The organism is Denitratimonas organivorans, assembly GCF_037478135.1.
Taxonomy (GTDB): domain Bacteria; phylum Pseudomonadota; class Gammaproteobacteria; order Xanthomonadales; family Xanthomonadaceae; genus Denitratimonas.
In genome coordinates this window covers 229,867-285,635 of the sequence record NZ_JBBHDV010000004.1, presented here as the reverse complement: position 1 = coordinate 285,635, position 55,769 = coordinate 229,867, and the positions used below count along the sequence as shown (strand labels likewise).

The window sequence follows — 55,769 nt, the reverse complement described above, 5'->3', positions numbered from 1 at the left end:
GGTCGTGGAGCGGCCCAGCCTACGGCACCTGGCCCGCTTCGGTTCAAGGAAATTGCACTTCAGGGTTGAATCCGCCGCGGTATTGCGCGGCCGCGCCTGCATCGCGCGTCAGGCCGGCGATATCGCGACCGAAACCGTGCTGTTGCGCCAGGCGCTGGAACTGTGGGAAGCCAGCACCGGCCCGGACAGCCATCTGAGCATCGAGGCCCGGCTGGAACTGGCCAATGCGTTGTTGCGGGCGGACCAGCCGGATGCCGCACGGCCCTTGCTGGACGCGGTGGCCGAGCCGATCGACGGGCTGTTCGTCAGTGGCAGTCCGCAGGTGAAGATGCGCGACCGCCTGCGTCAGGTACTGCGCTGAGCGTCGCTGGCAGCCCGGCTTCCGACGTGTTTTTGCAGGAGCGGGCTTGCCTGTGATCCCGATGATTCCGGTATCCCGATGCAACTGGCATTATCCGGGCCGCCGACTACACGCCTGTCTGGAAAACCACCCCTATCAGCGGCAGCTTTCCGCCCGGGTCTGGTGCACCACCGGCTCCCAGTAGGTGTTGTTGCGGATGCCGGCGCTGTCCAGATTGGAGCGGATCAGTCGCGCGCCGATTGAGTAGCGCGTATCCGGCTCCACCTCCACGACCAATGCCTTGTACGCGCGCGCCAAGGTGCGGCGCTGCATCTGCGCGCGCTCGCGCAGCTGGTTGCGGGTGAACAGGTGCGACGGAATCTGTTCGCTGACCACCAACACGCGTTGACCGGCGTCGACCCGGTGCCGGTTGGTGGGAGTCAGCGGCGTGCTGCGGCCATCGATCTGGGTGATCAGCGCAGGGTGGATGTCCTGGCTCAGGTTCGGCGTGTTGTCGATGTCGCTGACATGACCGCAGCCCGGATCGGCAGCCGTTACCCAGGGCGCCAGCGCGCCGCTGAGTGTCAAGCGCTCACCTTCGCGCAGCAGCACGATGCTGGCCTTGCCACCGGAAGTGTCCAGCGCGTGGTCGAGGGTGCGCTGCGGGCGCTGAGCGTCGGCCAGCGACATGCCGTTGATCGACAGCAGCTGGTCACCTGCCATGATGCCGATGGCTTCGGCCGCGCCGCCGGGCGTGGTGGCGAGCACGCGGATGCCTTCGGCGCGGCTGGCGCGGGTGTCGACGATGGCGTCCAGCGACCAGTCCGGCGATTCGGCCTGCGCGATGGCCCACGGCGTCAGCAGCGCCAGGCCCAGCAGCAGGCGGGGGAGGGTGTGCTTCATCACGTTCATGTGGATTCTCCTGTAGCGGAGAGAGGGGGAAGAGTGGAGCTGGCCGGCTGTTCGACGATCATGCGCTGGCGGATTTCCCACAATGGTGCGACTTCCTCATCGCTGGCGCCGCGCGCATAGGCGGCCTGCAGGGCGCGGTCGATGGCTTGCACACTGGTGTCGGGGCTGGTTGTGGTGGCTGGATGCGTCCGCGACGGGCCGTTTCCGCCGGATGGCGTCCATGGCGCCAGCCAGAGCGTGCCGATGCCCAGCACCAGGGCGAGTGTGGCACCGCGCAACACACGCCTGTGGTTGGCACGGCGCTGGTGGCGGGCCGAAAGGCGCAGCCACAGCTCATCGGAAAGCGGTGGTTCGGGCAGCGACTGCAGGTGTTGGCGGACAGGGTCGGGGGTCATGGCGGTGTACCTGTGCCGTGGTGGCGGGCAGGGGTGGAAATATTGGTGATGGCGTCGTCGTGCATCTGTTCGCGCAATCGGCGCAGCGCCCGTGAAACGATGGATTTGGACCAGCTTTCGCTGCGCCCGAAGCGTAGTCCCAGTTCCTGGTGCGACCAGCCTTCCATCTGGTTCAGCCAGACCAGACTGCGCGCCAGCGGCGACAGCGTCTGCATCAGACCGACCGCTTCGCTCAGCGTGTCCGGCCCGGAATCCGGGCTGGAGTGGTGTTCGTCCGTGCTCTCGACTTCCTGCAGATGCCAGCGCTGGCGGCGCAGATGATCGATCGCCAGGCGCGAGGCGACCTGCTTCAACCAAGGCCGGACCGGCGCGCCGGCGCGCAGGCCGCCGATGAAACGCAGCATGCGCAGGAAGGTTTCCTGCACGATGTCCTCGGCCACGGCGGCATCGGAGGTGATGCGCCAGGCCAGGGTGTGGATGGTGCGCGCATGTTCGCGGTAAAGCCGCGCAAACGCGTTGTGGTCGCCCCGCCGCGCGCGTTGCACCAGCGCCGCTTCGGCGTCGCCGTCGAGCGGGGTGGAAGAGGGCAGTGAGAGCGGGATCGCGGGCATGGTGACCTGTTATACGCCCCAGCGCGGCAACTCGTCGCAGACCGGTTCCGGCACGTGGGTGCGATTCAGGCTGCGCCCGCGTCCAGACAGGCGGCGGGCTGCGGCAACGGCGCCAGGCGTTCTATCACCTGCGCATCAACCGTGGCCATATCCACTTGCGACAGCTCGGAAAGACCGGCGGTGGCCTGCACCAGGATGTCGCGCTGCACCCGCCCGCGCTGCTGCGCCACGGAATAGGGCAGGGTGTGAAAGGTCACCATCGAATAGCGCGGCACGAAGCGCTGCGGATGGCGTCGCGCCAGCAGCTGTTCCAGCTCGCGCTGCAGCAGATAGTCCTCATCATCGACGTGGTCGCGCATTTCCAGATAGTTTTCCAGCGCCATCTGCTGGATCGCGCGCGAATCGGGCACGCGCTCGCGCTCGAACGCGGCGAACGCACTGGCGAAATCCGGTGCCGCATCGATATGCCGCATCAGCGCGACGCAGTCTTCGAACGCGCAGTTCATGCCCTGGCCGTGGAACGGCACCATCGGATGCGCGGCATCGCCCAGCAGCACGGCTTCGCCCTCCAGATGCCAGCGATCCAGATACAGCGTGGCGAGCAAGCCGGTGGGATGGGCGAGGAAATCGGCTTCCAGAGTGGGCATCTGCGCCAGCGCATCGGGGAAATCGCGTTCGAACAGCGTCCGTACCGATGCCGCATCGTGCACCGTGTCGAAACCCGGCTCGCCCTCGTTGGGAAGAAACAGCGTCACGGTGAAACTGCGCTCTGTATTGGGCAGCGCGATGCACATGTAGCGCCCACGCGGCCAGATGTGCAGCGCATTGGGTTCGATTCGCCAGCCTCCATCGGCCGCCGGCGGAATTTCCAGTTCCTTGTAGCTGTGCCCGAGCGCTTCGTAGCGCGTGCCCAACGTCTGCTGCGTACCCATCCACGCGCGCAGCGCGGAACCTGCGCCATCGCTGCCGAACAGTACCTGCCAGCGGTGGCCGTGATGGCTGCCATCGCGCTCATCGACCAGTTCCAGTTGCCGCTTCGCGCGATCGACACCGGTCAGACGGCGGTTGAAATGGATCCGTGCCCCGGCCTTCTCCGCCGCATCCAGCATCGTCATCACCAGTCGGCCACGGTGTACCGACCAGATCACTTCGCTGTCGTCGCGGCCGTAGCGTTGCAGTTCCACCCGGCCATCATCGAAGTGCACCATGCGCCCGCGCATCATCACCACCTGCGCCAGCACGGCTTCTTCCAGCCCGGCGCGGCGCAGCGCGTCCAGACCGCGTTCGGCCAGCGCCAGATTGATCGAACGGCCACCTTCGTAGCCGGCCACACGCGGATCGGGGCGGCGCTCGAAGATGTCCACCTGCCAGCCGCGACGCGCCAGCAGCAGGCCCAGCAAGGCGCCGGCAAGACCGGCACCGATCACGGTGACGTGGGGAGAAACAGCAGAGTCGGGAGTCAATCTGGCAAGTCGCGGTGCGGGGAGCGCAGGGCGTCCGGGAAGAAATGAAACGCGGCGCGCGATTGTAGCGGCCTTGTCTGTGGCTTTTGTGTCTTGCGCGGCCGCACGCAAGGCTGGCGCTCAGCTTGCAGCTTAAAGCGCGAGACGTTCGCGCAATTCGCGGGCCTGGCGGCGGGATACTTCGGCCTGCCCGCCATCGCGCAACCCCAGTGTGTAGCCGTCGGCGACGGACGGTTCCACCGTGCGGATATGGCGCAGATTGACCAGCGTGTTGCGGTTGGCGCGGAAGAACAGGGCCGGATCCAGCCGGGCTTCCAGTGCCGACAGGCTGCGCGCCAGCAGCGCGCTGTGTTCGCGGAACCAGACTCGCACGTAATTGCCATCGACCACGATGCGGGAAATCTCGCCGGTGGCGACAAACCAGCAACGCTCGCCATCGCGCAGGAAAACCTGATCCTCGGCACCCAGTGCGCTGCGGGTGTCGTCGCCGGAAACCGTGCCGGTGGCAGGCGGCGATGGCTGGCGTGCCTTGTCGATTGCGGCAGCCAGCCGGGCCGGGTCGACCGGCTTGAGCAGATAGTCCAGCGCATTGGCCTCGAAGGCGCGCAGTGCGTACTGGTCGTAGGCGGTGGTGAAGACCACGGCCGGCACCCGTTCCAGCGCATCGAGCACATCGAAGCCGCTGCCGGATGGCATCTGGATGTCGAGCAGCACCAGATCCGGGTGCAGGCGTGCGATTTCGGCACAGGCTTGCGGCACGTCTTCGGCTTCACCGACCAATTCGACCTGTTCGATCTGCGCCAGCAGGGTGCGCAGTTCAGCCCGGGCCAGGCGCGCGTCATCGACGATCAGCACGCGCAGCGGCGCGGCGGCGGATGTCTTCATTGCGGAACCTCCAATGTGGCGCGTACCCGGTCGCCGTGTTGTTCCAGTGCGAAGCGGCCATGCACGCGCGTCAGCACATGGCGCAGATAGGCCAGACCGACACCATGGCCGGCACCGCCCCGGCCCAGGGTGCCGGGATTTTCCACGTGCAGCCGCAGCACGCCAGGCAGCCGTTCGGCGCGGATATGCAGTTCGCCGCCGCCGGGTGTGATCGCGATGCCGTGCTTGATCGCGTTTTCCACCAGCAATTGCAGCGCCATTGGTGGCAACAGGGCATCGGCGGCCGCCGGGTCGATGTCTCGCCGGACGCGCAGGCGGTCTTCGAAATGCACCGCTTCCACCGCCAGATAATCCTCGATCACCGCCAGTTCGCCGGACAGCGGCACGCTGTCGCGGCGGCTGTGTTCCAGCGCGTGGCGCAGGGTGTTGGACAGGCGCCCGACCAGTTCACGGGCGCGCTGCGGGTCTTCCAGGATCAGCGCGCGCAGGTTGTTGAGCGCGTTGAACACGAAGTGCGGATTGAGCCGGGCACGCAGTGCATCGTGTTCGATCTGCTGGCGCTCGGCTTCGGCCCGCAGCCGGGCGATGCGCGACTCGCGTGCGTGGCGCAAGGCGCGCCAGCCGGTCCAGCCGGCGCACCACAGGCCCAGCATGATGCTGGTGTTGATCCAGTAGCCCAGCGTGGCGATCAGGCTGAAATTGCCGCCCGGCAGGCTGACCCATTGCAGTGCCAGCGCCAGGCGCATCAGCCCGGCGATGACCAGTTGCACCAGCAGGGCGCCCAGCACTACGCACAGCAGCAGGCGCCAGGCCAGCGCGATCAGCTCCTGCTCCAGCCAGCGCTGGCGCAGTGCCCGATGGCGGATCGCGCCGGAGACCAGATACAGCCCAGCGGACAACAGCACGCAGATCAGCACCACGCCGGAGTTCCAGCCGCCGTAGCTGCGCGTCAGCAGCAGGTTCATCGCCAGATAGGCCAACCAGGGCAGCAGGTTGGCCCACCAGAACCGGGTGCGTGTTTCCGGCGTGTGCATCGTCGTGCAGGCTCGATCAGTCAGGGCAGCGGAATCATTCGTCGCCGGCCGGGTGGGCGGCGAGGAATTCGCCCACCTGGCTGCGCAGCCATTGTGGATCGTCCCACATCAGAAAGTGGTAGCCGCCATCGCTCAGTTCGATCCGCACGCCCGGCAGCGCCGCGTATTGGCTATCGAAGATCCCCTGCGTGGTCTCGCGGGTCTGGCCGAAATTGGCATAGGCGGCCCACGCGCCCAGCACCAGCGTGGGGGAACGCACCCCGGCAAGATCGGCGCGCAGGTCGGTGATCATCAGTTCGTACATCGCCTGCGTTGTGGTGGCGCGATCGCTCTCCACGCCCCATTGCACCAGCTGCTGCACGCGCTCCGGGTCCTGCGCCATGGTCTGCACCGCCGCTTCGGTCTGCTGACGGTAGGCGGCATCGTCGCTGGCCTGCATCTGGGCGCGCATGCCGATCGCCATCGGTGTGATCAATTCAACCGTGGCGGCGGGATTCATTGCGGCGGCGAAGAACGGCAACGAATCGACAATCACCAGCGGCCCGACCGCGTCAGGTTCGGCCAGCGCCAGTTTCAGCGACAGCAGGCCGCCCAGGCTGTGGCCGATCACGGCCGGCTGCTGCAGTTTCTGCTGGCGTGTGTAATCGAGCAGCTGGCGCGCCATATCGTCGAGGAACTGCTCGCTGCTGATCGGCTCGGCGCCGGCAAATCCGGGCAGTTGCACCATATGGCACTGGATGTCGTTCAGCGCTTCGCAGGTGTCGCGCCAGACACCGGCGGCGCTGTTGAGGCCGGGAATGGTCAGCACCGGACGACCTTCGCCGATGATTTCAACCTGGATGTCCAGCGGGGTGTCGTTGGCGTGGCCAGCGCTGGCGAAAGCGATGCCGCCCAGCAGGGCGAACAGCGTGCTGGCAAGGCGGGTGCGGGATGTGGTTTTCATCGTGTGGCTCCATCGGTGGGGGACGGTGCCAGCTTGCCGCTGCACGGATGTGGCGTGGGCGAAAACATGACAAGCGGCCGCAGCCGCGCATGAGCGGCGGTTGGCACAGGCCAATGGCGAGCCGAGGATGCTGATTGCGTGGCGTGGCTGCACTTCAGCCGTTCTGGTCGCGCCAATCTGCGGTCAACTGGGCGAAACGCAGCACGTCCAGCCAGGTGTTGTAGAGCGGCGCTGGTGAAATACGGATCACGTCCGGTTCGCGCCAGTCGCCGAGTACGCCGTTTTCGCACAGGAACTCGAACAGCGAACGCCCGGCCGTGCGCCCGCCACTGACCCGCAGCGAGAGCTGGCAGCCGCGGCGTTCGGGTTCGGCCGGCGTGATGATATGCAGCACATCGGCCAGGTGTTCGTGGATCAGCTGCTCCAGATAGCCGGTGAGCGCGAGCGACTTTTCCCGCAGCCGGCCCATGCCCGCTTCCAGAAACAGGTTCAGTGAAGGCCGCAGCGTGGCCAACGCCAGGATCGGCGCATTGGAAAGCTGCCAGCCCTCGGCACCGGGCGTCGGCACGAACTGCGGCGCCATCGCGAAACGGGTCTGTTTTTCGTGGCCCCACCAGCCGGCAAAGCGTGGCAGCGCGGCGTGCGCATGGCGCTCGTGCACGAAGGCGCCGGCAATCGCACCCGGCCCGGCGTTGAGATATTTGTAATGACACCAGGCGGCGAAATCCGGGCCGTCTTCGTGCAGATTCAGCGGCAGATTGCCGACCGCGTGCGCCAGATCGAAACCGACCATCGCGCCCTGCGCATGCGCCAGTTGCGTGATCCGCGCCAGATCGAAGGCCTGGCCGGTGCGGTACTGCACGCCGGGCCACAGCACCAACGCGATGCGATGGCCTTCGCGCTCAAGCACATCGGCGATCGCCTGCATTGAAATCGTGCCATTGGGTTCGTCCGGCTCCAACTCGATCAGTGCCGTGGCCGGGTCGAAGCCATGGAAGCGCAATTGCGATTCCACTGCATGCCGGTCCGAAGGAAAGGCGCCGGCTTCGATCAGGATCGCGTGGCGCCGCGGCGTGGGGCGATAGAAGCTGACCATCAGCAGGTGCAGATTCACGCTGAGCGTATTCATCGCGACCACCTCGATCGGCCGCGCACCGACCAGCTGCGCCAGCTGCTCGCGCATCCCTTCGGCGAACGTCATCCACGCCGTATCGCCCTGGAAATGTCCGTCCACCGCCAACTGCGCCCAGCGCTGCATCTCCAGCTCCAGCGCCTGCGACGCGCCGCGCGGCTGCAAACCCAGCGAATTGCCGCAGAAATAGTGCTTCTGCCCATCGCCATGCGGCGGAATCAGGAACTCGTCGCGGAAACGCCGCAACGGATCGGCGGCATCACGCGCCAGGGCATCGAGTTCGGTCGCAGGAGCATGCAGCAGGGAAGGCATGGCGAGGTCTTTGCGCAGGGAGTCGACCGCCCATTCTAGCGGCCTGCAACAGGCCGCGGCGGCTGCCGGCTGCGCTTACCACACCAGATCGTCGGGTACCACGAAGCGGCTGTAGTAATCGTCATCGTCCGAGGCGGGCGTGTTGTCGGATGCGGCTTGGGCATGGTCGACGATGATCCATTCGGGCTGGCGTTCGCGCACCTTGTCGGCGGCGGCGCGCGGGACCATCACGTGGTCTTCGTCGAGGCGAACGATCACCAGTGCGCCTTTGGCCAGCAGCGGACGCTGGGTGTCGTCGGCCAGCAGGCTGCGGATGGCGTCGCCGTCATTGAAGCGGTAGGCGGTGGCGTGTTCGCTGGCCTTGACCCGGTTCTGTTCGATGATCTGGCGGGCTTGGGCCTGCAATTCGCGCTGCTGTGCCTGGGCTTTGCGCTCGGCTTCCAGCGCGCGGTCGCGTTCGATCTTCTGCCGGCGTAGTGCTTCGGCGTCGACGCGGGCGCTGGCGGCCGAATCGGCGGAATCAGCGGGCGTGGTGTCCGCCTTGCCTTTGCCTTTGGCCTTGCGCTGGCGCGCCTGCTCGCGCACCACTTCGTTGAGCTTGGATTTTTTGGCCAGCCCGGCCTTGAGCATTTGTTCCTGCAGGGCGTTGCGCATCGGGAAGCATGTTCTGGAGAGGACGAACAGATGAGGGTGCCCGGATCGCCGGGCGCGGGTCAATCCTGCCGCTTGGCGCGTTGTGCAGCGGCGCGGGCTTCGGAGAGCGGCCAGCGGGCGATGATGTGGTCGCCGAGTTCGTCTTCGGTTACTTCGTGCGGACCCAGGGCGTAGTAGCGCACCGAATGGCCTTCCTCGTGCATGCGTTCGTTGCTGCCGGTCAGCAGTGGGTGCCAGTCGGGCAGGGGCTGCTTCAGGTGTACGCGGCGGTAGGCGCAGGTTTCGGGCAGCCAGTCGAATTGCGCCACGCGTTCGGGCGTGAGCTGGGTGCATTCGGGCACGTGCCGGAAGCGTTGTGCGTAGTTGCCGCAGCGCGAGGCGTGGATATCGAGCAGTTCGCAGGCGACGGAAAACACGCTGACGTGGTGGTCGTCGATCTCGCGCAGCAGGCAGCACTGGCCGCAGCCGTCGCACAGGGCTTCCCATTCGGGCGGATTCAATTGTTCCAGTCCGAAGCGTTGCCAGAAGCGTTCGCGCAGTGCGGCCATCAGGTGATGTCGGCCAGCGAGTCCGGCTCGCCCTGGCGCGAGGGTGGCGGCAGCGGGTGGACGTGGCCGCAGGCGTTGCAGGTGCGGTGGGAAAGGGATTGGTGGAAGCGGTCGAACACCGGCGGGAAGTCCTGCTCGATATCGTTGAGGTGGAAATATTCCTCGTACAACAGATGGTTGCAGCGCTCACAGAACCACAGCAGACCGTCGTCCTCGTGCGGCAGGCGGCGGCGTTCGATCACCAGGCCGACGGAATCGGCCTCGCGTTGCGGCGAGTGCGGCACGCGCGGCGGCAGCAGGAAGATTTCGCCGGCGTTGATCGGAATGTCGCGCGCCGCGCCATTTTCCTGCACCCGCAGCGTCATGCGGCCTTCGAGCTGGTAGAAGAACTCGGGGCCTTCTTCCCAGTGGTAGTCGCTGCGCTGGTTGGGGCCGCCGACGATCATCACGATGAAGTCGCCGGCGTAAATGCACTTGTTGCCGACCGGCGGGCGCAGCAGGTGGCGATGTTCCTCGATCCAGGCTTCAAGGTTGATCGGCGGCAGCATGGCGCGGGCTCCGGTGCAGGTTCAGTCGCGGAAATTTTCGAACTGCAGCGGCATGTCCACATCGGCCTTGCGCAAAAAGGCGATGGCTTCCTGCAGGTCGTCGCGCTTTTTTCCGGTGACGCGCAGCTGGTCGCCCTGGATCTGGGCCTGGACCTTGAGACCTGAATCCTTCAGCAGCTTTACGATCTTCTTGCCCAGCGGTTGGTCAATGCCCTGTTTGAGCACGATCTGTTGACGCGCGCTGGCCAGATTGGTGTCCGGCTCCTTGATATCCGCGCAGCGGATGTCGATGCCACGCGCGGCCAGGCGTTGCAGCAGGATTTCCTGCATCTGCTTGAGGCGGAACTCGGCATCGGCCTTGAGCGTGACGAGGTTTTCACCCAGCTCGAAGCTGGCGCCACTGCCCTTGAAATCGAAGCGTTTGTCCAGCTCGCGATTGGCCTGGTCCACGGCGTTGGTCAGCTCGTGGTCGTCCAGCTTGGATACGACGTCGAATGAAGGCATGGCGGGCTCCTTTGCAGTGACCGGACATTATGGCGTGCGGGGGGGATTTGTCGGTGGTGCGCCGGGTGCAGGTGTTCAGTCCGGGTCGTAATCCAGATTCGGTGCGAGCCAGCGTTCGGCTTTGGCCAGCGTCCAGCCCTTGCGCTTGGCGTAGTCGGAGACCTGTTCCTTGGTGAGCCGGCCGACGACGAAATACTGGCTGCGCGGGTGCGAGAAGTACCAGCCGGAAACGGCGGCGGTGGGCACCATCGCATAGCCTTCGGTCAGTTCGATGCCGGTGCGCGCGGTGACATCCAGCAGCGAGAACAGGGTGTCCTTTTCGGTGTGGTCCGGGCAGGCCGGATAGCCGGGCGCGGGGCGGATGCCGAGGTACTTCTCGTCGATCAGGGCGTCGTTGTCGAGCGCTTCGTCGGGCGCGTAGCCCCAGAACTCGCGCCGCACCCGCTGATGCAGATGTTCGGCGAAGGCTTCGGCCAGACGATCGGCCAGAGCCTTGAGCAGGATCGCGTTGTAGTCGTCGTGATCCGCTTCGAAGCGCGCGATGTGGGCGTCGATGCCATGCCCGGCGGTGACCGCGAAGCCACCGATCCAGTCCTGCTTGCCCGAGCCCTCCGGTGCGATGAAATCGGCCAGGCAGAAGTCCGGGCGTTCGACGGGTTTGTAGACCTGCTGGCGGAGGAAGTGCAGCGTGCGGCTGCTGCCATCGTCTAGCTGGAGCTGGACATCGTCGCCGACGCTGTTTGCCGGCCAGAAGCCGATCACGCCGCTGGCGCGCAACCATTTTTCCTCGACGATCCGCTTCAGCATCGCCTGCGCATCGCGGAACAGTTCGCTGGCCTGGGTGCCGACGATGTCGTCGGTCAGGATGGCCGGGAAGCGGCCGGCCAGTTCCCAGGCGTTGAAGAACGGCGACCAGTCGATGAAGGGGACCAGTTCGGTCAGCGGGTAGTCATCGAACACATGGATGCCGGGTTGGCGCGGGGCCGGTGGCGTGTGGTTCTGCCAGTCGCCGTCGAAGCGCTGGCCGCGCGCCTTGTCCAACGACACCAGGCGCGTGCTGCTGCGGTTGCGGTGGCGTTCGCGCACTTCGGCATAGTCGGCGCGGGTGCGGGCGACAAAGTCGTCGATCAGTTCCTTGGACACCAGCGATTGCGCGACGCCGACGGCGCGCGAGGCATCCTTGACCCAGACCGTCGGGCCTTTGTAGTGCGGTTCGATCTTCAGTGCGGTGTGCGCGCGCGAGGTGGTGGCGCCGCCGATCAGCAGCGGCAACGTGAATCCCTGGCGCTGCATTTCGCGTGCGACGTGGCCCATTTCCTCCAGCGAGGGTGTGATCAGGCCGGAGAGACCGATCATGTCGGCGTTCTCGGCGATGGCGGTGTCCAGGATCTTCTGCGACGGCACCATCACGCCCAGATCGATGACCTCGAAGTTGTTGCAGGCCAGCACCACGCCGACGATGTTCTTGCCGATGTCGTGCACATCGCCCTTGACCGTGGCCATGACGATCCTGCCGTTGGACTTGCCGGTGTCGCCGGTCTTGAGCTTTTCCGCTTCGATGAAGGGCAGCAGGTGCGCCACGGCCTTCTTCATCACCCGCGCGGATTTGACCACCTGCGGCAGGAACATCTTGCCGGCGCCGAACAGGTCGCCGACCACGTTCATGCCGTTCATCAGCGGGCCTTCGATCACGTCCAGCGGGCGCGCGGCCAACAGGCGGGCTTCCTCGGTGTCGGCTTCGACAAATTCGTCGATGCCGTGCACCAGTGCGTGAGACAGGCGCGCGTGCACCTGCGCCTCGCGCCAGGCGAGTCGGTCGCGGTCGCCGGCTGCGTCCTTCTTGCTGCGCTTGCGGTAGCGCTCGGCGATTTCCAGCAGGCGTTCGGTGGCATCGGGGCGGCGGTTCAGCACCACGTCTTCGACCCGTTCGCGCAGTTCCGGATCCAGATCGTCGACGATCGGCAGCGCGCCGGCGTTGACGATGCCCATGTCCATGCCGGCGGCGATGGCGTGGTACAGGAATACCGCATGGATCGCCTGACGCACGACCTCGTTGCCACGGAACGAGAAGCTGACGTTGGAAACGCCGCCGGAGACATGGCAGTGCGGCAGTGTGGCCTTGATGATGCGGGTGGCCTCGATGAAGTCCACTGCGTAGTTGTTGTGTTCCTCGATGCCGGTGGCGATGGCGAAGATGTTGGGGTCGAAGATGATGTCTTCGGGCGGAAAGCCGACTTCTTCGGTCAGGATGTTGTAGGCACGGGTGCAGATCTCGACCTTGCGCGCGCAGGTGTCGGCCTGGCCGTCCTCGTCGAAGGCCATGACCACGGCGGCGGCGCCATAGCGGCGCACCTTGCGCGCCTGCTCGATGAACTGGGCTTCGCCTTCCTTCAGCGAGATCGAATTGACCACGCCCTTGCCCTGCAGGCACTTCAGCCCGGCTTCGATCACGCTCCACTTGGACGAGTCCACCATGATCGGGATGCGCGCGATGTCCGGCTCGGACATGATCAGGTTTAGATAGCGCGTCATCGCCTTTTCCGAATCGATCAGACCCTCATCCATGTTGACGTCGAGGATTTGCGCGCCGTTCTCGACCTGCTGGCGTGCCACCTCGACCGCCTCGGCGTAACGCTCCTCCTTGATCAGCTTGCGGAACTGGGCGCTGCCGGTGACGTTGGTGCGTTCGCCGACGTTGACGAACAGCAGCTCCGGTGTGATCAGCAGCGGCTCAAGGCCGGAGAGGCGGGTGTGGCGCGGCCTGGTGTTCATGCGACGACGGACTCCCGGCCGGGGACGGGACGCGGTGGAAGTCCCCGCACGGCCTCGGCGATTGCGCGGATGTGCTCGGGCGTGGTGCCGCAGCAGCCGCCGACGATGTTGAGCAGCCCCGATTGCGCGAACTCCTTCAGCGTGGCGGCGGTTTCCTCCGGGGTTTCGTCGTATTCGCCGAAGGCGTTCGGCAGGCCAGCGTTGGGGTGCGCGCTGACGTGGGTCTGCGCGACGCGCGCGAGGGTTTCCACGTGTTGGCGCAGTTCCCTGGCGCCGAGCGCGCAGTTCAGGCCCACGGCCAGCGGCTTGCCGTGCGAGATCGAGGCGTAGAAGGCTTCGGCGGTCTGGCCGGACAGGGTGCGGCCGGAGGCATCGGTGATCGTGCCCGAGACCATCACCGGCAGGCGCCCGCCGCGTGCGTCGAAGGCTTCCTCGATCTCGTACAGCGCGGCCTTGGCATTGAGCGTGTCGAACACGGTTTCCACCATCAGGATGTCGGCGCCGCCGTCGATCAGGCCGTCGATGGCTTCGCGGTAGATCGTGCGCAGGGTGTCGAAATCGATGTTGCGGAAACCCGGGTCGTTGACGTCCGGGCTGATGGAGGCGGTGCGACTGGTGGGACCGAGCACGCCGACCACGAAACGCGGGCGCTCCGGGGTTTTTGCTTCCATTGCATCGCAGCAGCGCCGCGCCAGCGCCGCGCCCTCGCGGTTCAGTTCGGCGGCCAGATGTTGCAGGTGGTAATCGGCCTGACTGATCGCGGTGGCGTTGAAGGTGTTGGTTTCGATCAGGTCGGCACCGGCTTCCAGATAGGCGCTGTGGATGCCGGCGATGAGGTCCGGGCGGCTCAGGATCAGCAGGTCGTTGTTGCCTTTCAGGTCGTGGCCACAGCCGGCGCCGTGCTGATGTGTGCGGTCGAAACCTTCGGCGAAGCGTTCGCCACGGTAGTCCGGTTCGTCCAGCTTCCAGCGCTGGATCATCGTGCCCATGCCGCCGTCCAGGATCAGGATGCGCTCGTCCAGCGCGGCATGAAGCGCAGCCACGCGCGCCGGGTTCAGCCAGGGAAGGGTGTTCATGGGTGGTGGGCCAGCAGCGAAACCACTTCGAAATGCGGAGGTCGCTTCTCCTGCGTGATGATCTTGCAGGTATCCACGACCAAACCGGCGCGCTCGGCCAGTGCGGACAACTCATCGACGGTGAAACCGAGGTTGGCGTGGCCATACGGCTCGATCACGCTGCGGTGCTCGTGGCGATGCAGCGTAGTGGCGATGAGCTGCCCGCCGGGGCGCAAAACGCGGGCCGAATCGGCCAATGCCGCGGCGGGTTTGTCGGCATAGGTGAGAGCATGCATCAGCAGCACCAGATCGAAGCTGGCGTCCGGGAAATCCATGTGGTGCATGTCGCCTTCGATGACGTCGACGTTGGGCAACGGCTTGAGTCGCTCGCGCGCGGCCGCGACCACCCGCGGGTTGGAATCCAGACAGACGTAGCGTTTGGCGCGCGGTGCCAGCAGTTCGGCCAGTACGCCGTCGCCGGAGGCGATATCGAGCACATCGCCGGGTTTGACCAGTTGCAGTGCGGCGCGCGCCAGCGCTTCCCAGGTGCGGCCGGGCGAATAGTGCCGCTCCATGTCGCCGGCGACCGAATCGGCCCAGTTCTGTTCGCTGGCACGGGCCGCGAGCACATCCGGCAGGCGTTCGGCATCGGCGCGCAGAAGGGGGTCATCGGCGCCATCGGAGAGGGCTTTCCACAGCGCGCGCTGGGCCTGGTCCATATCGTCTTCGGCGAAGCGGTAGTAGGCCGAAACGCCGGCGCGCCGGTCGCGCACCAGGCCGTGTTCCTTCAGCCGCGCCAGATGCGTGGACACGCGCGGCTGTGCCAGCCGGGTGATCGCGGCCAGTTCGGCCACGGTCAGTTCCTCGCGTTCCAGCAATGTCAGCAGACGCACGCGGGTGGTGTCGGAAAGCACCCGCAGGCAGGCCGACCAGGCTTCCAGATCCACAATGTATCCCTTTATCAAGATTCAGCGATAAAGGTTAATCAGCGGACTGGCGAGGGTCAAGCGGAAGGCGACGGCGTGACGCTGTCGCGGCTTTTGCGCTGGTGCTTGACCTCATACATCGCGGCATCGGCGCGCGCCAGCAGGGCGTCGAGATCCTCGTCGCCGGGTGCGGAAACCACCACGCCGATGCTGGCTCCGCCGTAGTCCAGCGTGAGGCCGTTGCCCAGATCGAAACGGCCACAGGTGGCGGCTTCCAGCCGCGACGCCAGCGTACCGCGCGCAAGTTCCGGGTCGTCGCCGGCCACGCTGACCAGCGCGATGAATTCGTCGCCACCCAGCCGTGCGCAGTAGTCGCCGCCGCGCAGACTGTTGCGCAAGGCCTCGGCGATGCAGATCAGCAGGCGGTCGCCGGCGTCGTGGCCGTGTTCATCGTTGACCTTCTTGAAGTGGTCCAGATCGACGAAGGCCACCAGCAGATGGCTGCCGTCGCGGGCGCTGCGCGCCATCCGGCGGCGCAGCTCGTCCATCAGCGCCATGCGGTTGGGCAGGCCGGTCAGCACGTCGGTCAGGGCCTTGGTTTCGAGGACGGCCTGGGCCTGGCGCAGTTCTTCCAGCAGGCGTTCGCGCTCGACCTGGCGCCCGATCAGGCGTGAGAACAGCAGCATCACCTGAATCGTGCCCGGGCCCATCGGCCGGTGTTCGCGGCTGGCTGCGCACAGGGTGCCGTAAAGCTGTTCGCCGCCGTCGTGGATCGGCGTGGTGGCGAAAGTGCGGATACCGAGTTCACGTGCTGCGCGGGAATCGGCCCACAGGCCGGGCACGTCGTCGCAATAGTTCAGTCCGCTTTCCAGGGCGCGCTTGCACAGGGTGTCGTTCCAGCCGACCGAAAGCCCTTCGCTGATGTCCAGGGCCTGGGCGTTGCGCGCGTAGAGCACGGTCTGGCGGCCGCTGGCGGCATCGATCCGGGTCACGTAGGTCGACTCTAGCCCGGTCACCGCCTCCAGCAGTTCCAGCAGGGGCCGCACCAGGTCTTCGATTTCATTGGCCGGCGACAGCGAGTCGCTCATCCGGGCCAGCAGGCTCAGCGGGGAGTCGGTGGTATCCATTGCGTCATCTTCGTTAAGATTTCGTGTCGACTCCAGAGCCTGCGCGGCCGATTGCGTGGCGCTTGCATGTTCTGTTCAGTTTGGTCCCGCGCCGCCGCCCGCGTCGGGAGTTCCGCGCAGGCGCAGGCGCAGGCCTGTATTGCAATCCGGTGCCGCCGTCCGGCGCCCTGTCTGGAGATGCTCCATGTCTGAAATCACGCACTTTCCGATCGGTACGCCGGGCGTGCCCTGGGGGCCGCAGGAAGTGGAGGCCTGGCGCGCCACGCAGAAGCGCCAGCGCTGCTATGCCGACGAGGTCGTGAGCCGCATCGATGCCTTGCGCGAACGTTTCGAGGTGATCCAGTACGGTGAAGTCGCCGATCCGGAGCAGCCGTATCCGCTGTATGCGCTGCGCAGCCGGGAACACGATCCGGCCCTGCCGATGGCGCTGGTGACCGGCGGCGTGCACGGCTATGAAACCTCCGGCGTGCACGGTGCCTTGCAGTTCCTGGAGCGCCATGCCGCCGATTACGCCAGCCGCATCCAGCTGCTGGTCGCGCCCTGCGTCAGTCCTTGGGCCTACGAGCGCATCCATCGCTGGAACCGCGATGCGCGCGATCCGAACCGCTCCTTCACCCCGGATACCAGCGTGCCCGAGTCGGCCGCGCTGATGCAGCTGGTGGCACCGTTCAAAGGGCGTTTCCTGCTGCATGTGGACCTGCACGAAACCACCGATTCGGACGAAAGCCAGTTCCGCCCGGCGCTGGCCGCACGCGATGGCAAGCCGTTCACGCCGGGCACGATTCCCGATGGTTTCTACCTGGTCGATGACAGCGTCAATCCGCAGCCAGCCTTCCAGCAGGCGATCATCGAAGCGGTGGCGAAGGTCACCCACATCGCCCCGGCTGATCCGGACGGCACCATCATCGGTTCGCCGGTGGTGGCGCCGGGTGTCATCGAATATCCGCTGGTGTCGCTGGGCCTGTGCGCCGGCATCACCGGCGCGCGCTACACCACCACTACCGAGGTCTACCCGGATAGCCCGCGCGCCACGCCGCAGCAGTGCAACGATGCGCAGGCGGCGGCGGTGTGCGCAGCGCTGGATTTCGCGCTCGCCGCCACATCCGGGCGTTGATCTGCTGACGGCCTTGCGGGGCAGCGCTTTCCGGTTCTCTTGTTGCGCTGCGTCATGCTAGCCTGCCGGTCCCTTGTCGCGGAGTGGTCGAAGATGGCGCGCGCGTTCAATTTCAGCGCTGGCCCGGCAACCTTGCCGGAGCCGGTGCTGCACCAGGCGCAGCAGGAGCTGCTGGAGTGGGGTGGTGAACGCGCATCGGTGATGGAGTTGTCGCACCGCGGCAAGGCGTTCGAAGCGATGGCGGCGCAGGCCGAAGTGGATCTGCGAGAGCTTTTGCAGGTGCCGGACAACTATCGCGTGCTGTTCCTGCAAGGCGGTGCGACCCAGCATTTCGCGCAGGTTCCGATGAATCTGGCTACGCCCGGGCAATCGGCCGATTACGTGGTCACCGGCGCCTGGAGTAGCAAGGCGGTCGGCGAAGCGCAGCATTTCGTGCAGACACATATCGCCGCCAGCAGTGAAGCCGATGGTTTCCGCTCGATTCCGCCGCGCGCGCAATGGCAGCTGCGCGAGGATGCGGCCTATGTGCACATCGCCTCGAATGAAACCATCCACGGCGTGGAGTTCCACGAAACCCCGGATACCGGCGCGGTGCCGCTGGTCGCCGACATGTCCTCGAACATTCTTTCGCGACCCCTGGATGTCTCGCGTTATGGGCTGATCTACGCCGGCGCGCAGAAGAACATCGGCCCGGCCGGACTGGTGATCATGATCGTGCGCCAGGACCTGCTGGAACGCACTGCGGGACGCGTGCCGCGCATCTTCGATTACGCCGCGCACGCCGCCGAAAACTCGATGCTGAACACGCCGCCGACGTTCGCCTGGTATCTGGCCGGGCTGGTGTTCCAGTGGCTGAAGGCGCAGGGCGGGCTGGCGGCCATCGCGCAGGCCAACGACCGCAAGGCGGCCACGCTGTATGCCGCGATCGACGCCTCCGGCGGGTTCTACCGCAACGAGGTCGATCCCGCCGCACGTTCACGCATGAACGTACCGTTCGTGCTGCACGATGCGCGGCTGGACGCCCTGTTCCTGCAGGAATCCAATGCCGCCGGCCTGCTCGCGCTCAAGGGGCACCGCGTGCTGGGCGGCATGCGCGCCTCGATCTACAACGCGATGCCGCAGGAAGGCGTCGATGCGCTGGTCGCGTTCATGCGTGACTTCGCGCAACGCCACGGTTGAGCACGGTTTCGCACCATCCACGATCCACGGGATTTGAACTCACATGGCAGCAGGCAAGCACAAGGGCGCAAGCGCGGCGGAAAAATCCGCCAAGACCGCCAAACCCGCGCGTGACAAGACAACGGCAGCGCCGGAACTGGCGCAGGTGCGCGAGCGTATCGACGCCATCGACCGCAACATCCAGGCGCTGATCGCCGAACGCGCCGGCTTCGCGCTGCAGGTCGGCAAGGCCAAGGGCAAGCTTGCTGCCGCGGTGGACTATTACCGCCCCGAGCGCGAGGCGCAGGTGCTGCGCATGGTGGTGGACCGCAACGAAGGCCCCCTGACCGACGAAGTGCTGGTGCACGTCTTCCGCGAAATCATGTCGGCCTGCCTGGCCCAGCAGGAGCCGCTGAAGATCGGCTTCCTCGGCCCGGAAGGCACGTTCAGCCAGCAGGCCGTGCTCAAGCATTTCGGCCGCTCCGCGCATGGCCTGCCGCTGGCCAGCATCGAGGAAGTGTTCCAGGAAGTGGAAAGCGGCAGCGCCGATTTCGGCGTGGTGCCGGTGGAAAACTCGGGGCAGGGCACGATCCAGGTCACGCTCGACATGTTCCTGACCTCGGGCCTGAAGATCTGCGGCGAAGTGGAACTGCGCGTGCACCAGTACCTGCTCTCGCGCAGCGGCCGGATCGAGGATATCGAGCGCATCTACGCGCATCCGCAATCATTCGCGCAGACCGCCGGCTGGCTGCGCGCGAATCTGCCGAAGGTGGAGAAGGTGCCGGTCTCCAGCAATGCCGAAGGCGCACGCCGCGCACGCAATGCCGATGACGCGGCCGCCATCGGCGGCGAGAGTGCAGGGCATGTGTACGGGCTGAAGAAGGTCATCACACAGCCGATCCACGACGACAAGGACAACACCACGCGCTTCCTCGTCATCGGCCGCCAGATCTTCCCGCCTTCCGGCCACGACCGTACTTCGGTGCTGGTCTTCATCCACGATAAACCCGGCGCGCTGTTCGACGTGCTCAGCCCGTTCGCGCGACACGGCATCAGCATGAACCGGATCGAATCGCGGCCCTCGCATCAGGCCAAGTGGGAATACGCCTTCTTCATCGATCTTGCCGGCCATGTCGAGGATGCAGGCATGAAGCAGGCACTGGCCGAATTGGAAGCGCACGCGGCGCAGGTCAAGGTGCTGGGTTCCTATCCGGTGGCGGTACCCTAATAAATGCTCCCTCTCCCCCATGATGGGGGAGAGGGTTGGGGTGAGGGGGCGAGCGCCTTGGGCGCGAGTGCTTTTGCAGTTCCCGACGAAAAGCCCCCTCACCCTGGCCCTCTTCCCCGCACACGGGGGAGAGGGGATCAAAGACTTTCGGGAGACAGGACGTGAGCGAATCGATTGACTGGCTGGCCCAACGCGGCCAAGCGCTGCGCGGCAGCATCCGTGTGCCCGGCGACAAGTCGATTTCGCACCGCGCGATGATGCTCGGCGCGCTGGCCGACGGTGTGTGCCATGTCTCGGGCTTTCTCGAAGGCGAAGACACCCTCGCCACCGCTGCGGCGTTCCGCGCGATGGGCGTGCGGATCGACGAGGACGGCCCCGGACGCAAGCGCGTGCATGGTGTCGGCATTGATGGACTGAAGCCGCCTTCGGCGCCAATCAATTGCGGCAACGCCGGCACCGGCATGCGCCTGCTGGCCGGACTGTTGGCCGGGCAGCGTTTCGACAGCGTGCTGATCGGCGATGAATCCCTGTCCAAACGCCCGATGCGCCGCGTCACCGAGCCGCTTGCGCGCATGGGCGCACGCATCGACACAGCGGACAATGGCCAGCCGCCGCTGTACATCCACGGCGGACAAGCGCTTTCGGGCGTCGAATACGACCTGCCGGTGGCCAGTGCACAGGTCAAATCCGCGCTGCTGCTCGCAGGCCTCTACGCGAATGGTGAAACCGTGGTGCGCGAACCGCATCCCACCCGCGACTACACCGAACGGATGCTGGCCGCGCTCGGCTGGCCGATCGAGTCTTCCCCCGGTCAGGCGCGTTTGAGTGGCGGGCATCGCCTGTGCGCGGCGGACATCGTGGTGCCGAGCGATTTTTCCTCGGCCGCGTTCTTCCTCGTCGCCGCCAGCATCGTGCCCGGCTCGGAGCTGTTGCTGGAAGGCGTCGGCATGAATCCACGCCGCACCGGCCTGCTGCAAGCCTTGCGCTTGATGGGCGCGGATATCGTCGAACGCAATGCGCGCGAGGAGGGCGGTGAGCCGGTCGCCGACCTGTATGTGCGGCATGCGCCACTGCATGGCGTTGAAATCCCGGAAGGCATCGTGCCGGACATGATCGACGAATTCCCGGTGCTGTTCATCGCGGCGGCGGTGGCCTCGGGCACCACCGTGGTGCGCGGTGCGGCCGAGCTGCGGGTCAAGGAATCGGACCGCATCGCGGTGATGGCCACCGGCCTGCGTGCGATGGGCGCGCGTGTGGATGAAACCCCGGATGGGGCGGTCATCCACGGTGGCACGGCGCTGGGCGGTGCGCAGGTGCAGGCACACCACGATCACCGCATCGCGATGAGTTTCGTGGTCGCAGCGCAATTGGCGTCGGCACCGGTGCGGATCGAAGGCTGCGAAACCGTCGCGACTTCGTTTCCCGGTTTTCTTGAGCTTGCCACCGGCTGCGGCATGGCGATCGGCGCGGCCTGAAGCGCGCCGATCCGCGTCCATGCTGCGCTGTCAGCGGTAGACGATCACCGGAATCTTGGTGTGCGTCAGCACCTTCTGGGTTTCGCTGCCCAGCACCAGAGCGGCCAGGCCACGACGCCCGTGCGAAGCCATGAAAATCAGATCGCAGCCATGGTTTTCAGCCGCGTCGATGATGCCTTCCCACGCTGAATCGGCGGAACCGGTCAACGCCTTGCAGGCCACGCCGGCGGCCTGCGCCCGCGCCGCAACCGCATCGGCATTGTCGCGCGCCTGGCGCTCGGCCTGTTCCTGGTACAGGGTCTGGTCGATATAGGCCTGCTCGGCGAATGGCAGCGTGTAGATCTCCACGCCGCTCCACGCTACCAGCTTTGCATCCAGTGATTTTGCCAGCGCGATGGCGGCATCAGCCGCCTGCAGCGACAGTTCCGAGCCGTCGGTGGGAACCAGGATGGTCTTGTACATGGCGATCTCTCCTTCAGGACCGGCACCACGATGACAGGCGGCGGCCGGCGATGGTTTGAGGGAGGTCAATCCTTGCACATGATGGAGATCAGCGTGGCTGGAACATGATGATGCCCATGCCCGTCAGCGCCACCAGCACCCCGGCGATATCCCAAGGCGTGGGCCGCACGCCGTCAATCGCCCACAGCCACAGCACCGCGATGCCGATATAGACCCCGCCGTAGGCCGCATACACCCGCCCGGCCGCCGTGCCATGCAGCGTCAGCAACCATGCGAACAGCGCCAGACTCAACGCCGCCGGCAACAGCAACCACGCTGAACGGCCCTGCTTGAGCCACAGCCAGGGTAGGTAACAACCGATGATTTCCGCCAGTGCAGTGGCGATGAACAACAGTAGTGTCTTCATCCTGCAGGCCGCCTGTGATGGATGCGTGGCGCGGGCGCTCTGGCGTGGTCGTTGCGGCCTCTTTTCGGCCCGCGTTTGTCACACTTCCTGCCACAAACGGGGTTTCCGCCTTGATTGTGTTCCCGTGACAGTTCGATTTTTTCGGATGTAAGTGATTGAAAATATTGGCGGAAGAGGTGGGATTCGAACCCACGGTAGTGTCGCCACTACGCCGGTTTTCAAGACCGGTGCCTTAAACCGCTCGGCCACTCTTCCGTTGTTTCCGTTGTATCGCACTTGGCCGAACCGGCGTGCCGGTTTGACTCGGGGCATCCAGCCCCTCGCCCCTTCGGGGCCATCGGCCGTTGGCCGATGTTCCGCTTCGGCGTCCTGCCTTCGCGGTCAAGACCGGTGCCTTGAACCACTCGGCTACTTTCCCGACGCGGCAGCGATGGGAACATCGCGGTTCGCCATCGGCGGCCGGCCATTGTCTCCCGATCGGATCACTGTTGTCAGCCCCCAAGCGCGGCGGCGGGGAGGAATCTGCGACAATGCCCGGCTTTCCGTCAGCCAGATCAGCCGTGTCCAGAAGCCGTCGCCAGAAAGCTCCACTCGAATGTGTCCTCGACATCACCGACCTCAGCCACGATGGCCGGGGCGTAGCCCGGCACGAAGGCAAGGCGGTATTTGTCACGGGTGCGTTGCCGGGTGAGCAGGTGCGTGCCGAGGTGCGGGTGTCGCGCAAGCAGTTCGATGAGGGCCGCACGCTGGAAGTGCTGAAACCCTCGCCGGACCGGGTCGAACCGCTTTGCGCGCACTTCGGCGTCTGTGGCGGTTGCGCATTGCAACACCTGTCGCCGTCAGCGCAGATCGCGGCCAAGCAGCACACGCTGGCGGAGAATTTCGAGCGCATCGGCCAGGTGCGGCCGGAGCGCTGGCTGGAACCGCTCGCCGATCACCCCTGGGCCTACCGCCGCAAGGCGCGTCTGGGCGTCAAGTTCGTGCCGAAGAAGGGCAAGGTGCTGGTCGGTTTCCGCGAGGCGGCCGATCCGCGTTTCATCGCCGATGTGTCGCGTTGCGAAGTGCTGGTCGAACAGGTCGGCGCGCGCATCGGCGTGATCGCCGAGATGGTGGATACGCTGGATGCACGCGCGCAGATCCCGCAGATCGAAGTGGCCGCCGGCGATGACCGCACCGTGCTGGTGTTCCGCAATCTGCAGCCGCTGTCGGAGGCGGACCGCGGCAAACTGCTGGAATTCGGCCAGCGCGAAGGTTTCGCGATCTTCCTGCAGCCGGGCGGCAACGACACCGTGACGCCGCTGGATGGCGGTAATCCGGAACTGCATTTCGCGCTGCCGGCCTATGGTGTGGACTACGCCTTTCGCCCGCTGGATTTCATCCAGGTCAACGGCGCCATGAACCAGCGCATGCTCGATCACGCGCTGGCGCTGCTCGACCCGCAAGCGCATGAGCGCGTGCTCGATCTGTTCTGCGGACTGGGCAATTTCACTCTGCCGCTGGCGCGCCGTGCCGCGCACGTGGTGGGCGTGGAAGGCGAGGCCGGGCTGGTGCAGCGTGCACGCGAGAACGCGCAGCGCAACGGCATCGGCAATGTCGAATTCCGCGCCGCCGATCTGACCACCGATCTGCGCAACGAACCCTGGGTGCGCGAAGGCTTCGACGCGCTGTTGCTGGACCCGCCGCGCACCGGCGCCGACGCCACGATCCCGCAATTGCCGCTGGAGCGGATCGGCCGCATCGTCTACGTCTCCTGCCATCCCGGCTCGTTGGCGCGCGATGCCGGCATTCTGGTACGCGAATACGGCTACCGGCTGGTAGCGGCTGGCGTGATGGACATGTTCCCGCATACCGCGCATGTGGAATCCATCGCCTTGTTCGAGAAGCGTTGATGGCTATCGAAATCGAACGCAAATTCCTGCTCGCCAGCGATGCCTGGCGGGCACAGGTGTCGCGCAGTACACACATGGCGCAGGGGTATCTCAACGATGCCGATGCGGTCACTGCGGGTCGCCAGCAGACTTCGGTGCGGGTGCGCATCGGCGGTGAGGTGGCGCATCTGAACATCAAATCGCGCGAGGTCGGGATGCAGCGGCAGGAGTTCGAATACGCGATCCCGCTGGCCGATGCGCAGGCGCTGCTGGCGTTGTGCGTGGGCGGGCGGATCGAGAAGCGCCGGCATCACGTGCAGTATGGCGGGCACCTGTGGGAGATCGACGAATTCGAGGGTGACAATGCCGGGCTGGTGGTGGCCGAGATCGAGCTGGCATCGCCGGACGAGGCGTTCGAGCGGCCGGAATGGCTCGGCATCGAGGTCACCGAACAGTCGCGCTATTACAACCTGGTGCTGGCCGAGCGGCCGTTTTCGCAGTGGACGCCGCAGGAGCGTGCCCCCTTACCCCAACCCTCTCTCCCGTTATGACGGGGGAGAGCGAGCCAAGTTTCAAGGAAAATCATCCATGCTCGTGATTGGCATTTCCGGCACCTGCTTGCAACCACAAGAGCGCGATTGGCTCGCGCATCCGGGTGTGGGCGGGGTCATTCTTTTCACCCGCAATTTCGCCTCGCGCGAACAGGTGTCCGAGTTGTGTGCGCAACTGCGCGAAGCGGCGCCGCATGAGCTGATCCTGTGCGTGGATCAGGAAGGTGGGCCGGTGCAGCGGTTCCGCGAAGGCTTCAGCTCTTTGCCGGAACTGTCGCGTTTCGGCGCGCTGTTCGATACCGATGCCGGCGCCGCGATGGAGGCGGCACGCACCCACGCCTGGCTGATGGCTTCGGAAATCCGCGCCATCGGGCTGGATCTGAGTTTCGCGCCGGTGGTGGATCTGAAGCGCGGCAACCGTGCAATTGGCGAGCGCGCCTTCCATCTGGCGGCGGGCATCGTCGCCGATCTGGGCGCGGCCTATGTGCAGGGCATGCATGCGGCTGGCATGGCGGCCACGCTCAAGCATTTTCCCGGCCACGGATCGGTGCTGGAGGACACACATTTCGATGAGGCCGTCGATCCGCGTCTGCTGGACGTGCTGGAAGCCGAAGACCTGTTGCCGTTCCGCACCGGATTTTCCGCCGGGGCCGAGGCGGTGATGATGGCGCACGTCAGCTATCCGGGCGTGGCACCGGAACCGGCCGGCTACTCGCGTTTCTGGATCAACTATCTGCGCGATACGCTGAAGTTTTCCGGCGTGGTGTTCAGTGATGACATCGGCATGGCGGCGGCTGAATCGGCCGGCGGCGTGGCGGCACGATTGCATGCGCACTACGATGCCGGCTGCGACAGCGTGCTGGTCTGCGCGCCGGCGTTGGTGCCCGATGCATTGGCTGCGATGCGCGAACAGGACATCCGCGCCGATGTGCTGGCCGCGATGGCCGGCCGCCCGGCATCGGACTGGTCCACGCTGGTGGCTGATGCGCGCTGGAGTGAAGCCAAAGCCACACTGGCGGCACTGGCATAGCGTTCGAGACAGTGCCGGATGCCGACCATTTCCCATTCCCCATTCCCCATTCCCGCCCAATGACCGATACCCCCAGACTTTCCGATGCCCTGAAAACCGCCGAACTGCTGTTCGACCGCGCCACACTGGATGCGCAGATCCACGCGATGGCGGCGCGCATCGACGCCGATTACGCCGCTGACGCCGGCGACAAGCCGCTGTTCCTGACGGTGATGAACGGCGGCATGTTCTTCGCCGCGCAACTGGCGCTGGCGATGCGCACCGAACTGGAATTCGACTACCTGCACGCGACCCGCTACCGCGGCAAGACCCGCGGCGCCGGGCTGAACTGGCTGCGCCATCCGCAGGTGCCGATGCTCGGAAGGCGGGTGCTGCTGGTCGATGACATCCTGGACGAGGGCCAGACGCTGAAGGCGGTGCGTGAAGCCTGCCGGCGCGAGGGCGCTTCCGAAGTGCGGATCGCGGTACTCACGCGCAAGCTGCACGACCGCTGCGTGGACGGCATCGAAGCCGACTACATCGGCGTCGAGGTGCCGGATCGCTATGTGTTCGGCTACGGCATGGATTATTACGAACAGGGCCGCAACGTGCCGGCGATCTACGCGCTGTGAGTACGCCTGCGATCCAGCTGGCGGTGATCGGCGGCAGCGGGCTGTACGCGCTGCCGCTGTTCGAGCAGGAACAGGCGCTCGAACCGGACACACCGTACGGCGCGCCTTCCGGCCCGATCCGCATCGGGCAGTTGTATGGGCAGCGCGTGGCTTTCCTCGCGCGTCACGGCGAGGCGCATGCGCTGCCGCCGCACCGGGTCAACTACCGCGCCAACCTCCATGCGCTGGCGCAGTTGCAGCCGGCTGCGGTGCTGGCGATCAATACCGTCGGCGGCATCACCCCGGCCTGTGCGCCGCGTGCGCTGGTGGTGCCGGACCAGATCATTGATTACACCTGGGGGCGGGCATCCAGCTTCTGGGATGAGGCCGGGCCGATGCGCCATGCCGAATTCGGCGAACCGTATTCGGCACGCCTGCGCAACCGGTTGCTGGATGCAGGCCAGCGTGCCGGCGTGGCGCTGGTGGATGGCGGCTGTTATGGCGCCACCCAGGGTCCGCGTTTCGAAACCCGGGCGGAAATTGCGCGGATGCGCCAGGACGGCTGCGATCTGGTCGGCATGACGGGTATGCCCGAGGCGGCGTTGGCGCGCGAACTGGAACTGGATTACACCTGCTTGGCGCCGGTCGCGAACTGGGCGGCCGGCTGTGGCGACGGCGAGGAGATCAGTCTGGACGAGGTCTTCGCCAACCTGGCCGCGACCAATGCGCTGCTGCCGCGCCTGCTGGAGGCGCTGCTGGCCTGAAGCCGATGAAGGCGTCGGGTCGCCAGTGTCACGTCACGTCAGTCGCTGCACCGCGTCCGATGAGTGCTTTTCACCTGCTACAGGAGCATTGTCATGTTTGAACGCTTTTCCCGCAGCTGGAATCTGATCAAGGCCAGCGCCGCCGTGCTGGCCAAGGACAAGGAACTGCTGGTGTTCCCGCTGCTGTCGTCGATCGCGACCCTGATCGTGGCGGCGGCCTTCGTGCTGCCGGCGCTGGGGCTGGGTGCGCTCGATGGCCTGGGTGAGGACGGAGCCGGGCTCAGCATCGGCGTCTATGTGCTGGCGTTCCTGTTCTATCTGGTGCAGTACTTCGTGATCTTCTTCTTCAACTCGGCGCTGGTCGGTGCCGCGATGATCCGGCTGGAGGGCGGTGATCCGACCCTGCGCGACGGGCTGCGCATCGCGACTTCGCGTGCGCCGCAGATCCTGGGCTATGCCGCCATCGCCGCGACCGTGGGCATGATCCTGCGCGCGGTGCAGGAGCGCGCCGGCTGGATCGGGCGGCTGGTGGCGGGCTTCCTCGGCGTGGCCTGGACCGTGGCCAGCTTTCTCGTGGTGCCGGTGCTGGTGTCGCGCAACATCGGGCCGATCGATGCGGTCAAGGAAAGCGCGCTGCTGCTGAAGAAGACCTGGGGTGAGAACCTGATCGGGCAGGGCGGCGTCGGGCTGGTGTTCGGCCTGGGCATGTTCGCGCTGATCATCGTGGGCGTGGCCGCGATCGTCGGCGCCGCGATGACCGGCAGCATGGTGTTCACCGGCGTCGTGGTGGCACTGCTGATCGCGCTGCTGGTGCTGGCCGGACTGGTACAGGCCGCACTGACCGGGATCTACTCGGCCGCACTGTACCGCTACGCCAGCGGCGAGGGCGACACCGAGGGCTTTGACGCCGGCCTGCTGGAACATGCCTTCGCGGTGAAGAAGAAATAAGGGCGGCCAAGCAAGGCCAGTCCTGGAACAGGCCCCATTCCGGCGCTGCCGGGATGGGGCTTTTTATTGGCCGGCGCCGGAGGCGGTACATGTAATCCGGGCGTATATCTAGCCCGGGTAAGCGAAGCGCACCCGGGTGCGGCTTTCCCGATGATTTTCAGTCCCGGGTGCGGCCTTCGGCCTTGCCCAGGCTACAGGAGCATGGTTTCAGGCGCTGAACTGGAGGCGTGCCAGTTCGGCGTAGAGGCCGCCCTGGGCGATCAGTTCCTCGTGCGTGCCTTCGGCCACGATGCGGCCGGCATCCAGCACGATGATACGGTCGGCGCGGCGCACGGTCGCCAGGCGATGCGCGATGACCAGCGTGGTGCGGCCGTGCATCAGGCGTTCCAGCGCCTGCTGGATGTCGCGCTCGCTTTGCGCATCCAGCGCGCTGGTGGCCTCGTCCAGCAGCAGTACCGGCGCATCCTTGAGCACCGCGCGCGCGATCGCCACGCGCTGCTGCTGGCCGCCGGACAGGCGCACACCGCGCTCGCCCAGATGGGTGTCGTAGCCTTCGGGCAGGTTCGAGAGGAAGCCGTGCGCCTCGGCTGTGCGGGCGGCTTCGATGATCGCCGCGTCATCGGCATCGAGCCGGCCATAGCGCAGGTTGTCGCGTGCATCGGTGCCGAACAACACCGGATTCTGCGGCACCAGTGCGATCTGGCGGCGCAGTTCGCGCGGATCCAGCCGGCGCAGGTCGTGGCCATCAAGGCTGACGCTGCCCTGTTGCGGATCGTGGAAGCGCAGCAGCAGTTGCAGCACGGTGCTTTTGCCGGCGCCGGAGGGGCCGACCAGCGCGACGGTTTCGCCCGGCCGCAGGTGCAGGTTGAAGTGTTTCAGCGCCGGCTGGTTCTCGCGCCCGGCGTAGTGGAAGGTGACGTCTTCCAGCCGCAGTTCGCCGCGCACCCGCTCCGGCAATGGCTCGGGGTTTTGTGGCGCCTCGATGGTGGTGCGTTCGGCCAGCAGTTCCTCGATCCGGCCCATCCCGCCGCCGGCGCGTTGCAGTTCGGCCCAGACTTCGGTCAGGGCGCCGATGGAACCTGCGCCGATCACCGCATACAGCACGAACTGGCCGAGCGTGCCGGCGCTGAGGGTGCCGCCGATGACATCGCGCGCGCCGATCCACAGCACGCCGGTGATGGCGCCGAACACCAGCAGGATCACCACCGCCGTCAGCGCTGCCTGGGTGCCGATGCGGCGCCGTGCGCTGGCGATCGAGGCGCGCACCGCATCGCCGAAACGCTGCGCTTCGTGCTCTTCACGCACATAGCTTTGCACGGTGTGGATCGCGCCCAGGGTTTCGCTGGCGCTGGCGTTGGCGTCGGCGATACGGTCCTGGTTGTCGCGTGCCAGGCGTTGCACGCGGCGCCCGTACAGCACGATCGGCAGGATCACCACCGGAATCCCGATGGCCGCCATGCCGGCCAGGCGCGGGCTGGTGATCAGCAGGGCGATGCCGCTGCCGAGCATGGTCACGGTGCTGCGCAAGGCCACCGACAGGGTCGAGGACACCACGCTGCGCAGCAGTTCGGTATCGGCTGCCAGGCGGCTGATCAGTTCGCCGGCGCGGGTGCGGGCGAAGAAATCCATGTCCAGCCGCAGCAGGTGCTGGAAGACGCGCTCGCGCAGGTCGGCCACGACCTTTTCACCCAGCAGGCTGACGCAGAAAAACCGCCCGGCGGTGGCCACTGCCAGCACCAGCGCGACCGCGATCAGGCCGACGAACCAGCGGTCGATGCCGGAAGGATCCTGATCGGAAAACCCCCGGTCGATCATCAGACGCACCGCCACCGGCAAGGCCAAGGTGGCGCTGGAGGACAACACCAGGAAACCGAGCCAGCCCACGACCAGGGCGCGGTAGGGGCGCAGGAACGGGAGCAGGGCGCGGAGCGCGGCCAGCGGACGCGGGCGGGGAGTGGGGGATTCGGTATTCAAGCGGAAACGGGTACGGGCAGGGCGGCGGGGAAAGGTCGGGCAGCGGCGGTAACGAGGTTCACGGCGCGGGGTTTTCGTTGATGTCGTCCAGGCGCGCCAGCTCGACCTGGCCGCGCGTGGCATCGCGCAGTGTAACGGCCAGTGCCTCGAAGCGGTGCGCGGGAAGCCGGATCGTGATGCCGATGCCGTCCACGTCGTAATCCTCGGCCTGTTTGAGCGCTTCGTGGGCCTCCAGTGCGCTGTGCACGGTGGCGGCATGTGCGAAGCCGCAGTGCAGGCGGGCATCGATCTGCGGAATCAGCTCGCGCCGTTCGGCCTGGCGCAGGCATTCGGCCGCGCAGCCGCCATAGGCGCGCACCAGACCGCCGGCGCCGAGCTTGATGCCGCCGAACCAGCGCGTCACCACCACCATCACCTGGTCATAGCCCTGGCCATCGATCGCGGCCAGGATCGGTTTGCCGGCGGTGCTGGCCGGTTCGCCGTCATCGGAAAAGCGGTAGGCATCGCCGATCCGGTAGGCCCAGCAGTTGTGCGTGGCGCCCGGGTCGGCAACGTCGGCGAGGAAGGCCAGGGCCGCTTCGGGTGTGGTGACCGGTGCGGCCTGGGCGAGGAAACGGCTTTTCCTGATGTCCTGTTCCAGCCGGGCCGGGGCGGCGAGCGTGCTGGGATTCATTGCCCGCCCAGTGCCGCCAGATCGGCGGGCAGCACGATGTCCGGGTGGCGCTCGCGGAAGGCCGCAAGGCTGGTGCGGGCATCGCTCTGGTCGCCGTGCTGCAGGCGCTCGCGGATGCGTTGCAGCCAGAGATCGGGCGGCAGGTGCGCATCCTGTTGCCAGGGTGGCAACGCGATTTCCCGTACCGCTTGGGCACCGGCGCTGGTGGTGATGGCATCGCCGGGAATCGCGCGTGCGGTGGCGGGCCGGGTTTCGACGGGAGCAGGAGTCGTTGGCGGTGGCGGTGCAGGTGCGGGTGCTGGTGGTGCAGGCGGTGCAGGCGGTGCAGGCGGCGGCGCGCTGCGTTGAACAGGTGCGGCCGGAGCTGGTTCGCTTTCGGTCTTGCGAGCGGCTTCCTCGGTGGAAGCGGCGGCGCGGCGTGATTGGTGTTTCAGGTCGACACTGACCGTATCGGACATGACGGCAGGTTCGGCCAGCGGCGCCTGCGGGAGCGGCACAGGCACATCACTGCCCAGATGGATGTCGAACAGCCCGATCTGCCACGCGACACCGGCTGCCAGTACCGCTGCGGCGGCGGTTCCCAGCCCGGTGCCGAGCCACCAGCGATGGCGCCGAGGCCGGCGTGATGTGCTGCCTGCGGTGTTGCCGGCGGCATGGACACGTGCAGCATGGGCGAGGATGCGGGCATCCAGTTCGGGGGAGGGTTCGACTGCGGGCAGGCCGGCGAGCGCGTCGGCCAAGGCGCGTTCTTCGGCATCCAGCGGGGTGTGGCGTTGCCGGTTCATGGCGTCAGCCTCGCACGCAGCTTTTCCATCGCATAGCGCAGCCGGGATTTGACCGTTTCGCGCCCGGCGCCGGTGATTTCACCGATTTCTTCCAGACTCAGTTCCTGTTCCAGCCGCAATTGCAGGGCGATGCGTTGTTCTTCCGGCAGTTCGGCGATGGCCTGTTGCAGGCGGCGCTGCTGTTCGAAACTGCCGAGCTGCGCGTCCGGCCGGTTGTTGTCGGCATCAGGCAATTGCAGCGGGGAATCCGGATCGTCCAGCGACACCTGCGGGCGCGCGCGGCGGTACTGGTCGATCAGCAGCCGCTGCGCGATCTGGTATAGCCAGGTGGAAAAACGCGCGTCCGGGCGATAGCGCGAACGCGCCGCGACCACGCGGCTCCAGACATCCTGAAAGCATTCATCGGCCGTGGCCCGGGGCGAAATGCCGCGCGCGATGAAACGGTACAGCGGGCCGCGATGGCGCGCATACAGCGTCTGGAAAGCATCCATGTCGCCTGCGGCATAGGCCAGCATCAGATCCTCGTCGCTGGGTGGTTCGCTCATGCGTGGTATCCGCGTGAGGCCGGGAAATCGGGGTGCCGTGCTGTTGATGTGCGGCATCCGCACCGGGTTTCAACGCACAGCCGGCGCCGATGGGGTTGATCCGCTATCGCGATCCGGGCGGGATTCAGGGCCATTGCAGATGTCCGTCGATGACGCTGTTGCAGCGGCCGCCGACCCAGATCGCGGCATCGGCATCGATCCGCACCGAAAGATGCGCATCATGGCCCATTTCGCGGCCCTGACTGACTTCGTAGCCGCGTGCCAGTGCGCTGTCCTTGCCGTCGCGCTGCGCGATGAAGGCCGCGATCAGGCCATTGGCGGCGCCCGAGGCCGGGTCTTCGGCAATGCCGGCGCCGGCCGGGAAGGCACGCACCGCCAGGCCAACATTTTCGCGTGCGAACAGGCACAGGCCCATGCTGTCGCTGGCGGCGGCCAATTGCGCGATAGCGGCGTGTTCGGGCCGCCATTGGCGCAGGGTCGCGGCATCGGCCAGTTCGGCCAGCCACCAGCGTCGGCCGCCATCGACCAGGGCCGCGCCCAGTGGCGCCAGCGCGTGGCCTTCGAGCAAGGGGGTGATGGAGGTGGCGGCAGTGGCACCGGTTTCCAGCAGGCTTGCCGCCGGCGCCTGTACGAACAGGCGGCGCTGCGTGCCTTGATCTTCCACCCGGATCGGCAGCGTACCGGCACCGCATTGCTGCCACAGCAGGCCGTCCTGCGGCGCGCACAGGCCGGATTCCAGCGCCGCATGGGCACTGCCGACGCTGGGATGGCCGGCAAACGGGATCTCGCGGGTCGGAGTGAAGATGCGTACCCGGTAGCTGGCCTGCGGATCGTCCGGCGGCAGCAGGAAGGTGGTTTCGACCAGGTTGGTCCAGGCCGCGATGGCCTGCATTGTGGCCGCATCCAGCGCGCTGCCGTCGATCACCACGCCGAGCGGATTACCGCCGCCGAAACGGGCGGGAAAGACATCAAGCTGGAGAAAGCGGAGTCGGTGCATGGCAGGTTCGCAAACGCATGAAGGGGTGCCGGCCGCAGGCGCCGGGGCCAGCCATGAAGGGTATCCGGGCGGCGGGCGATTCCCAAGCATCGGCGCGGAGTACGGCAGGTAGCGGACAGGGGGCTTATAGTGCGCGGCCCATTCCCGCCGAGGCCGCTCCATGCCGCTTGCGCCCGTCACCCTGAGCTTGATCGCGATCACCTGTGTGGTTTCCTGGCTGGCCTGGAACAAACCCGGCTGGCTCGAGCGGCTGATCCTGTGGCCACCGGCGATTGCGCGCGGCAAGCAGTACTGGCGCTTTCTGAGCTATGGCTTCATCCATGCCGATGCACAGCATCTGTTGTTCAACATGATCACGCTGTACTTCTTCGGCGGCGCGATGGAGAACTATCTGACCCAGCTCGGGCTGCCGTGGCCGTGGGGTTTTGTCGGGTTCTATCTGTCGGCGCTGCTGGTGTCGATCCTGCCCAGCTATCTGCGCCACCGCGATGATCCGGGCTACCGCAGCCTTGGCGCATCCGGCGCGGTGTCGGCGGTGTTGTTCGCTTACATCCTGATCCAGCCGTGGTCGCTGATCTTCGTGTTCTTCCTGCCGGTGCCGGCGATCGTGTACGCGGTGGTGTACGTGGGCTACAGCATCTGGATGGAGCGGCGCGGGCGCGACAACATCAATCACAGCGCGCACCTGTGGGGCGCCGGCTACGGGGTGTTGTTCACGGTGCTGTTGCAGCCGCGCGTGCTGGAGCATTTTCTTGGGAAGCTGATGAATCCGGGGTTCTTTGGCTGAGGGTGCTGCGAGGGTGCCAGGGAGCACCCTATGTTCCTGTAGGTCAGATCAAGCCGCGAAGCGGCGGATCCGACGCCGAAGCCGGATCCGCGCTGTATTGGAGCAAGGAAGCGGGTGCCGCGCCGTCCACGGCAGGGCAGGTCAATCCCGCGTGGTGCGCTTACTCGAAGCCGTCGGAGAACAGCAGGTCGCCGCCGCCGATATCGATGATGGTGCGTTCTACTGCGCCAATGTCACAGCCGGCACCTTGCGGACGCAGTACGCCGCGCTGGTCGTGCTCAGGACAGGCTGCGTCGTCGCCGGCGTCGATGGCTGAGCCGTTCTCGCCGGGCATCGCGGTCGGGGTGGCGCCGCCATTCCAGGTGACCGGGCCGAGTTTCGGATTGACGTCGCTGACATTCATGCCGCAGGCCGCGCCGGGCGGGCAGCCGCCGGCGATGATGCTGGCGTTGATGATCGGCGTGGCGTTCTGGTTGCAGACTTCAATATGGCTGCTGCCCGGGCAGCCGTTTTCTTCCGGATCGGAAATCGTGCCTCCCCACATGATGACGTTGGTCAACACCGGCTCGCTGGTGCCGCCGTTGTTGGCGTGGCTGAGCATCGAGCTGCCGACCCAGCGGTTGCGGTTGTTGAGGAAGGTCACGTTGGTCAGCACCGGGCTGCTGCGGCCGTTGGTGTTGCCGTTGTTGATCATCGCGGTGATCCAGTTGCCTTCAAACGTGACGTTGGTCAAGGTCGGGCTGGCATTGCCGCCATTGGAGCCGTTGTTTTCCAGGGCACCGGCGCCGGCCCAGGCGCTGTTGTTGCGGAAGGTGATATTGGTCAGGGTCGGGTTGGCCAGGCCGCCGTTGCTGCCGACGAGCATCATGCCGCCGCCGGCATCGCCGGAGTTGGCGCTGAACAACAGGTTGCGCAGGGTTGGGCTGCACATGCGTTCGATGCTGGCAGCCCGGCACAGCAGGCCGGCGCCAACGGCATCGCCGCCCGCTCCGGTAATCACGAACCCATCCAGCACCGTGGTGCTGGTGATTTCGGCGCTCGATCCGGTGGCGTCGATCAGCACGACGCGCTCGCTGTTCGCGCCTACACGGTCCGTGGTATTCACCAGCACGCCGTCGGCATCGGTGTTGTCGTTGCGGTCGATGTCGCCGGAAAGCACGGTGCGGTTCACTGCCGGATTGCGCTGGTCCAGGCGGGTTTCGGTGCCGTTGAAACCGCCATAGACGCGCTGGTAGGCGCGGATGTTGAAGCTGATTGTGCGGTCGCTGCCGTCGGTGGGCGTGTAGACGCCCTTGGCCACGCGGATCTCGCCGCAGGAGGAGTTGTTCAGTGCCGTCTGGAGGCTTTTGTAAGCGTTGTTCCAGCTTGTGCCGTTGTTGCTGCCGCTGGCGTCATGCTTGACGTAACAGGGCGCCACTTCCACTTCCACCGCACCCAGGTCGCATCCGTTGCCCTGCGCGCGCGGCACGCCGCGCTGGTCCACAGTCGGGCAGGTATCGTAGTAGAAGTAGGATGCGGCGTTGATCGCCGGGCTGCCGGTACCGGGCAGCATCGACCAGGTCCAGCCGCCGTTGTCGGCGAGTGGCCCGAGCAGCGGATTGGCGTCGATTTCACCCGTACACGAAGCACCGGCCGGGCAACCACCACCGACGATGCTGAAGCGGATCAGCGGTTGGGCGCCGTGGTTGTAGATCTGTGGACCATCACCGTTGGCGGTATTGCCCCACAGGATGGAGTTGAATACGAGCTGGCCGGTGGCTTCCGTGTTGCTGATGCTTCCGCTGTTGGCGATCGCGCCGCCGCGCCCGGCACTGTTGCCGCTGAAGGTGGAAAAACTGATTCCCAACCACGCATTTCCATTGGAGCTGGCGTAGTTGTAGATCGCGCCGCCATGGGTATCAGCGGTGTTGCCGTAGAAGGTGACGTTATCGAAAGATGCGCGACCGGAGCCATTGTTGGAGGCATCGTTGTAGATTGCGCCACCGTAGCTGGCGTTGTTGCCGCTGAACTGGCTCTGGCGGACGACCGGGCTGGCATTGCCGCTTTCAGCATTGATGAGCATCGCGCCGCCATAACTGCCGGCACGGTTGCCGATGAAGCGGACCTCGTGCAGTTCCGGATGGGCATTGCCGGCATCACCGCCATCGGTATACATGCCGCCGCCATAGCTGGTGGCACGGTTGTTGCGGAACTCCACCCGCTGCAGGCGCGGGCTGCTGACACCGCCGGTGTTGCCACGGTGATAGATCGCGCCGCCGTAGCCGGCGACATTGCCGGCGAACAGCATATTGCGCAGGGTCGGGCTGCACTCGTGGCCGGAACTGACCGCACGGCAATACAGGCCGCCACCCAGGTTGAACTGTTCGCTTGAAGCGCCATTGGCGCGGCCGGAAGTGATGACCAGACCGTCCAGCACCGTGCTCCGCGTGATCGCACCCTCGCCGGTGGTGCCATCCATCGTCACCACGTGATGGCTGTTGCTGCCACGGTTGCCGTTGACCGCATCATTGACGATGCCATCGGCATCCACGCTGTCGTCGTTGTCCAGGTCACCGGACAGCACGCTGCGATGCTGTTCCGGATCGCGCTCGTCGCGCAGGATCTCGGTGCCGGCGAAACCGCCATAGATGCGCGCACCGGGGCGCACCACGAAGCTGATCTTGCGTTCGGCGCTGCTCGGATAGGTGCCGGCCGGGACCACTGGCTTGTAGACGCCTTTGCGGACCCAGATTTCGTCGCAGCTTGTGTCGGCCAGCGCCGTTTGCAGTGACATCGCGGTGGCCCAGGAACTGCCGTTGCCGCTGCCATCAGGCGTGACGTGACAGACGGTGGCCTGCGCCGTACCGGCCAGGCCCAGCAGCAACAGGGGGGAAAGACAGAGCAGACGTGCTCGGTTCATGCGTATCTCCAGAGGCGGAAGCGGATGTCGGTCCGGTTTCTTCCCGACGTGACTTCCCCTTACGCAAGGCGATACGGCAACCCTCAAACGGGATGCGGCAACCGGTCCCGGCGTTCAGCCGGGGTTTGGCCTGGTGGCATGGGAGGGTGTGCCTGCGCGGCGCTGCGGCTGGCGTGGGTTGCGAAAAGTGCAGGGTGCAACCGGGGCATTCGCCGGGCACCCGGAAAGTGCTGCAGCATCAGGGCCGCGGGCTGGAACTCACTGCAACGAAGGCTTGCGCCGAAGATCAAGGCGCACGCGCACGATGCCCGGATCGTCGGGCAGCATTTCGCGGCGGAAGCCGAGCGAACGGGCCAGGTCCAGCATCGCAGTGTTTTCGTCCAGCACGTCGCCGTAGATTTCGTCCAGGCGCTTGAGCCGGGCCCAGCGGATCAGCTGCTTCATCAGCATCCGGCCCAGGCCCTTGCCGGTCAGGAAATGGCTGACCAGGATCGCGTACTCGGCGCGGCGCGTGCCTTCGTCGATCGACAGCCGGGCCACGGCACCGACCAGCGCCTCGCCGGGCGGCAGCGGCTCGGCCGCGACCAGGGCGAATTCGTGGCTTGGGTCCAGTTCGGTCAGACGGCGGGTCATGTCCGGCGTCAGTTCCTTGACCGGATGCAGGAAGCGCATCCGGATTTCTTCCGGCGACAGCAGCGAGAAGGTCTGGCGGATCGGTTCGGCATCGGCCGGATCCAGCGGGCGCAGCCACAGGATGCGGCCATCATCCAGTTGCAACTGCTGCGACCAGCGTTCCGGCAACTGGCGGCTGGTAATGCGGGCAGGGCGTCGACGGGAGGATTCGGTGCGGGACACGGCGAGGTTCACGGGCTTGCCCTTGCGGTTGAGGATGCCAGCCCCCCGAGACGGCACGGTGCGCTGTGCGAGGACGGCCGGCGTCAGGCGGGGCAGCGGCATTCTGGCCGAGAACAGGAGTTGCTGCAATGCAGCATCGGGTTCATGTCAGGCCGGGGTTCAGTCGATCATCACCGCAAATTTTAGCGTGAATTGTGAGCCGGATCATGTTTGCTGCAATGCGATAAAACAGCGTGGTGTGGTGCTGCCCGCTGCGAATATCGGGCGATGAGCGGCTCAGCTGGCCTCGCGTGCCAACCAGTGCAGCTGCCAGCGCGCACCGGCGTCGCCCATCGCGGCGGCCAGATCGGGCAGTACCGGCTCGATCGCCTGATCCAGCTGCCAGGGCGGATTGACCAGCAGCATGCCGCTGCCATTCATCCGCAGCGGCGAGTCGTCCGGGCGCACCAGCAGTTCGGCGGTCCAGATATTGCGCGCTGGCAAGTGTGCCACGCGACGGAAGAACGGCAGCAGGGTGCGGCGCTGCTTGATCGGATACCACAGCGCGAAGATGCCCTGCGGCCAGCGCCCGAGCCCGGTCCGGATGGCATCCAGCACGGTGTCGAATTCGGCCGCCTGGGCTTCATATGGTGGGTCGATCAGTACCAGCCCGCGGCGTTGCGATGGCGGCAGCAGCGCCTTGGTGGCCGCGTAACCGTCGCGCTGGTGCACGCCGACGCGCGGATCGCGGGCGAACAGCGCCTTCAGCGGAGCACACTGGTCGGCTTGCAGTTCGCAGCAGGCGATGCGGTCGTCTTCACGTGCGGCCTCGGCGGCAAGCAGGGGAGAGCCCGGATAGAAGCCGGCATCGGTATGCGGGCGTACCGCTTTCAGATATCGCGCCAGTGCCGGTTTCAGCGGCCGGTGTGCGGCTCCCCAGCGTTGCAGCCGGGTGATGCCTTCGGCCGATTCGCCGGTTTTGCCGGCTTCAACCGAATCCAGCGCATAACGACCCTGACCGGCATGAGTATCAAGCAGGAACCACGGCGCCGGCTTGACGGACAAGGCGTCGAGCGTGGCCAGCAGCAACAGGTGTTTCAGCACATCGGCGTGGTTGCCGGCGTGGTAGGCGTGTTTGTAGTTCATCCGGCGGTGCCGCCCGGAATGGCGGCGCGCGCGGTGTCGCGGATGAAACCCAGCAATGCCGCCAGGCCGTTGTTGCGCGTGGGCGACAGGTGTTTGGCCAGGCCGATGGCGGCGATGTAATCCGGTTCAGTGGCCAGGATTTCTTCGGCGCTGCGGTGCGAATAGACCCGCAGCGCCAGGAAGATCAGGCCCGAGACGATCGCCGAATCGCTGATCGCATGGAAGCGCAGTTGCGCGGCATCGCCTTGCGCCACGATCCAGACCATCGACTGGCAGCCGAGCAGGCGATGCTCTTCGGATTTCCATTCCTCGGGGAAGTCCGGCAGCTTGCGTCCCAGATCGATCAGGTACTGGTAGCGCTCGGTCCAGTCGGGGAAGAAGGCGAATTCTTCGGCGATGGCCTGCTGCGCTTGCGCGGTGCTGGATTCCTGCACGAAAGCCGGCGTGCTCATGCGCGCTTCCAGCGCACGCCCTGTGGCGTGTCTTCCAGTGCGATGCCCTCGGCGGCGAGCTGGTCGCGGATCGCATCGGCGCGGGCGAAGTCGCGGGATTTCTTGGCGGCGTTGCGTTCGTCAACCAGGGCCTGGATGCGGGCATCGTCGCCATCGGCGGTACCGCGTGCGAACCATGCCGATGGTGCCTGTTGCAGCAATCCCAGCGCACGGCCGGCACCGAGCAGGGCGCGCTTGGCTGCTGAGCGTTCTTCCGCCGTTTCCGCCTTGCGCGCCGCCGCCGCAATGCCGGCCAGCTGGGCCAGCGCGGCTGGGGTGTTCAGGTCGTCATCCAGCGCGGCTTCGATCACGGCCGGGATGTCGCCATCGCCGGCTTCAACCTGTACGTCCTCCAGATCGCGCAACGTGCCGTAGAGACGGTCCAGCGTGCGCACGCTCTGTTCGATCAGGCCATCGGACCAGTCCAACGGCTGGCGGTAATGCGCCGACAGCAGCGCATAGCGCAGCGCCTCGGCCGGGTGGCGTTCGAGCAGGTCGTTGACCCGGCTCACATTGCCGATCGACTTGGACATCTTGGCGCCGTCGAACATCAGCATGCCGTTGTGCAGCCAGTAGCGTGCGAACACCTTGCCGCCATGCGCGCAGGTGCTCTGCGCGATCTCGTTCTCGTGGTGCGGGAACTGCAAGTCGATGCCGCCGGCGTGGATGTCGATGGTTTCGCCCAGGTGCGCGGCGGCCATCGCCGAGCATTCGATATGCCAGCCCGGCCGGCCACGGCCCCATGGTGAATCCCAGCCGGGCAGCTCGTCGCTGGACGGTTTCCACAGCACGAAATCGCCCGGATCGCGCTTGTACGGGGCGACATCGATGCGGGCGCCGGCAAGCATTTCGTCGCGGTCGCGGCGCGAAAGCGCACCGTAGTCGGCGAAGCTGGCGACCGCGAACAGCACATGGCCATCGGCGGCGTAGGCGTGGCCGGATTCGATCAGGCGCTCGATCATCGCGATGATCTGCGGGATGTGCGTGGTCGCGTGCGGCTCGACGTCCGGTGCAGCCACGCCGAGCGCGTCCATGTGTTCGCGGAAGGCGCGGGTGTACTTGTCGGTGATCACGTTGATCGGCACGCCCAGCTCACGCGCGGCGGTGTTGATCTTGTCGTCCACGTCGGTGATGTTGCGGGCGTAGACCACCTGCGGCCAGCGCCGCCGCAGCAGCGCCGCGAGCACGCCGAACACCACCGGCGGACGCGCGTTGCCGATGTGCACATAGTTGTAGACGGTGGGGCCGCAGACATACATCGTCACCCGCTCCGGGTTCTGCGGCACGAAGGGTTCGGTCTGGCGGGTCAGGCTGTTGTAGAGTCGCAGGGTCATGGGGGTTTCACGGGGCGCCGACGGGGGAAGGCTAAAGGCCCGATTCAGTCGCCGGATGCTTGAATCGACCCGACATGTTACGGGCTGCCCGGCAAGAATCGAAGCACCACAGGGCAGGCCGCCACCGGCTGCAACCAGCCGGGCACCGTTTCAACGTACAACACGCATGGACTGGAACCGTGCAGATCGGCGCGCCTCGGCTTGATGCGATGCCAAGGTCATGGAGGATGCAATGAGGCTCACAATCGGGTTCTGCCTGGCAGTTACGATGTTCGTCGTTGGCGCTGCCGCAGCCCAGGGCGCGGCCTATGTGGACGTGCCGGTGCAGGGACGCGAGAACGTCAGTTACGCCTACGCCGATGTGCTGCGCGCCAATCCCACCTACGAAACGATCCAGATCATCGATCTGCGCGAAGAGTGCCGCGAGGAAACCCCCGTGTCACGCATGCGCGATGAGCCGCGCATGACCGGCTCGATTGTCAGCGGCCTTTCCGCGATGGCGCGCCGGGCGCGGCTGCAGGAGCGGGAAGCCGCGCGTGAAGCAGCCGAGGCCGCCGAACTGGCGGAGGATGGGGTCGAGGAGACAGACCTGCGTTGCCAGATGGTGGAAGTGCCGCGCGAGGAACGCCGCATCAGCGGCTACGACGTCGAATACCGCTACAAGGGCGAGCTGTACATGTCGCATATGGACTACGACCCGGGCAACAAGTTGCGCGTGCGGGTGACCGTGGCGCCGGCGGATTGAACGTGCGTGCCGTGGCCGACAATATCGTGTTGCGCCGCAGCACGGTTCATGCCAGACTCGCGAACATGATTCATATTTGCGCCTCCGCCGACGTCCTGACTTCTGCCCGCATGGCCTCGGGCATGACGTCGCGTGCGCGCCGACCGTTGCCTCCACGATAGGCTGGGCGACGGCGACTTACTGCCATTCTGGATTCCACGGAAAAGCCCGGCTCAGTGCAGCCGGGCTTTTCTTTTTTCAACCATGCCCCAGTGCGGGCGCGCAACCGGAAACACCGCATGAAGCATTTCCTCAACACCCAGGACTGGTCGCGCGCCGACCTCGACGCGTTGCTGGCCGACGCTGCGCGCTTCAAGCGTGAAAAGTTCGGCGATGCGCTGAAAGGGAAATCCATCGCGCTGGTGTTCTTCAACCCTTCGATGCGCACCCGCACCAGCTTTGAGCTGGGTGCCTTCCAGCTCGGCGGCCACGCCATCGTGCTGCAGCCGGGCAAGGACGCCTGGCCAATCGAGTTCGAACTGGGCACGGTGATGGATGGCGACACCGAGGAACACATCGCCGAAGTGGCGCAGGTGCTGGGGCGCTACGTGGACATGATCGGCGTGCGCGCGTTTCCCAAGTTCGTGGACTGGGCCCATGACCGCCAGGACATCGTGCTCAAAGCCTTCGCGAAGTATTCGCCGGTGCCGGTCATCAACATGGAAACCATCACTCATCCCTGCCAGGAACTGGCGCATGCGCTGGCCTTGCAGGAGCACTTCGGCACCAGCGACCTGCGCGGCAAGAAGTACGTGTTGACCTGGACCTACCACCCCAAGCCGCTCAACACCGCCGTCGCCAATTCCGCGCTGACCATCGCCACCCGCATGGGCATGGACGTGACCCTGCTGTGCCCGACGCCCGACTACGTGCTGGATGAGCGCTACCTCGGCTGGGCGCAGCAGAACGTGGCGGAAAACGGCGGCTCGTTCGCGATCAGCCACGACATCGATAGCGCCTATGCCGGCGCCGATGTGGTCTATGCGAAAAGCTGGGGCGCGCTTCCGTATTTCGGCAACTGGGCACCGGAAAAACCGATCCGCGACCAGTACCAGCACTTCATCGTCGATGAGCGGAAGATGGCGCTGACCAACAACGGCGTGTTCTCCCACTGCCTGCCGCTGCGCCGCAACGTCAAGGCCACCGACGCGGTGATGGATTCACCGGCCTGCATTGCCATCAACGAAGCCGAGAATCGCCTGCATGTGCAGAAGGCCGTCATGGCCGCGCTGGCGCTTGGCCAGCGGGAATAGGGAGTGGGGAATCGGGAATCGTAAAAGCGGTTCTCCGGCAGTTCTCCATCAGTCAGCAATCTCAAACCAACAGAACCAGAGGCAGTCCCCATGTCGCAGCAGCCGGCTTCACCGATTCCCGATTCCCCACTCCCCATTCCCGCCCCCGGAGAAAGTCAGCACATCGTGCTGGCTTTCTCCGGGGGCTTGGACACCAGCTTCTGTGTGCCGTACCTGAAAGAGCAGGGCTGGAACGTGCATACCGTGTTCGCTGATACCGGCGGTGTGGATGCGGAAGAGCGCGCCTTCATCGAAGCCCGTGCGGCCGAGCTGGGTGTGGCCAGCCATCTGACCGTGGATGGTGGGCCGGCAATCTGGGATGGTTTCGTCAAACCGTTCGTGTGGGCTGGTGAGGGCTATCAGGGTCAGTATCCGCTGCTGGTGTCGGATCGCTATCTGATCGTGGATGCGGCGCTCAAGCGTGCTGCCGAGCTGGGCACCAATGCCATCGCGCATGGCTGCACCGGCATGGGCAATGATCAGGTGCGTTTCGATCTGGCGGTCAAGGCGCAGGGCGATTACCGCATCGTCGCGCCGATCCGCGAGATCCAGAAGCAGCACACCCAGACCCGCGCCTACGAGCAGGCCTATCTGGAAGAGCGTGGCTTCGGTGTTCGTGCCAAGCAGCAGGCCTACACCATCAACGAAAACCTGCTCGGCGTGACAATGTCCGGTGGCGAAATCGACCGCTGGGAAGCGCCGGGTGAAGGTGCACGCGGCTGGTGTGCACCGCGTGCGGAGTGGCCGGCGACGGCGTTGCAGGTGCGCATCGGTTTCGTGCGTGGCGAAGCAGTGTCGCTGGATGGGGAAACCCTCGACGGCGCCAGCTTGCTGTCCAAACTCAACACGCTGTTCGCAGCCTACGGCGTTGGCCGTGGTGTCTATACCGGCGATACCGTGATCGGCCTGAAGGGCCGCATCGTGCACGAGGCACCGGGTCTGACCGCGCTGCTGACCGCGCATCGCGCCCTGGAGGAAGCGGTGCTGACCAAGCAGCAGAACCGCTTCAAGCCCGAAGTGGCGCGCAAGTGGGTGGAACTGGTCTATGAGGGCTTTTTCCACGACCCGCTCAAAACCGATCTGGAAGCCTTCCTGCATTCTTCGCAGGCCATGGTCAATGGCGAGGTGGTGCTGCATACCGAAGGTGCACGCGTGGATGCGGTCGCGGTGTCGTCGCCGCATCTGCTGCATGCCAAGGGCGCAACCTATGCGCAATCGGCCGACTGGGGCGTGGAGGAGGCCGAAGGGTTCATCAAGCTGTTCGGCATGAGCTCCACGTTGTGGGCCGAAGTGAACAAAGGCGGGAACTGATCCCGCAACCGCGTCATTCCGGTTCACCGGAATGACGTCATCTGGATGTCTGGATAACAGCATTACGGCATGACCATGACTACGTTGCTCGCCAACACGCTCGAACATCTCAAGGCGCTGGTGTCCTTCGACACCCGCAATCCGCCGCGCGCGATCAGCACCGGCGACATCTTCGATTACATCCGCGCGCAGTTGCCGGATTTCGCGGTCGAGGTGATCGACCACGGCGCCGGTGCCGTCAGCCTGTATGCGGTGCGCGGCACGCCGAAGCTGATGTTCAATGTGCATCTGGACACCGTGCCCGATTCGCCGGCGTGGACGGCCAGCCCGTTCGAACTGCGGGTGGACGGCGAACGTGCGGTGGGTTTGGGCGCGTGCGACATCAAGGGCGCGGCGGCGGCCTTGCTGGCGGCGGCCCGAGCGCACAACGGCGATGCGGCCTTCCTGTTCACCAGCGACGAGGAAGCCAATGATCCGCGCTGCATTGATGCCTTTCTCGCACGCGCGATCCCTTACGACGCGGTGCTGGTGGCCGAGCCGACGCAGTGTCGCGCGGTGCTGGCGCATCGTGGCATCGCGTCGGTACAGATGCGATTTGCCGGCCGGGCAGGGCACGCCTCGGGCCGCCAGCAGGCGTCCGACAGCGCGCTGCATCAGGCCGTGAGCTGGGGGCATCGTGCGCTGGAACTGGTGCGCTTGTTGGAAGGCGAAAAGTTTGGTGGGCTGTCCGGCCTGCGCTTCAACATCGGTCGCATCGAGGGCGGTATCAAGGCCAATATGATCGCGCCCGAGGCCGAGCTGCGCTTCGGTTTCAGGCCGCTGCCGTCGATGGATTTCGACGCGCTGTTGCAGCATTTCGCGGCGCTGGCCGAGCCGGCTGCGGCGCTGTTCCAGCAAACCTTCCGTGGCCCGAGCCTGCCTTCCGGCGATCCGGCGCTGGCCGAAGACCGCCGGCTTGCCGCACGTGATGTGGCCGACGAACTGGAACTGGGAATCGGCAACGCGGTGGATTTCTGGACCGAAGCCTCGCTGTTTTCAGCCGCCGGCTACAACGCGATGGTCTACGGCCCGGGCGACATCGCGCAGGCCCACACGGCTGATGAATGGGTCGCGCTGGCGCAGCTGGACGAGTACGCGCGCAATGTCGTGCGGATCATTGGAAATACTTGAAGATGTCAACGCAGTCTGCTGCAAAACAACAGGTTTTCACTGAAGATATTTCCACCGATGCAGGCGCTGCGGAGCTTTATCCGGTGCTGCATCAGGCCGCCGCGCTGCGGGCATTGTCCACCAGCCCTTCCACCCGTTCCCGGATCGCAAACCCCGCCATGTCCCACCTCCAGACCCGCCAGACCATCGTGCGCCTGCTCTCCAGCATGGCCAGCGCCAAGGAGATCAGCCAGTACCTGAAACGCTTCTCGCAGCTGGACGCGGCCCGCTTCGCCGTGGTCAAGGTCGGTGGCGCGGTGCTGCGCGATGACCTGGAAGCGCTGACCTCCTCGCTGACCTTTCTGCAGGAAGTCGGGCTGACCCCGATCGTGCTGCACGGCGCCGGCCCGCAGCTGGATGAGGAATTGGGTGCGGCCGGCATCGAAAAGCAGACCGTCGACGGCCTGCGCGTGACCACGCCGGAGGCGCTGGCGATCGTGCGGCGCGTGTTCCAGGCGCAGAACCTGCGGCTGGTCGAGGCGCTGCAGCAGAACGGCGCGCGCGCCACGTCGATCATCGGTGGCGTGTTCGAGGCCGAGTTCCTCGGGCGTGAAACCCTGGGCCTGGTGGGCGAGGTGACGCAGGTCAATCTGGCCGCGATCGAAACCAGCCTGCGCGCCGGTTCCATCCCGGTGATTGCCAGCCTTGGTGAAACCCGTGGCGGCCAGATCCTCAACGTCAACGCCGATTTCGCTGCCAACGAGCTGGTCAAGCGTTTGCAGCCGTACAAGATCATCTTCCTGACCGGCACCGGCGGCCTGCTGGATGTCGGCGGCAAGGTCATCGACTCGATCAACCTGTCCACCGAATACGAGGCACTGATGCAGCAGCCGTGGATCAACGGCGGCATGCGGGTCAAGATCCAGCAGATCAAGGATCTGCTCGACAGCCTGCCGCACGAATCTTCGGTTTCGATCACGCGTCCGGGCGATCTGGCCAAGGAACTGTTCACCCACAAGGGCTCGGGCACGCTGGTGCGGCGCGGCGAAAAAGTGCTGCGGGCCAGCCGCTGGGACGAACTGGATCTGGAGCGTCTGCGCGAACTGATCGAATCCAGCTTCGGGCGTGCGCTGCTGCCGGATTATTTCGAGCGCACCCCGCTGCTGCGAGCCTACGTCAGCGAAAACTACCGCGCCGCGATCCTGCTGTCCGAAGTGGACGGACATCCGTACATGGACAAGTTCGCGGTGCTCGACGAGGCCCAGGGCGAAGGCCTCGGGCGCGCGGTGTGGAATGTGATGCAGGCGGAAACCCCGCGCCTGTTCTGGCGTTCGCGCCACAACAACCAGATCAACGTCTTCTACTACGCCAACTCGGACGGCTGCTACAAGCTCGGGCAGTGGAAGGTGTTCTGGTACGGCCTGGACGGGCTGGAACAGATCGGCGAGGCGGTGCGCTATTGCAGTGAACGCCCGGCGACGCTGGTCGGATGAAGGAGGACAGCGGCATGCAGCAACGCAAACGTGTCGGCATCATCGGCGCACGCGGCCACACCGGCAGCGAACTGATCCGGCTGGTGGCCGGGCATTCCGGGCTGGAACTGGCCTTTGTTTCCTCGCGCGAACTGGATGGCCAGCGTGTCTCCGACCACAACCCGGATTTTGCCGGCGATCTGCGCTACGAGAACCTTGATCCGGAAGCTGCCGCCGGGCGTGGCGTCGATGCCGTGGTGCTGGCCTTGCCCAATGGCAAATCGGCGCCGTTTGTGGCGGCCTTTGACGCCCTTTCTCCTATCGCGGGCGGGGGAGAGGGAACGAGCACCACAGGTGCGAGTGCTGCTTCGACTTCCGGCAAAAGCCCCCCTCACCCTAGCCCTCTTCCCCGCGAGCAGGGGAGAGGGAGCGAGGTGGTCATCGTTGATCTGTCAGCCGATTACCGCTTTGATCCGGGCTGGTACTACGGCCTGCCGGAACTGACCCGCAAGCGCTATGCCGGGCAGCGCCGCATCGCCAATCCAGGCTGTTACGCCACCGCGATGCAGCTGGCGATCGCACCGCTGAAGGATGTGCTGGCCGGGCCGCCGCAATGTTTCGGTGTCTCCGGCTATTCGGGCGCCGGCACCACGCCGTCCGAGCGCAACGATGTGGAAAAGCTGCGCGACAACCTGATGCCCTACAGCCTGACCGACCACATCCACGAACGCGAGGTCAGCGCCCAGATGGGCCTGCCGGTGGAATTCATGCCGCATGTGGCACCGCATTTCCGCGGTATCACGATGACGCTGAACCTGTGGCTGGACGCACCGATGAGCCGCGAGGCGGTGCGTGCACGCTTCCTGTCGTACTACGGCGGCGAACCGCTGGTGACGATCCAGGACGAAGCACCGTGGGTGTCTCAGATCGCGCAGCGACATGGCGCGGTGATCGGCGGATTCACGATGTCGCCGGACGGGCGGCGCGTGGTGCTGGTCTCGGTGCTGGACAACCTGCTCAAGGGTGCAGCCACGCAGGCTATGCAGAACCTCAACCTGGCGCTGGGCTTTGACGAAATGAAGGGAATCCAGGCATGACACGACAACACGCGGAGAGGCGGGCATGAGCGGCTTGCTGTGGCAGAAGGCGGGGGTCCAGACCGATGCGCGGATCATGCGTTTTCTGGCCGGCGATGACGTGATCCTGGATCGCGAATTCTTCCTGTTCGACATCCAGGCCAGCCGGGCGCATGTGGAAGGCCTGCGCAACATCGGCATCGTTTCGGCCGATGAAGCCGGCGCCCTGATCCAGGAACTGGAACAGCTGGCCGAGGACTTCAGCGCCGGGCGTTTCGTGCTGGACGAGCGCTACGAGGATTGCCATTCGGCGATCGAGGCACGCCTGACCGAACGCCTCGGCGATGCCGGCCGGCGCGTGCACACCGGGCGAAGCCGCAACGACCAGATCCTGGTCGCCACGCGGCTGTGGCTGAAGGCGCGTCTGGAGGAACTGGCCGGGCGCAATCTGGAAGTGGCTGGCGTGTGTCTTGCGCGTGCACGAGAACCATCGCTGCCGCTGCCCGGCTACACCCATCTGCAGCGCGCTGTGGTGTCTTCCAGCGCGATGTGGTTCGCCGGCTTTGCCGAGAGCTTCATCGACAACGCGATGGCGGCCCGCGCCGCGTTCGCGCTGGTGGATGCCAATCCGCTCGGCACCGCCGCCGGCTATGGCGTCAACCTGCCACTGGATCGCGACCACGGCACCGCCGCGCTGGGCTTTGCCCGGATGCAGATTTCCCCGATCTACGCGCAGCTGTCGCGCGGCAAGTTCGAGCTTTGCGCGTTGGATGCGCTCGCCGCCGCAGTGCTGGACCTGCGCCGGCTGGCGTGGGATCTGTCGCTGTTCACGACCGGCGAATTCGGCTTTGTGACGCTGCCCACGCAGTTCACCACCGGCAGTTCGATCATGCCCAATAAGCGCAATCCGGATGTGGTCGAGCTGATGCGTGCCAGCTATGCGCCGATTGCCGCCGCACGCTGCGAGATCGAACAACTGCTGTCGCTGCCCAGCGGCTACCAGCGCGATCTGCAGCTGTCCAAGGGTTCGCTGGTGCACGGCTTCCGCCACGGGCTGGACGCGTTGGCGCTGCTGCCGGATCTGCTGCGCCAGATGCAGTGGAAACCCGACGCGATGCGTGCCGCGATCGAGCCGGCGATGTATGCCACCGATGTCGCGATTGAAGCGGCACTGGCCGGCATCCCGTTCCGCGATGCCTACCGCGCCGCAGCCGATGCGAGCAGCGAGGCGGGGCAGGGCCGCACGCCGGAAGGCAGCCTTGCGGCACGGGTGTCGCCCGGGGCCGAAGGGCAGCTGCGGCTGGATGTGCTCGAAGCCCGTCTGGTGCAGGCCTCGCAAGCGCTCGCCGCGTTCTACAGCGCCTGACGGACGCGTACCGGACCGGCACAGACAAATTCCATGAATCCCCCCAACCCTCCCGTCTTCACCGAACAAGCGCTGCCACCGTGGAAGCGGGCCGTGCTCAAGGTCGGCAGCAGCCTGCTGGCGGCGCCCGGCGGTGGCCTGACGCCGCGTCATGCACTGGCACTGGCGCAGTTCGTATCGGCCAATGTGCAGGCCGGACGTGAAGTGGTGATCGTGTCTTCCGGCGCGGTCGCGGCTGGGCGTGCGATCCTGCCGCGAGCGGCTGAAGCCGGTGCCGCGATGGCGGCCCGCCAGGCGCTGGCGGCACTCGGACAGGCGCAGCTGATCGGCCTGTGGCAGCGCTTTTTCGAACGCCCGGTGGCGCAGGTGCTGCTGACCCATGACGATCTGCGCAATCGCCGCCGCTATCTGAACGCACGTGGCACGCTGCTGGAACTACTGCGGCTGGGCGCATTGCCGGTGGTCAACGAGAACGACACCGTGTCGGTGGACGAACTCAAGCTCGGCGACAACGACAATCTGGCCGCCTTCGTCGCAGCGCTGGTCGATGCCGAGGTGCTGTTCATCGCCAGCGATGTCGCCGGCCTCTACAGCGCAGATCCGCGCAGTTGCCCGGATGCGCAGCCAATCAACGAAGTGCCTGCGATCACGCCGGAAATCCTCGCAATGGCCGGCGGCAACGGCAGTGCGCTCGGCACCGGCGGCATGCGTACCAAGCTGGATGCCGCAGCCAAGGCTGCCAGTGCCGGCATCCAGACCGTGCTGTTCAGTGGCACCGATGGCCAGACCCTGCGGCTGATGGCCCAGGGCAGCGTCTGCGGCACCCGCTTCCACGCGGCCGGCACCCGTCTGGCAGCGCGCAAACACTGGTTGCGGCACGCGCCTTCGGTGCCCGGCGCGGTGCTGGTGGACGCCGGTGCGGCCGAAGCGCTGGGCCAGCGCGGCGCGTCGCTGTTGCCCGGGGGCGTGCTCGATGCACTGGGTGATTTTGCGCGCGGCGATATCGTCGAAATCCAGTGTCGGCGTGATGATGCGCTGCAGTTGATCGGGCGCGGACTGGTGCAGTATTCGGCCAGCGACATCCGCCGCATTGCACGCCGCCATTCGCGTGAGATCGATTCGATCCTCGGCTACAACTACGGCGAAAGCATCGTGCATCGCGATGATCTGGTGCGACAGTGAGCATCAGGCGCACGCCAGCGGCATCCGGCACGGAAATCGCCGCGGGCTTCGCGGTAGCATGACTGGTCCTTCACAGGCGCGGTGAGTGCATGTCCTGGCAAACCCTGATTGATGTGCCATCGCTGATGGCGGAAATGGCGCGTCAGGCCAGCAGTGACACGCCACTGGTGCTGGTCGATTGCCGTTTCGACCTGAGCGACCCTGCTGCGGGTGAACGCGCCTATCTCGCCGGACACCTGCCCGGTGCGCGCTATGCGCATCTGGACCGTCATCTTTCCGATCTGAGTCGTGAAGGCAGGGGCCGTCATCCACTGCCTGAGGCGCAGGCCTTCTGCGTGGAACTGGCCAGCTGGGGCATCACCCCGGCGCACCAGGTCGTGGCCTATGACGCGCACGGCGGCGTGTTCGCGGCGCGGCTGTGGTGGATGCTGCGCCTGCTCGGGCATCGAGATGTGGCGGTGCTCGATGGCGGCCTGCCGGCGTGGGTCGCGCAGGGTGGCGAACTGGAGCGCTCGATTCCACGCCCGCGGCCCGGACATTACAAGGCGCGTTTCGATATCCGCGAGATCGTCACCACCGCGGTGGTTGCGGCACGCATCGCCAGTGGCGGCGGCATGCTGCTGGATGCGCGCGCGCCGGAGCGTTTCCGGGGCGAGGTCGAACCGCTGGACGCTCGCGCCGGCCATGTGCCCGGCGCGGTGAACCACTGCTTCAAGGACAATCTGGCGGCTGATGGCAGCTTCCTGCCGGCGCCGGAACTGGCCGAAAACTTCCACACGCTGCTGGGTGCGGTGCCGGCCGGCGAGGTGGTGCACATGTGCGGTTCCGGCGTTACCGCCTGCCACAATCTGCTGGCGATGGAGCACGCCGGACTGCGTGGTTCGCGCGTCTACGCCGGTTCCTGGAGCGAATGGGTGTCCGAGCCTTCGCGCCCGGTTGCGCTCGGAGCCTGAAGCCGGCGGCGCGGATTTTCACCGACTTTCAAGGGATATGACGGATGGATCGAGCACGCATGAGCCCGGTCGGGCGGCTGTTTTCCGTGGTTGCGCTGATCGAGGCGCTGACCTGGGCCGGGCTGCTGCTCGGCATGCTGCTCAAGTACGGCACCGGCACCACGGATCAGGGGGTGTGGCTGTTCGGCCGGCTGCACGGATTCGCGTTTCTGATCTATCTGGGCGTGACGCTGTTTTCGGCCTGGCGTCTGAACTGGCCGTTCTGGGCCACGCTGGCGGCGGTGCTGGCCGCGATTCCGCCGCTGCTGACGCTGCCGCTGGAAATCTGGTTCCGGCGGCGTGGACTGCTGGCGCTGCGCGAGCCGGCGACAGCCTGAAACAGGCTCGCGCGCCGACGCTCGCGGGCCGGACTCAGCGTTTGCCGAGATTGGCGACCACGTGCTGCAACACGGCCTGGGTTTGCGGCGACTGCCAGGCTGCGATGAAGCGCGGCAGCTCCATCCGGGCCGGGTCCATGATCGATTCGAGCAGATCGCGGCGCGCGATGGCGCGGGTGTCTCGCTGTGCATTGCCGGGCAGCTTGAGCATGTTCTGCAGCCAGGCCAGCGCCTGTGCCGGCACCTGTTCGGGTTCGGCCAGTTCATCGACCAGGCCGACGGCCAGTGCTTCTTCGGATTCAATCATCGAGCCGGCCACCAGCATGCGTTCGGCCTGGCGCGTGCCGACCACGCGGCGGAAGGCGTACTGGATCGGTTCGGGCACGAACAAGCCGACCTGCACTTCGTTCAGCCCGATCCGGTAAGGCCCGCGTGCCATGACGCGGTAATCGGCATACAGGCAGATCACCGCGCCGCCGGCCGGGCTGTGGCCACCGATGGCGGCCGCCGACAGCAGCGGCGAGGCCGCCAGCGCGCGGCAGACATTGCCGAACGCGGTCCAGGTCGCCTCGACCGCTTCGATGCCCTGCGACAGCAGCCAGGGCAGGTCCAGCCCGCCGGTGAACACGCCGGTGCTGCCGCTCAATAGCAGCGCGCGAACGCCCTGGTCCGGCGCGGCCTCGATGGCTTCGCGCAGCGCGGTCAGCAATTCCAGATTCAGCGCATTGACCGGCGGGCGGGCAAGACGAAGTTCGAGGATGCCGTCGTGGTTGATCTGGTCGAGCATGGGCGGGCCTGCAGTGTGGGTCGGAGGAATGGCCCGCAAGCCTAGCAAGTTTCGGCGCCATCCGTACGCATTGGTACGGATGGCGCGGTGGCATGGATCAGACGGGATGGCTCAGCGCCGGAATGAGCTCACGGAACTTGAGCGGAGATTCCTTCGCGGGAAATCAGGGCCGCACTTCGGCCGGCCAGCGGTAGCGCACGCGGTAGCTCAACACGGTTTCGCCGTTGGCCGGCACGTTCACCTCGAAACGCACGTTCTGCGCATTGTTGCGCTCCCAGTCCTGCGAGCTTTCGAGAATTTCCCAGTCCTGCCAGCGGTTAAGCGCTTCGTGCACGCGCACCGTGACGGCGCTGGATTTTGCATTGGACAGCTTCACCTGGATGGTTTCCTCCAGGCTCAGACGGTCGGCGGCCAGACGCAGTTCGGTCTGGGTGCGTTCGGCGGAAAGATCGAAGGCCTCGCCCAGCGCCAGCGCGACTTTCTGTCCGGCGGCGGTGTGGCCGAGGCGCGCTTCGCCCAGCAGCGCATCAGCGCCGCTGCCGGCCTCGAACACGCGTACGCGCCCGGCCGGCAGTGGTTTGCCCAGGCCGGACTTTTCGTCATTGGTGAAGTTCAGCGTGGTGGTGACGCTGTGCTGCTCGGGATTGGGATTGGAGTGTACCTGCGGGCGCGGCGGGCGCCAGCTGCTGCCACTGTTGCCGACCTCGTAGCGCCGTTCGCAGGCCACGCCTTCGGTTGGATCCAGCAACGAGACACGCTGGATGCTGCCGTTGGGCAGGTCGATGCGCTGGCGCAGCGGATAGGCGTGGTATTCGCCCGAAGCCTCGGCATCCGGTGCCGATTCGTAGGCCATGTCCATCATCGCGGCGGCCTTGGCCATCACCGGCGCGGGTGCGCGCGGTGCGGAGCTGCGGACCTGGTTCGGATTGCCGGCCACCAGGGTCAGCGCGGTGGCGGGGAAGCTGGCGCCGGAGCGGTTGATGACCTGGGCTGCACCGGAAAACGACAGCGTGCAACGCTGCGCCGGGCCATCGACGCGGGCCAGGTATTCCGCCTGCCAGGCCATGCCGCCGGTGGCGTAGTCGAGCTGGAAGGTTTCGCGCCCGGCACGCGGGCTGTCCAGTTCCCAGCGCAGCGTCGGGCGGCTGGACATGCCTTCGGGCAGGCTCGCCAGTTCGAAACTGCTGTAGCTGGCCAGCACCGAGACCTTGCCGTCATCGCGCAGCAGGGTCAGGCCGTCGCCGGCGGCCAGCAGGATGCCGCTGTGGCTGCGGCGCGTGCCGCCATCGGCCTGTTCCACCTGTACGCGCTGGCCGATGGCCTGGTTCAGCAAGGCGGACTGGTCGGGCAGGGCGAAGTCGTAGCGCTGGCCGGTGATGCGCAGTGCCGGATTGGAAGGTTGCAGACGCACGCTGCCGATATCGATCGCGGTGGGCAGTTGGTCCAGCGCGGCGCTGCCGGCGCCACGCGGCAGCTCGAAGCTCCGCTGCTGGCTCACCAGCGCCAGGCCGGGCATGCCGGCGGAGGGATAACTGTTGGAAACGGAATCGAAGTCACCCGAGTACAGCGTGACCTTGGTATCGGCGGCGGTTGCGGACATGGACATCACCAAAGCGAATGAACAGAACAGAGCAGTGCGGCGCATGGGACTTCCTCGCAGGGGGACAGGACGTATCATAGGTACCCATGAACGCGATATTTGGAAAATTGGGGTGGATCCTACTGCTGGCGCCGTGGGCGTCGGTTCAGGCTGCCGACCCGGCCCCGGCCGAAAACGTCCCTGCGCAGAGCGCAGCGGTGAACCTGCTTGAAGCCCGCGACGGCTGGATCCGTACCGCGCCACCACAGGCGCCGGTGCGGGCCGGTTACGTCAGCCTGCACAATCCCGGTACGCAGGAAGTCGTCATCGACGCGGTGCGTTCGGACGCCTTCGGCGCGATCGAGATCCACGAGATGCACGATGTCGATGGCGTCATGCGCATGCGCCGCGTGTCGTCGCTGACGCTGGCCCCGCGGCAGAGCGTGGAACTGGCACCCGGCGGCCTGCACCTGATGCTGTTCCGCCCCAGCGGCGCCTTGCATGAAGGCGATCAGGCACGCTTCGTCTTCTCCGGCCCGCAGGGCGATGTGCTCGAAGCCGACCTCGTGGTACGCCAGCCATAAACCGGACCACGCAGCTGTCATCGGCGGCATGCCACAATCGCGGTTTTGCTTCGGGGTGTTTCAGATGCTGCGATGGGTTGTGATGATTCTGGGAGCGCTCCCGCTGCTCGCCTGTGGGCCGGCACCGGCACCGCAGGCAGCACCCGAAGCAGCGCCACCGCCAGCACCGATCCAGGTGCGCGTGGCCAGCTACAACGCCTCGCTGTACGACAACGACGCCGGTGGCCTGATCGCACGGCTGGAGCGCGACGATGAGGCGGCCCGCAACATCGCGGCGGTGATCCAGCATCAGCGCCCGGACGTGCTGCTGCTCAACGAATTCGATCACGATCCGGACCTGCGTGCCGCCGAACTGTTCCAGCGCCGCTATCTGGAAATCCCGCAGGCCGGGCAGGTACCGATCCGCTACGACTACCGCTTCAGCGCCCCGGTCAACACCGGCGAACCCAGCGGCATGGACCTGGATGGTGATGGTCGCAGCGACGGCCCCAACGATGCTTTCGGCTACGGCACGCATCCGGGCCAGTACGGCATGCTGGTGCTGTCGCGCTATCCGATCGACACCGCTGCGGTGCGCAGCTTCCAGCATCTCCTGTGGAAAGACCTGCCTGATGCGCGACGCCCGATGAATCCGGACGGCACACCGTATTACAGCGATGCCATCTGGGAACGTTTGCGGCTTTCCTCGAAATCGCACTGGGATGTGCCGATCCGCACCGCGCTGGGCACGCTGCACCTGCTGGCCTCGCATCCGACCCCGCCGGTGTTCGATGGCCCGGAAGACCGTAACGGCGCCCGCAATGCCGACGAAATCGCGCTATGGACACACTATCTGGACAGCCCAGACGCTGCATGGCTGTGTGATGACGCCGGCCGCTGCGGTGGCTTGCCGGCCGCTGCGCATTTCGTGCTGGCCGGCGACCTCAACGCCGATCCGGACGATGGCGACGCTGCCGAAGGCGCCATCGCGGCACTGCTGACGCATCCGCGCGTGGCGGCGGATTTCGTGCCACGCAGCCAGGGCGCGGTGGAAACCGCAAAGCGTCATGGGATCGAAAGGCACGGCGATGTCGCCAGCCATACCGGCGATTTCGGCCCGCGCACCGGCACCATGCGGCTGGATTATGTGCTGCCTTCGCGCAGCCTGACGGTGCGTGACGGCGGCGTGTTCTGGCCGCAGCAAGGCGAGCGCGGCGCGGACTGGTGCGCCGCTTCGGATCACCGCATGGTGTGGCTGGATCTGGGGCTCTGACGCCCGCCACCCGGCACGCACCCATCGTCGCGCCGGAGTTTGCAGGTAGAGTTCCGGGCGATGTTGGCAAACCCGGAGACTGCAATGAACCGATCACCTGCACGCGCGGCGGGCCTCGGCGCCCTGGCGCTGCTGATGCTGCTGCTGGTCCCGCTGGCAGCGGCGAAGGACGGCATGAGTCTGCAGCAGGTCGCGCTCACGCGCAGTGTTACCGATGTGGCGATCCAGCCGCAGGGTGGTGCGATCGCCTACATCCTTTCCGTGCCGCGCGTGCCGGGCCAGGACAAGGACGGGCCAGCATGGGCGGAACTGCATGTGGTCGATACGGCTGGCCGCTCGCGTCCGTATATCAGTGGCCAAGTCAATGTCGCCGCGCCACGCTGGC

Annotated in this window: 54 protein-coding genes, 1 tRNA gene and 1 pseudogene (1 of these 56 running past the window's edge); 25 read left to right on the top strand and 31 right to left on the bottom strand. The window is 66.1% G+C overall.

What is annotated here, in order from left to right:
- Nucleotides 1-361 (top strand): tetratricopeptide repeat protein (locus tag WDB66_RS06660; RefSeq protein WP_339397750.1); only part of this gene is annotated, 361 nt, incomplete at its 5' end.
- A 135-nt stretch (nt 362-496) separates the two neighbouring features.
- On the opposite strand, the gene WDB66_RS06655 is transcribed toward WDB66_RS06660, so the two are convergent.
- The 16 genes from WDB66_RS06655 to WDB66_RS06580 all read right to left on the bottom strand — a co-directional run bounded on the left by WDB66_RS06655 (nt 497) and on the right by WDB66_RS06580 (nt 16,161).
- The gene (locus WDB66_RS06655; RefSeq protein WP_339397749.1) at nt 497-1,252 is read right to left on the bottom strand and encodes a PDZ domain-containing protein; all 756 of its coding nucleotides are present in this window, start codon (nt 1,250-1,252) and stop codon (nt 497-499) included.
- Nucleotides 1,249-1,647 (bottom strand): hypothetical protein, encoded by a 399-nt coding sequence (locus WDB66_RS06650; RefSeq protein WP_339397748.1) that lies wholly within the window; start codon nt 1,645-1,647, stop codon nt 1,249-1,251. The genes WDB66_RS06655 and WDB66_RS06650 overlap by 4 nt, the downstream gene beginning before the upstream one ends.
- Nucleotides 1,644-2,258, bottom strand: coding sequence for an RNA polymerase sigma factor (locus WDB66_RS06645; RefSeq protein ID WP_339397747.1), 615 nt, complete (start codon nt 2,256-2,258; stop codon nt 1,644-1,646). Before WDB66_RS06645 ends, WDB66_RS06650 begins: the two co-directional genes overlap by 4 nt.
- 65 nt (nt 2,259-2,323) lie before the next feature.
- On the bottom strand, nt 2,324-3,721 hold the full coding sequence (locus WDB66_RS06640; protein WP_339397745.1) for an FAD-dependent oxidoreductase: 1,398 nt from the start codon (nt 3,719-3,721) through the stop codon (nt 2,324-2,326).
- A 132-nt stretch (nt 3,722-3,853) separates the two neighbouring features.
- Complete coding sequence (locus WDB66_RS06635; RefSeq protein ID WP_339397744.1) at nt 3,854-4,606, bottom strand: LytR/AlgR family response regulator transcription factor; 753 nt, start codon at nt 4,604-4,606, stop codon at nt 3,854-3,856.
- Nucleotides 4,603-5,640, bottom strand: coding sequence for a sensor histidine kinase (locus tag WDB66_RS06630; protein WP_339397743.1), 1,038 nt, complete (start codon nt 5,638-5,640; stop codon nt 4,603-4,605). Before WDB66_RS06630 ends, WDB66_RS06635 begins: the two co-directional genes overlap by 4 nt.
- A gap of 34 nt (nt 5,641-5,674) precedes the next feature.
- Complete coding sequence (locus WDB66_RS06625; protein WP_339397742.1) at nt 5,675-6,583, bottom strand: alpha/beta fold hydrolase; 909 nt, start codon at nt 6,581-6,583, stop codon at nt 5,675-5,677.
- 154 nt (nt 6,584-6,737) lie between these two features.
- Nucleotides 6,738-8,027 (bottom strand): kynureninase, encoded by a 1,290-nt coding sequence (gene kynU, locus WDB66_RS06620; protein ID WP_339397741.1) that lies wholly within the window; start codon nt 8,025-8,027, stop codon nt 6,738-6,740.
- 75 nt (nt 8,028-8,102) lie between these two features.
- Nucleotides 8,103-8,681 (bottom strand): DUF2058 domain-containing protein, encoded by a 579-nt coding sequence (locus tag WDB66_RS06615; protein WP_339397740.1) that lies wholly within the window; start codon nt 8,679-8,681, stop codon nt 8,103-8,105.
- Nucleotides 8,682-8,740: 59 nt separating this feature from the next.
- Nucleotides 8,741-9,229, bottom strand: a complete 489-nt coding sequence (locus WDB66_RS06610) for a YcgN family cysteine cluster protein (protein WP_339397739.1) — start codon at nt 9,227-9,229, stop codon at nt 8,741-8,743.
- Nucleotides 9,229-9,777, bottom strand: a complete 549-nt coding sequence (locus WDB66_RS06605) for a 3-hydroxyanthranilate 3,4-dioxygenase (RefSeq protein WP_339397738.1) — start codon at nt 9,775-9,777, stop codon at nt 9,229-9,231. The genes WDB66_RS06610 and WDB66_RS06605 overlap by 1 nt, the downstream gene beginning before the upstream one ends.
- A gap of 21 nt (nt 9,778-9,798) precedes the next feature.
- On the bottom strand, nt 9,799-10,281 hold the full coding sequence (locus WDB66_RS06600; protein ID WP_339397737.1) for a YajQ family cyclic di-GMP-binding protein: 483 nt from the start codon (nt 10,279-10,281) through the stop codon (nt 9,799-9,801).
- Between the two features lie 75 nt (nt 10,282-10,356).
- The gene (gene metH, locus WDB66_RS06595) at nt 10,357-13,053 is read right to left on the bottom strand and encodes a methionine synthase (RefSeq protein WP_339397736.1); all 2,697 of its coding nucleotides are present in this window, start codon (nt 13,051-13,053) and stop codon (nt 10,357-10,359) included.
- A complete protein-coding gene (locus WDB66_RS06590) occupies nt 13,050-14,129 on the bottom strand; it encodes a homocysteine S-methyltransferase family protein (RefSeq protein WP_339397735.1) in 1,080 nt (359 codons plus the stop codon). The genes metH and WDB66_RS06590 overlap by 4 nt, the downstream gene beginning before the upstream one ends.
- Nucleotides 14,126-15,055 (bottom strand): ArsR/SmtB family transcription factor, encoded by a 930-nt coding sequence (locus WDB66_RS06585; RefSeq protein ID WP_339397734.1) that lies wholly within the window; start codon nt 15,053-15,055, stop codon nt 14,126-14,128. The genes WDB66_RS06590 and WDB66_RS06585 overlap by 4 nt, the downstream gene beginning before the upstream one ends.
- Nucleotides 15,056-15,111: 56 nt before the next feature.
- Nucleotides 15,112-16,161 (bottom strand): GGDEF domain-containing protein, encoded by a 1,050-nt coding sequence (locus WDB66_RS06580; RefSeq protein ID WP_339397733.1) that lies wholly within the window; start codon nt 16,159-16,161, stop codon nt 15,112-15,114.
- A 184-nt stretch (nt 16,162-16,345) separates the two neighbouring features.
- On the opposite strand from WDB66_RS06580, the gene WDB66_RS06575 reads away from it, so the two are divergent.
- From WDB66_RS06575 to aroA, 4 genes are all read left to right on the top strand, one after another.
- Nucleotides 16,346-17,275 (top strand): M14 family metallopeptidase, encoded by a 930-nt coding sequence (locus WDB66_RS06575; protein ID WP_339397732.1) that lies wholly within the window; start codon nt 16,346-16,348, stop codon nt 17,273-17,275.
- Nucleotides 17,276-17,368: 93 nt separating this feature from the next.
- Nucleotides 17,369-18,454: a 3-phosphoserine/phosphohydroxythreonine transaminase gene (gene serC / locus WDB66_RS06570; protein WP_339397731.1), complete on the top strand. Its 1,086-nt coding sequence runs from the start codon at nt 17,369-17,371 to the stop codon at nt 18,452-18,454.
- Between the two features lie 43 nt (nt 18,455-18,497).
- Complete coding sequence (gene pheA, locus WDB66_RS06565; protein WP_339397730.1) at nt 18,498-19,661, top strand: prephenate dehydratase; 1,164 nt, start codon at nt 18,498-18,500, stop codon at nt 19,659-19,661.
- A gap of 161 nt (nt 19,662-19,822) precedes the next feature.
- Nucleotides 19,823-21,136 (top strand): 3-phosphoshikimate 1-carboxyvinyltransferase, encoded by a 1,314-nt coding sequence (gene aroA / locus WDB66_RS06560; RefSeq protein WP_339397729.1) that lies wholly within the window; start codon nt 19,823-19,825, stop codon nt 21,134-21,136.
- A 30-nt stretch (nt 21,137-21,166) separates the two neighbouring features.
- Here the strand turns inward: aroA and WDB66_RS06555 are convergent, their stop codons facing one another.
- The 3 genes from WDB66_RS06555 to WDB66_RS06545 form a co-directional block, all read right to left on the bottom strand.
- Nucleotides 21,167-21,598: a universal stress protein gene (locus tag WDB66_RS06555; RefSeq protein ID WP_339397728.1), complete on the bottom strand. Its 432-nt coding sequence runs from the start codon at nt 21,596-21,598 to the stop codon at nt 21,167-21,169.
- 88 nt (nt 21,599-21,686) lie between these two features.
- The gene (locus WDB66_RS06550; RefSeq protein ID WP_339397727.1) at nt 21,687-22,004 is read right to left on the bottom strand and encodes a YnfA family protein; all 318 of its coding nucleotides are present in this window, start codon (nt 22,002-22,004) and stop codon (nt 21,687-21,689) included.
- A 165-nt stretch (nt 22,005-22,169) separates the two neighbouring features.
- Nucleotides 22,170-22,259 (bottom strand) — tRNA-Ser (locus WDB66_RS06545).
- 275 nt (nt 22,260-22,534) lie between these two features.
- Here WDB66_RS06545 and rlmD point away from each other — a divergent pair.
- From rlmD to WDB66_RS06515, 6 genes are all read left to right on the top strand, one after another.
- Complete coding sequence (gene rlmD, locus WDB66_RS06540) at nt 22,535-23,893, top strand: 23S rRNA (uracil(1939)-C(5))-methyltransferase RlmD (protein WP_339397726.1); 1,359 nt, start codon at nt 22,535-22,537, stop codon at nt 23,891-23,893.
- Nucleotides 23,893-24,423, top strand: coding sequence for a CYTH domain-containing protein (locus WDB66_RS06535; RefSeq protein WP_339397725.1), 531 nt, complete (start codon nt 23,893-23,895; stop codon nt 24,421-24,423). Before rlmD ends, WDB66_RS06535 begins: the two co-directional genes overlap by 1 nt.
- A 37-nt stretch (nt 24,424-24,460) precedes the next feature.
- Nucleotides 24,461-25,453 carry a beta-N-acetylhexosaminidase gene (nagZ, locus tag WDB66_RS06530; RefSeq protein ID WP_339397724.1) on the top strand — a complete coding sequence of 331 codons (993 nt, stop codon included), beginning with the start codon at nt 24,461-24,463 and terminating at the stop codon, nt 25,451-25,453.
- Between the two features lie 59 nt (nt 25,454-25,512).
- Complete coding sequence (locus tag WDB66_RS06525) at nt 25,513-26,064, top strand: hypoxanthine-guanine phosphoribosyltransferase (RefSeq protein ID WP_339397723.1); 552 nt, start codon at nt 25,513-25,515, stop codon at nt 26,062-26,064.
- A complete protein-coding gene (locus WDB66_RS06520; RefSeq protein ID WP_339397722.1) occupies nt 26,061-26,807 on the top strand; it encodes an S-methyl-5'-thioinosine phosphorylase in 747 nt (248 codons plus the stop codon). Before WDB66_RS06525 ends, WDB66_RS06520 begins: the two co-directional genes overlap by 4 nt.
- A 93-nt stretch (nt 26,808-26,900) precedes the next feature.
- Entirely contained in the window at nt 26,901-27,755 is an 855-nt protein-coding gene (locus WDB66_RS06515) for a DUF6159 family protein (RefSeq protein WP_339397721.1), read from the top strand.
- Between the two features lie 207 nt (nt 27,756-27,962).
- On the opposite strand, the gene WDB66_RS06510 is transcribed toward WDB66_RS06515, so the two are convergent.
- The 5 genes from WDB66_RS06510 to WDB66_RS06490 all read right to left on the bottom strand — a co-directional run bounded on the left by WDB66_RS06510 (nt 27,963) and on the right by WDB66_RS06490 (nt 32,729).
- A complete protein-coding gene (locus WDB66_RS06510; RefSeq protein ID WP_489670826.1) occupies nt 27,963-29,852 on the bottom strand; it encodes an ABC transporter transmembrane domain-containing protein in 1,890 nt (629 codons plus the stop codon).
- Nucleotides 29,788-30,402, bottom strand: coding sequence for an IMPACT family protein (locus WDB66_RS06505; protein ID WP_339397718.1), 615 nt, complete (start codon nt 30,400-30,402; stop codon nt 29,788-29,790). Before WDB66_RS06505 ends, WDB66_RS06510 begins: the two co-directional genes overlap by 65 nt.
- The gene (locus WDB66_RS06500) at nt 30,399-31,187 is read right to left on the bottom strand and encodes a hypothetical protein (protein WP_339397717.1); all 789 of its coding nucleotides are present in this window, start codon (nt 31,185-31,187) and stop codon (nt 30,399-30,401) included. The genes WDB66_RS06505 and WDB66_RS06500 overlap by 4 nt, the downstream gene beginning before the upstream one ends.
- Nucleotides 31,184-31,732 (bottom strand): RNA polymerase sigma factor, encoded by a 549-nt coding sequence (locus tag WDB66_RS06495; RefSeq protein ID WP_339397716.1) that lies wholly within the window; start codon nt 31,730-31,732, stop codon nt 31,184-31,186. Before WDB66_RS06495 ends, WDB66_RS06500 begins: the two co-directional genes overlap by 4 nt.
- A 124-nt stretch (nt 31,733-31,856) precedes the next feature.
- Nucleotides 31,857-32,729, bottom strand: coding sequence for a PhzF family phenazine biosynthesis protein (locus WDB66_RS06490; RefSeq protein WP_339397715.1), 873 nt, complete (start codon nt 32,727-32,729; stop codon nt 31,857-31,859).
- 160 nt (nt 32,730-32,889) lie between these two features.
- Here WDB66_RS06490 and WDB66_RS06485 point away from each other — a divergent pair, with 160 nt between their 5' ends.
- Entirely contained in the window at nt 32,890-33,516 is a 627-nt protein-coding gene (locus WDB66_RS06485; RefSeq protein ID WP_339397714.1) for a rhomboid family intramembrane serine protease, read from the top strand.
- 160 nt (nt 33,517-33,676) lie between these two features.
- On the opposite strand, the gene WDB66_RS06480 is transcribed toward WDB66_RS06485, so the two are convergent.
- From WDB66_RS06480 to cysS, 5 genes are all read right to left on the bottom strand, one after another.
- Entirely contained in the window at nt 33,677-36,415 is a 2,739-nt protein-coding gene (locus tag WDB66_RS06480; RefSeq protein WP_339397713.1) for a choice-of-anchor Q domain-containing protein, read from the bottom strand.
- Nucleotides 36,416-36,673: 258 nt separating this feature from the next.
- Nucleotides 36,674-37,231 carry a GNAT family N-acetyltransferase gene (locus WDB66_RS06475; protein WP_339397759.1) on the bottom strand — a complete coding sequence of 186 codons (558 nt, stop codon included), beginning with the start codon at nt 37,229-37,231 and terminating at the stop codon, nt 36,674-36,676.
- A gap of 315 nt (nt 37,232-37,546) precedes the next feature.
- Entirely contained in the window at nt 37,547-38,395 is an 849-nt protein-coding gene (locus WDB66_RS06470) for a 23S rRNA (adenine(2030)-N(6))-methyltransferase RlmJ (protein ID WP_339397712.1), read from the bottom strand.
- Complete coding sequence (locus WDB66_RS06465) at nt 38,392-38,847, bottom strand: SufE family protein (RefSeq protein WP_339397711.1); 456 nt, start codon at nt 38,845-38,847, stop codon at nt 38,392-38,394. Before WDB66_RS06465 ends, WDB66_RS06470 begins: the two co-directional genes overlap by 4 nt.
- Nucleotides 38,844-40,220, bottom strand: coding sequence for a cysteine--tRNA ligase (gene cysS / locus WDB66_RS06460; RefSeq protein ID WP_339397710.1), 1,377 nt, complete (start codon nt 40,218-40,220; stop codon nt 38,844-38,846). The genes WDB66_RS06465 and cysS overlap by 4 nt, the downstream gene beginning before the upstream one ends.
- Before the next feature lie 232 nt (nt 40,221-40,452).
- On the opposite strand from cysS, the gene WDB66_RS06455 reads away from it, so the two are divergent.
- The 10 genes and pseudogenes from WDB66_RS06455 (at nt 40,453) to WDB66_RS06410 (ending at nt 51,182) form a co-directional block, all read left to right on the top strand.
- Entirely contained in the window at nt 40,453-40,965 is a 513-nt protein-coding gene (locus WDB66_RS06455) for a hypothetical protein (RefSeq protein WP_339397709.1), read from the top strand.
- Nucleotides 40,966-41,243: 278 nt separating this feature from the next.
- Nucleotides 41,244-42,257, top strand: a complete 1,014-nt coding sequence (locus WDB66_RS06450) for an N-acetylornithine carbamoyltransferase (RefSeq protein WP_339397708.1) — start codon at nt 41,244-41,246, stop codon at nt 42,255-42,257.
- Nucleotides 42,258-42,347: 90 nt separating this feature from the next.
- Nucleotides 42,348-43,607: an argininosuccinate synthase gene (locus tag WDB66_RS06445; RefSeq protein WP_339397707.1), complete on the top strand. Its 1,260-nt coding sequence runs from the start codon at nt 42,348-42,350 to the stop codon at nt 43,605-43,607.
- 75 nt (nt 43,608-43,682) lie between these two features.
- The gene (locus WDB66_RS06440; RefSeq protein WP_339397706.1) at nt 43,683-44,777 is read left to right on the top strand and encodes an acetylornithine deacetylase; all 1,095 of its coding nucleotides are present in this window, start codon (nt 43,683-43,685) and stop codon (nt 44,775-44,777) included.
- Between the two features lie 158 nt (nt 44,778-44,935).
- Entirely contained in the window at nt 44,936-46,249 is a 1,314-nt protein-coding gene (locus WDB66_RS06435; RefSeq protein ID WP_339397705.1) for an acetylglutamate kinase, read from the top strand.
- 32 nt (nt 46,250-46,281) lie between these two features.
- Nucleotides 46,282-47,325: pseudogene (argC, locus tag WDB66_RS06430) on the top strand (N-acetyl-gamma-glutamyl-phosphate reductase); the annotation flags it as partial.
- A 25-nt stretch (nt 47,326-47,350) separates the two neighbouring features.
- Nucleotides 47,351-48,670: a lyase family protein gene (locus tag WDB66_RS06425; RefSeq protein WP_339397704.1), complete on the top strand. Its 1,320-nt coding sequence runs from the start codon at nt 47,351-47,353 to the stop codon at nt 48,668-48,670.
- A 33-nt stretch (nt 48,671-48,703) separates the two neighbouring features.
- A complete protein-coding gene (gene proB, locus WDB66_RS06420; protein ID WP_339397703.1) occupies nt 48,704-49,852 on the top strand; it encodes a glutamate 5-kinase in 1,149 nt (382 codons plus the stop codon).
- Between the two features lie 89 nt (nt 49,853-49,941).
- The gene (locus WDB66_RS06415) at nt 49,942-50,805 is read left to right on the top strand and encodes a sulfurtransferase (protein WP_339397702.1); all 864 of its coding nucleotides are present in this window, start codon (nt 49,942-49,944) and stop codon (nt 50,803-50,805) included.
- 59 nt (nt 50,806-50,864) lie between these two features.
- Nucleotides 50,865-51,182: a DUF3817 domain-containing protein gene (locus tag WDB66_RS06410; protein ID WP_339397758.1), complete on the top strand. Its 318-nt coding sequence runs from the start codon at nt 50,865-50,867 to the stop codon at nt 51,180-51,182.
- A gap of 34 nt (nt 51,183-51,216) precedes the next feature.
- On the opposite strand, the gene WDB66_RS06405 is transcribed toward WDB66_RS06410, so the two are convergent.
- Nucleotides 51,217-51,969, bottom strand: coding sequence for an enoyl-CoA hydratase/isomerase family protein (locus WDB66_RS06405; RefSeq protein ID WP_339397701.1), 753 nt, complete (start codon nt 51,967-51,969; stop codon nt 51,217-51,219).
- A 163-nt stretch (nt 51,970-52,132) separates the two neighbouring features.
- The gene (locus tag WDB66_RS06400) at nt 52,133-53,569 is read right to left on the bottom strand and encodes a DUF4139 domain-containing protein (RefSeq protein ID WP_339397700.1); all 1,437 of its coding nucleotides are present in this window, start codon (nt 53,567-53,569) and stop codon (nt 52,133-52,135) included.
- A 197-nt stretch (nt 53,570-53,766) separates the two neighbouring features.
- Between WDB66_RS06400 and WDB66_RS06395 the strand changes: the two genes are divergently transcribed.
- From WDB66_RS06395 to WDB66_RS06385, 3 genes are all read left to right on the top strand, one after another.
- Nucleotides 53,767-54,132, top strand: coding sequence for a copper chaperone PCu(A)C (locus WDB66_RS06395; RefSeq protein WP_339397699.1), 366 nt, complete (start codon nt 53,767-53,769; stop codon nt 54,130-54,132).
- 64 nt (nt 54,133-54,196) lie between these two features.
- Nucleotides 54,197-55,384 carry an endonuclease/exonuclease/phosphatase family protein gene (locus tag WDB66_RS06390; protein ID WP_339397698.1) on the top strand — a complete coding sequence of 396 codons (1,188 nt, stop codon included), beginning with the start codon at nt 54,197-54,199 and terminating at the stop codon, nt 55,382-55,384.
- 84 nt (nt 55,385-55,468) lie between these two features.
- On the top strand, nt 55,469-55,769 hold the beginning of the coding sequence (locus tag WDB66_RS06385) for a S9 family peptidase (RefSeq protein ID WP_339397697.1). 1,733 nt of this gene lie beyond the right edge of the window; only the first 301 of its 2,034 coding nucleotides appear in the window; its start codon is at nt 55,469-55,471; its stop codon lies off the right edge, out of view.

Excerpts from the sequence above, each read along its gene's own strand:
- WDB66_RS06550 (WP_339397727.1), bottom strand. The coding sequence starts at position 22,004 with ATGAAGACACTACTGTTGTTCATCGCCACTGCACTGGCGGAAATCATC.
- WDB66_RS06415 (WP_339397702.1), top strand. The coding sequence starts at position 49,942 with ATGTCCTGGCAAACCCTGATTGATGTGCCATCGCTGATGGCGGAAATG.
- WDB66_RS06450 (WP_339397708.1), top strand. The coding sequence starts at position 41,244 with ATGAAGCATTTCCTCAACACCCAGGACTGGTCGCGCGCCGACCTCGAC.
- WDB66_RS06535 (WP_339397725.1), top strand. The coding sequence starts at position 23,893 with ATGGCTATCGAAATCGAACGCAAATTCCTGCTCGCCAGCGATGCCTGG.
- WDB66_RS06390 (WP_339397698.1), top strand. The coding sequence starts at position 54,197 with ATGCTGCGATGGGTTGTGATGATTCTGGGAGCGCTCCCGCTGCTCGCC.
- WDB66_RS06615 (WP_339397740.1), bottom strand. The coding sequence starts at position 8,681 with ATGCGCAACGCCCTGCAGGAACAAATGCTCAAGGCCGGGCTGGCCAAA.
- WDB66_RS06455 (WP_339397709.1), top strand. The coding sequence starts at position 40,453 with ATGAGGCTCACAATCGGGTTCTGCCTGGCAGTTACGATGTTCGTCGTT.
- WDB66_RS06525 (WP_339397723.1), top strand. The coding sequence starts at position 25,513 with ATGACCGATACCCCCAGACTTTCCGATGCCCTGAAAACCGCCGAACTG.
- WDB66_RS06500 (WP_339397717.1), bottom strand. The coding sequence starts at position 31,187 with ATGAACCGGCAACGCCACACCCCGCTGGATGCCGAAGAACGCGCCTTG.
- serC (WP_339397731.1), top strand. The coding sequence starts at position 17,369 with ATGGCGCGCGCGTTCAATTTCAGCGCTGGCCCGGCAACCTTGCCGGAG.
- metH (WP_339397736.1), bottom strand. The coding sequence starts at position 13,053 with ATGAACACCAGGCCGCGCCACACCCGCCTCTCCGGCCTTGAGCCGCTG.
- WDB66_RS06575 (WP_339397732.1), top strand. The coding sequence starts at position 16,346 with ATGTCTGAAATCACGCACTTTCCGATCGGTACGCCGGGCGTGCCCTGG.
- WDB66_RS06505 (WP_339397718.1), bottom strand. The coding sequence starts at position 30,402 with ATGAATCCCAGCACGCTCGCCGCCCCGGCCCGGCTGGAACAGGACATC.
- WDB66_RS06485 (WP_339397714.1), top strand. The coding sequence starts at position 32,890 with ATGCCGCTTGCGCCCGTCACCCTGAGCTTGATCGCGATCACCTGTGTG.
- nagZ (WP_339397724.1), top strand. The coding sequence starts at position 24,461 with ATGCTCGTGATTGGCATTTCCGGCACCTGCTTGCAACCACAAGAGCGC.
- WDB66_RS06655 (WP_339397749.1), bottom strand. The coding sequence starts at position 1,252 with ATGAACGTGATGAAGCACACCCTCCCCCGCCTGCTGCTGGGCCTGGCG.
- pheA (WP_339397730.1), top strand. The coding sequence starts at position 18,498 with ATGGCAGCAGGCAAGCACAAGGGCGCAAGCGCGGCGGAAAAATCCGCC.
- WDB66_RS06555 (WP_339397728.1), bottom strand. The coding sequence starts at position 21,598 with ATGTACAAGACCATCCTGGTTCCCACCGACGGCTCGGAACTGTCGCTG.
- WDB66_RS06445 (WP_339397707.1), top strand. The coding sequence starts at position 42,348 with ATGTCGCAGCAGCCGGCTTCACCGATTCCCGATTCCCCACTCCCCATT.
- WDB66_RS06465 (WP_339397711.1), bottom strand. The coding sequence starts at position 38,847 with ATGAGCACGCCGGCTTTCGTGCAGGAATCCAGCACCGCGCAAGCGCAG.
- WDB66_RS06470 (WP_339397712.1), bottom strand. The coding sequence starts at position 38,395 with ATGAACTACAAACACGCCTACCACGCCGGCAACCACGCCGATGTGCTG.
- WDB66_RS06625 (WP_339397742.1), bottom strand. The coding sequence starts at position 6,583 with ATGAAAACCACATCCCGCACCCGCCTTGCCAGCACGCTGTTCGCCCTG.
- WDB66_RS06440 (WP_339397706.1), top strand. The coding sequence starts at position 43,683 with ATGACTACGTTGCTCGCCAACACGCTCGAACATCTCAAGGCGCTGGTG.
- WDB66_RS06580 (WP_339397733.1), bottom strand. The coding sequence starts at position 16,161 with ATGGATACCACCGACTCCCCGCTGAGCCTGCTGGCCCGGATGAGCGAC.
- WDB66_RS06610 (WP_339397739.1), bottom strand. The coding sequence starts at position 9,229 with ATGGCCGCACTGCGCGAACGCTTCTGGCAACGCTTCGGACTGGAACAA.
- WDB66_RS06515 (WP_339397721.1), top strand. The coding sequence starts at position 26,901 with ATGTTTGAACGCTTTTCCCGCAGCTGGAATCTGATCAAGGCCAGCGCC.
- WDB66_RS06480 (WP_339397713.1), bottom strand. The coding sequence starts at position 36,415 with ATGAACCGAGCACGTCTGCTCTGTCTTTCCCCCCTGTTGCTGCTGGGC.
- WDB66_RS06435 (WP_339397705.1), top strand. The coding sequence starts at position 44,936 with ATGTCCCACCTCCAGACCCGCCAGACCATCGTGCGCCTGCTCTCCAGC.
- WDB66_RS06605 (WP_339397738.1), bottom strand. The coding sequence starts at position 9,777 with ATGCTGCCGCCGATCAACCTTGAAGCCTGGATCGAGGAACATCGCCAC.
- WDB66_RS06590 (WP_339397735.1), bottom strand. The coding sequence starts at position 14,129 with ATGAACACCCTTCCCTGGCTGAACCCGGCGCGCGTGGCTGCGCTTCAT.
- WDB66_RS06650 (WP_339397748.1), bottom strand. The coding sequence starts at position 1,647 with ATGACCCCCGACCCTGTCCGCCAACACCTGCAGTCGCTGCCCGAACCA.
- WDB66_RS06635 (WP_339397744.1), bottom strand. The coding sequence starts at position 4,606 with ATGAAGACATCCGCCGCCGCGCCGCTGCGCGTGCTGATCGTCGATGAC.
- WDB66_RS06410 (WP_339397758.1), top strand. The coding sequence starts at position 50,865 with ATGAGCCCGGTCGGGCGGCTGTTTTCCGTGGTTGCGCTGATCGAGGCG.
- WDB66_RS06495 (WP_339397716.1), bottom strand. The coding sequence starts at position 31,732 with ATGAGCGAACCACCCAGCGACGAGGATCTGATGCTGGCCTATGCCGCA.
- WDB66_RS06600 (WP_339397737.1), bottom strand. The coding sequence starts at position 10,281 with ATGCCTTCATTCGACGTCGTATCCAAGCTGGACGACCACGAGCTGACC.
- WDB66_RS06425 (WP_339397704.1), top strand. The coding sequence starts at position 47,351 with ATGAGCGGCTTGCTGTGGCAGAAGGCGGGGGTCCAGACCGATGCGCGG.
- WDB66_RS06400 (WP_339397700.1), bottom strand. The coding sequence starts at position 53,569 with ATGTCCGCAACCGCCGCCGATACCAAGGTCACGCTGTACTCGGGTGAC.
- WDB66_RS06630 (WP_339397743.1), bottom strand. The coding sequence starts at position 5,640 with ATGCACACGCCGGAAACACGCACCCGGTTCTGGTGGGCCAACCTGCTG.
- WDB66_RS06645 (WP_339397747.1), bottom strand. The coding sequence starts at position 2,258 with ATGCCCGCGATCCCGCTCTCACTGCCCTCTTCCACCCCGCTCGACGGC.
- WDB66_RS06490 (WP_339397715.1), bottom strand. The coding sequence starts at position 32,729 with ATGCACCGACTCCGCTTTCTCCAGCTTGATGTCTTTCCCGCCCGTTTC.
- rlmD (WP_339397726.1), top strand. The coding sequence starts at position 22,535 with ATGCCCGGCTTTCCGTCAGCCAGATCAGCCGTGTCCAGAAGCCGTCGC.
- proB (WP_339397703.1), top strand. The coding sequence starts at position 48,704 with ATGAATCCCCCCAACCCTCCCGTCTTCACCGAACAAGCGCTGCCACCG.
- WDB66_RS06510 (WP_489670826.1), bottom strand. The coding sequence starts at position 29,852 with ATGCCACGCGCGGCCAGGTCGAGCTGGCGCGCCTGGACGACATCAACG.
- WDB66_RS06405 (WP_339397701.1), bottom strand. The coding sequence starts at position 51,969 with ATGCTCGACCAGATCAACCACGACGGCATCCTCGAACTTCGTCTTGCC.
- cysS (WP_339397710.1), bottom strand. The coding sequence starts at position 40,220 with ATGACCCTGCGACTCTACAACAGCCTGACCCGCCAGACCGAACCCTTC.
- kynU (WP_339397741.1), bottom strand. The coding sequence starts at position 8,027 with ATGCCTTCCCTGCTGCATGCTCCTGCGACCGAACTCGATGCCCTGGCG.